This is a genomic window from Phycisphaeraceae bacterium, assembly GCA_020851465.1.
Lineage (GTDB): Bacteria > Planctomycetota > Phycisphaerae > Phycisphaerales > Phycisphaeraceae > JADZCR01.
Window position 1 is genome coordinate 230,686 of record JADZCR010000002.1, and the last position, 46,395, is coordinate 277,080.

Below are 46,395 nucleotides of genomic sequence, written 5' to 3' on the forward strand. Positions count from 1 at the left end.
GCTCAAGCCGCTCTCGGCTGCCATCTCCATCGGTACGGGCGGGCCGTTCGGGGCTGAGGGGCCGGTGATTTCAACCGGCGGTGCGCTGGGTTCCTACATCGGTCAGATTTTCAGCGTCACCGCGCTGGAGCGAAAAACGCTGCTGGCGGCGGGGGCGGCGGCGGGCATCGGTGCGACGTTCGGCACACCCATCGCTGCAGTGATGCTGGCGATCGAAGTGTTGCTCTTTGAGTTTCGGCCTCGCTCGCTGATTCCGGTGGTGCTGGCGACGGCTGTCGCTTCCGGGCTGAGGGTGATGCTCGAGGGCAGCGAAGCGATCTTCTCCATGCCGGATATCGCCGCTCCGACACAGAGCGCGCTGGCACTTTATACGGCGATCGGCGCACTTGTCGGACTGATCTCGGTCTTTGTCACGCGCGGCGTGCACTGGATCGAATCCGCGTTTGAACATCTGCCGATCCACTGGATGTGGTGGCCGGCGATGGGTGCGGTGATCGTCGGCATCATCGGTTACTTTCAGCCGGCGACGCTCGGCGTCGGTTACATCAATATCAAACACATTCTCTGGCAGGATGATGCTTTCCCCGTCAAGGCGGCGCTCATCCTGGCGGTGCTCAAGCTGATTTCCTGGTCTGTGGCATTAGGCAGCGGTACGTCGGGCGGGACGCTCGCTCCGCTTTTTACGATCGGCGGCGGATTCGGCGCGGTCATCGGGGCAGGCATCGCCTGGTTGCTGCCTCATGCGGGCGTGGATCCGCGCATCGCTGCGCTGGTCGGCATGGCCGCCATGTTCGCCGGTGCATCACGGGCACTGCTCTTTTCCGTGGTGTTCGGTTTTGAATCCACGTTCCAGACCAACGGCCTGCTCCCGCTGCTGCTGGGTTGCGCCGCGGCATATCTGGTCTCGTGCCTGCTCATGCGCGAAACCTTGATGACGGAAAAAGTGGAACGTCGCGGCACACGAGTGCCCTACGAATACGTCGCGGACTTTCTCAATCAGGTGAGCGTACGCGATGCCTGCACCAAGAACGTCATCGCACTCAAGGCTGACGATACCGTGGCGCACGTGATGGCCTGGCGAGCCAATGGAGAAGAGGGCTCCACGCATCAGGGCTTTCCCGTGCTTGATGAAACCGGCTTGCTTCTGGGAGTGGTGACCAGACGTGATATCGACGCCTGCTGCACTGAAAACTCCCGGAAAATCCGTGAGCTGATCCGACGGCCTCCGGTCGTCGTTTACGACGATTGCACACTCCGCGAAGCGGCTGACCACATGGTGAGCCACGACATCGGACGCTTGCCGGTGATCTCACGGCAAAACCCCGATCAACTGGTCGGCATCCTGACACGCAGCGATTTGCTCTCGGCACACCGTCGCCGACTCGACGAAACAAACCGCGCAGAGCCAAGCATCGGATGGCCCAAGATCACCTTCGGCAGCGCGGCAGCGGACAAACATGAGTGATGCGCCTTGCTTCCAGTGGTTAACGTGTCATGCTTGAGCCATGCCACCCGCTGCGAAAACCCTTCGTTTCACCGCTCGGCACCGATTGCACGGCGCGCCGGCGTTTGCGGCGGTTTACGACGCGAAGGTTAAAAAAAATGCTGGTCCTTTGACGGCATTCGCCCGACCCAACGATCTGCCCCATCCACGGCTGGGCTTGAGCGTGCCTCGACGTGTCGGTACAGCGGCGGCCCGCAACCGCGTCAAACGGCTGATCCGTGAGGCCTTTCGCATCAGCCAGCACGACTGGCTTCGTGGCTACGATGTAGTGGTGGTGGTCAGGCCGCACAAACCGGCTGAGCTTTCGGACTATCAGCGAATGCTCCTTTCGCTGATGCGGGCCCTGCACCTGGAATGGGCGCGGCGGTCGGCATAGCAACAGCGACAGGCCTGCTGAGAGTCTTACCCATACGTGTGATGAAACCATGGAAACACGCGATCCGATTCCCGAAACAGTGACTCGACGGGTGGGATTCGTGTCGCGTATTTTGATCTTTCTGGTTTATGTGTATCGTGCGACGCTGGGGCATTTTCTCGGCGGTCACTGCCGATATGATCCGACGTGCAGCCAGTACATGATTGATGCCATCCGCAAATACGGCCCATGGCGCGGCGGATGGCGCGGACTGCGGCGGATCGGTCGCTGCCACCCGTGGGGCGGTTGCGGATATGATCCTGCCTGATAACCACCCCCGAGGCACGGCATGAGATTGCCCGCGTTCCTTGGCCGACTTTCCAAATGGTTCTTTGGTGAATCCACCTGGGCAGGTCGCCTTCGCTACCTCTACGACTTCACCCGACACTGCATCGGTGAGTTGAGGCATGACAGCGCCGATCAGATGGCAGCCTCGCTGACCTATCGCACGATCTTCAGCCTCGTGCCGATGTTCGTGCTGGCGTTGATTGTCTTCCGAGGGTTTGGCGGTTTCGACACCCAGAAAGCTGCTCAGGATCTTCAGGGCCGCATCCTCGCCTGGAGCGGGCTTTCCTCGATCACCTATGACGAGAACGACCACAGCCCGGACACCCCTGCTGCGACCCACAGCGCAACTAGCCCGGAGTTGACGGCACCCGTCAGCACGCACCCTGCTGCGCATCCTTCACTCGATACCGCCGAGGAAAAAAAAGGTGCCCGTGAAGGCGTGCAGATCATTCTTTCTCGTCTGACCGATCAGGTCTCCAACGTCAGCCTCAAGAGTATCGGTGCCATCGGACTGGTCCTCTTTATTTGGGCGGCGATTGGATTAGCGATCTCACTGGAATCAAGCTTTAACACGATCTACAACGCCCCGCGCGGACGGCCGTGGCACCTGCGCGTCACGATCTACTGGGCGGCAATCACGCTCGGACCCGTGCTGCTATTCGTGAGTCTCTATCTCTCGCAGAAGTTTAATCTGACGGTGGAAAGCCTCCGAAGCACCTCCACGCTCAGCTCCAGCAGCGGTACGGACAGCAACTCCTTCATCGTTTATGTCGGCGCGGTATTGACGACCGCACTGAAGCTCTTAAGTCGATGCACCGCTCTGCTGGCGAGTTGGCTGCTGCTTTTCCTGCTCTACCGGCTGATGCCTAACACCAAGGTCCGCTGGCGGCCGGCATTAATGGGCAGCTTCGTCGCTGCGATTTTGTGGGAGGCGGGAAAAGTTCTTTTCCAGCTCTACGTGCGCAAGGCTGTGCCCTATTCTGCGATCTACGGATCTCTGGGGCTGGTGCCGCTCTTTCTTTTCTGGATCTACATTACGTGGCTGATCGTGCTGTTCGGCCTGGTGCTGTCCTACACGTTACAGGTGATGAAGAGCGGCAACTTCAAATACGCTGCTGCCCACGCTCAGCACGACCATTTCTACGACCCTCGCTGGCTGATTCCCATGATGGGGGTCATCGGACGGGCATTTGTCGATGGTCGGACTGTCACACGTGAGCAGGTCGCCCATGACCTCACACTTCCCGCTCGCGTGGTAGCGGGGCTGGCGGAGAGTCTCGAAGGCGCAGGACTGATCCATTCCACACAGCTACGCGGCGATGGCGATGTCGGATATGTGCTTGCGATGCCACCGGAAAAAATTCCAGTAACACGCCTGCTCGACCTGAGCCGCACTATTGCAATGCAGACGCAGGTTGACGAGCAATCTTCCGCGGATCGAAACAAGATTCCCGGCTGGTCGTTGCTGGATGACCTCTCGATGGCTCAACAGGTGAAGGCCGGTGACGCGACACTCGCCAATCTGCTCTGACGCGAACCCTCACCCGGACACATGCAGCAGTCGAAAATGCGGGTTGCTATCCCGACTTTGCGGGGTAAAACAAGCAGCGAAAAACCATCTGCTTCCGTAATTCAGTCGATGCGGCCGAAAATACCCCACGCCCTGCCGCCATTGCTGTCCAGCACGATTACGAGATCGTTGCTGCCGCGCTTGAGCGGAATGTGCAGTGCAAGCTTGTCAGGATGAGCGGGATTGGTTCCCGGACCGTCAAAGACCTGCTCGCCATTGATCCATATGCGGATCGGGCCGTCGTAACCGACCGTAAGTGTCGCGCGGCGATCTGTCACGCTCGACACGTTTGCCGCGAAATACACCAACCCCGGCTGGCCGGCGATCTGCTCACGCGCATCGACAAAGCCCTCGGCAATATCACCCGGCGGAGCAGCAGCGACTGTCTTGACCTTGAGATTATGGGCCGTCACCGCATCCGGACGCGCATCGGTCATGGATCGGTTTTCCAGCAGGTTGGACACCCGCCATTCCGGAATGAATCCACGCCCCTTTCCGCCGCGGGAAGACGGCGAGTCGTCAATAAAAAACGGCTGCGTCCAAGCGAACTTCTCTCCAGGCCCCCAACACTCGAAACGTACATACTTGCTGCGAGGCGGAACCGTCACTTCAATCGATGATGCGTCGGCGACCGCAAATCGCTGAGCTGTGTTTTTCAACGCGACGATCCGCTGGGCATTTTCCGTCTCGATGCGGATACGGTCACCGTTGACGTGGATGCCGGAGATCGTCACTCCGGTCGAGCAGTAGAAACGGCCATTGACCAGTGAGTCGATCACGCCGTCAAGCGTGCGCTCCTTGACATAGGCCGTATTCCAGCCAAGCTCGACGTCACCGCTGGCGGCGTGGCTGTCATCATTGGCGAATCCCCAGATCCTCCTGCCCTCGTTCAACAACATGTCCCACTTGTTGGTTGCGTAGGGGCTGCCCTCAAGCCGACAGATCACGCCATTAAAAATTTCGACGCCGATGTAACCGGTCCACTCGCGGAGTTGTTCGATCGAGCAGTGGTCGAAATTGCCGTGCCAATTGGGATGGTTTATGACGGCGAAACCACGGCCGCGCTTCCCGTTCGACTCAGACCCTATACCGCAGGCGTTGATTTGGTTCAGCACTTCCTGGCGGTAACGGGACGGCTTGACATAACGGTCGGCATCGACGTGCAGCAGGTGCGGCCCCAAGGCACTGACCTCATTGCCCGGAATCAGGATCATCCCACGCCGGCTCCACTCGGCGCACTCATCGCGCGACGAGAGAATGTCGTGGTCGGACAACATAAGGAAGCCGTACCCGCGTGCTGCGTAGTCGTCGATGACTGCCTGTGGAGTGCGCTCGCCGTCGCTGCGGGTCGAGTGAGCGTGGAGATTACCGCGCAGCCACTGGCCGCCGGTCAGATCGGTGTAGGGGTGGGAAATCTGCATGGCCAATCGTCAACGGAATATGGGCGGTCGAGTCGCCGCCGTTCCAACAGCGAACGTCTCTCGACCTGTTACAAGTCGATTTATCCTGCTGCCGGCTTCGGTGAGTTCGTGTGGCCGATTTCGCGGTCGCCGGGCGTGAAGCTCTCCTGACCGACAGGCATGACATCGGGAAAGAAGCTCTGCGGCGGCTGTGTGCGGCGGTGAACCCACGCCCAGAAAACCACACCGGCAGCGACGGCGACTGTCGCCACACCGATCACGGTCAGCACGATCTGTGTGGTGAACTGGAGCCAGGACCCATTGCTCACAAGATGCGCCAGACGGGTCGGCGTGATGTGCTGATAGGGAGCATATGCCGAGGGTGAATCGACCAGCCACACCCACAGGGCCGTACCCGCAAACATCACCAGTGATGCAGGGAGCAGAACCTTCACGCAGGCGTAAAGCACCTGATCAATACGGATGCGCGGCAGCGTCCAGCGCAGCCACATCTGGATGAAGACCATGCTCATCGCCTTGATGACAAACCAGAACAAGCCGTAAAAATTCAGGAGCAGCAGCTTGACCGGTGAGCCGCCCAGACCCATGGCAGCGGAAGTCGCCTCCCAGCCGTGAGCCGCGGTGATCGCACCATTGAAGAACTGCTGACCGGCGTGGATCGGATCATAACCCAGCGCGTGATAAATCGGATCGAAAATTCCCAGCGGACTCGTCCATGAGCCTAAAAAGAGAGCCGCCTGAATACCGCCGACGATGAACATGCCTGCGTATTCAGCAAAGAAAAAGAAGCTGAAACGCAGCCCGCTGTATTCCGTGTGGAATCCTGCGACCAGTTCACTTTCTGATTCTGGAAGATCAAACGGTGCCCGCTTGTTGGCTGCGAGGCTCGAAATGAAATAGAGAAGGAAAGCCACGAATACGAACGGATTGTGATAGACGAACCAGTCCCAGATCCCAGCACCCTGAAGATAGCCAAGCTCCACAAGGTCGAGCGTACCAGCGACGAGCAGCCCACAGATGATCGAGATTCCCAACGGAATCTCGTAGCTGACCATCTGGCAGGCTTCTCGCATTGCGCCGTAGATCGACCACTTGGAATTACTCGCCCAGCCGGCGAGGATCACGCCCATAACTTCCACCGAGAGAACCGCGACGACGTACAACACGCCGATATTGAGCCGCGACTCAAAAATAAACTGCGGGCCAAACGGCAAAGCCAGAAACGCCGCGAATACCGGCGCGAACGCCAGATAAGGCGCGAGCCGGAAAAGGAAGGCATCCGCCCCGGTGGGCATGAGGTCTTCTTTGAGGATGAGCTTGATACCGTCGGCGATCGACTGAGACCAGCCGTGCCAGCCGCCGACGTGCATCGGGCCGTAGCGGCCCTGCATGTGGCCGGCGACTTTACGCTCCCACCAGATGCTGAACATGGCGATCACGCTGATTCCCGCGAGAAACACCGTGGCGACGATGAGTACCTTGATAAGGATGACAAGCCAGATGCCGTACTGGGCGTAATCGACGCCGAGGTGAACGGCCAGTTGTTGCGCCAATTGCTCGATCATGAAAATCTCGGATTAAGGCCGGCTGAGCCAGCTGAGCGTCGGCGGATTGTAGCAACGGCAGGATTGACTCGCCAAAGGTACCCAGCGTGGGTGGGCCGAGCGGGGCGAGTCAATTTCGTTTCTCTCGCGCCAGACGCAGTTTCTCGTACACCTCCAGGGGGATGTTCTGACTGCCGAGCTTCACCGGCTTGCGGGTGCCGTGGAAATCACTTCCGCCGCTGATAAGAAGGCCGAGATTCTGGGCGAGTTTGGTGTATTGTTCGACCTCGGCTGGAGTGTGTTCGCTGTGGCGTGTCTCCATGCCGTCAAGACCGAACGATTTCAGTCGTGTGACACAGTGGATCAGCTCATCTTCATCACGACATCGAAGCTGCACCGGGTGCGCTAATATCGCCAAGCCGCCGGCGTGGTGTATCGCCTCGATGGCGTGCGTGGGTGAGAGAGTGTCTTTCCGCACATAAGCAGGTTTTCCCTCGCCGATGTACTTAGTAAACGCATCCTGATTACTTTTGACATAACCCTTTTTCACCATGATCTGCGCGATATGCGGGCGGCCGATGATCTCCGTGCCAGAGGCCGCCGCCAGCTCACGAACCTCGTCGTAATCAATTTTGACGCCCAGTTCCTGGAGCTTGCGGACGATTTGAGGGTTCCGATCCCTGCGAGCAATGAGCAGTCGCTCGTGGATCGTGTGCAGTTGGGGATCATCGTGGCGTACGAATAAACCCAGGATGTGAAGCGTGCCGAGCTTTTTATCAGCCTCGGTTTTGACGCGCAGAGCTAAAATGTCAGCCGAAAGCTCGATACCGGGGACGAACGTAACACCCGCAGCCTCGCACCCCTGTGCACAATCGCAAAGTCCCTGCGTGGTGTCGTGGTCCGTCAATGCAATGACCTGCACTCCCAACGAAGCCGCCAACGGCCCGAGCGCCTCGGGCGCGAGCGTGCCGTCGGAGGCGGTTGAGTGCATATGCAGATCACACGAAGACATTCGGTAGCAATTATAGCGGTATGACGAGCCACGAGGTATTCCGCAGGTTAAATAAATCATCTCCGCAGTTCACAAAAAAAGTGAATTCAACTGCTGTACGAACACCCTGGCATCGTCGCATTGAGATATGATCCACCGTCGATCTTCTTCACCCGGATTCATCAAGGAAAAATTTCGATGATACGACGCATTACCTGGTGCCTGTCCGTTCTGGCTATGCTGCTCACCGCTATCGACATGAGCTGGGCTCAGGCTCCCGCAACGCCGGCTCCAACGGTCATCGTCGCGGAAGGTGAGTTTTTCACCCCCGGTCAAGCCGCCAATCCAGAACAAGCCTGGAAACTCACCCCGCAGGATCAGAGCTACGCCAGCCATTCCTATGGGGGCATGTGGTCGAACAACGGTGCCCTGCTGGGTGCCTCGTCTGACAGCGCTGGTGCAGTTGCCACCCAAAAGGTGACGATTCCAACAGCCGGTGCCTACCGCGTCTGGAGCAAGTATCAGGCTCCGCCCTACTTCAACTACCTGCACAAAATCGAAGTGATTCAGGGTGGAAACACCGTCTTTTCCCACGTGTACGGCAAGGTCGATGCGCCGCGATTCTGGAGCTTCGGCACCCCGATGAACAAACAGATCTGGTGGTTCTGGGGAGTGGATCACGACGCGGCTGAGGCCCCCGCTGCCACCACTCAGCTCGCTGCCGGTGAGGCGGAAATCCGACTTACCTCCATCGCGCAGCCTGCACCGATGCTCGGCGGTGACCGCTTCATCGACTTCATTGTGCTCACCACTGAATTGCGCGATACCTATCAGAATTTTCAAGGGCAGGGTATTGGCAGCCCCTTCATGATGGAGGCGTGGGCGGCGAATAAGCTTTACGCACGCTTCAAAAACACAACCGCAGCACCCGCGACACTCAGTGCTACCTGTGGTACAGGCCACGTGCAACCACAATACGGCGGCCTCAATGGTGATTTCCCCGCCAAGGGCCAGCCCGTCGCGCCCGGCGCATGGAGTCCGTGGTTTAACATCGGCCCGGTCCTGCGCCTCGCCGCCGATGAGGGCTTCATGGGCTCGCTTCCGGGTAACGTGACGTTTGACTTCCAGATGGCTCGCGATCCCGAAGGCAAGGATATGGTTGCCAACCTGCAACTTCCCAGCGGGGCTGCTCTGATTATTCCCAAAGAAATCGCATGGGATAAAAACGCAAAAGTGATCCTGAGCAAGGACCACGCCTCGAGAATTACCGAGTTGGCCAAAACCAAATGGCGTACCGCCAACAACGGTAAAAAGCCTCAGAAAATCGCGTTCTACGGCGTCTTCCCCAAACGGGCTGGTGAAAACTGGGTTGATACGCTCAAGGATTCCCTGGGCTACAACACTCTTCTTCCGGACAACTTCGCGCATATCAAGCGCGATGGCTATTTCCAGCACACTCATAACGCTGTCGAGATTAAACAATACGCCGAGTCGCTCACTCCCCAGCAGCGGGCGGACATGCGGATTCTTTCCTTCGGCGATGAGATTTACATCCCCGAAATCAACTATGCCGAACCTGCCAACAACGAGAAGTTCAAAAAATGGGTCAAAGCCAAAGGTTTGACCGCAGCGGATCTGGGTGGTGTTGACCCGGCATCGGCCACGCTATCCAAAGCTAACCCGCGGATCGCCTGGTACTCCAACCTTTTCAGCGAGCAGGAGGGTTTCCTCGTCTTCGCTGACAACACGAAACTCGTCGAGCAGCTTTTCCACCCCGACATCCTCACCGGAGCGAATTACTCTCCCCATGCTGCTCCGCAGTATTACGGCCCGATCTCACAATGGGTGGACATCTTCAAGGTCCGAGGGATGAAGGCTTATTGGGCTGAGGACTACATCTTCAGTGTCCCGGAGTCGCCGCAGATCCTCGGCTGGATGTTCGCCACGGTGCGCTGCGCGGTGAAGTATCACAATCTTCCCTCGCACTTTTACATCATGCCTCATGCACCGGGGCAGACCCCTGACAACCTCCATCGCAGCATGCTATTTGCCGTGGGTGCAGGCGCGATCGACATTGATAATTTCTGGGTCGCTCCCGCCGAGACGTTTACAGAAAACTTTGTCTCGTGGGGCTATGAGGATTCCTTCCGCGTCCTCAAGGAATCAATCTATGACTCCGGTGAAGTGGAGGATGTCTCTGTTGGCGGCAAGCCACGCCCAGCCAAAGTTGCGATTGTGCTCAGCAAAGCCACGGAGTTCAACGAAAAGAATCTGAAGGTCGAGCCCTCTAGCGATCTATTCGCCGCTCAATGCACCAATTTCCCGCAAACGCTCTGGCAGCAGACGCTCTGCCGAAAAGATCAGCAGATGCTCTACCTGGCACTTCGCAATGCGAGGCACGAAGTCGAGCTGATTACGGAAGATGACATCACGGAAGGCGTTAACGGCAAGGACATCCTGAACAACTACGACGTGATCTACTTCGCCGGCGAGTGGATTGATGACCATGCTGCTAAAAAGATCGATGCATGGGTTAAGAACGGCGGCGTGCTCTATGCGGCGGCGGGTGTCGGCCACCTGAATCAATTCAATCAGGAAGAGTCTGCTCTGGTCAACATCCTCGGCGTCAAGAGCGCAGGTGTCACCAAAAATGCGTACCACCTTCGTCCTCTCCTGGAACTGCCTCTGGCGCCAGCCATCGACACCATCACCCTCGATAGCGGTGAAAAAATCCCCGCGATCGGCATGAAACAGGTGCTCAAGGTCGATAGCGCATCCGGTGCGAAAGTCGTCGGCAAGTGGAGTGACGGCAGCGCAGCGGTCACCGAGCGTGATTACGGAAAAGGTAAAGCGTTCGCGGTCGGAACCCTCGCCGGCCACAGCTATTTCAAAACCGGCACCCTGCCGGTACCCTGGGCACGAGGAGGCTACAAAAACCTGTACACGCCTATCGACTTCGACCCTGCTGCGACGAAGCTCGCGCTGTTGGGTGTCGCAGCCAAGCCCGACCTTGCACGTGAGATCTCCATCACCGACCCGCATGTCGAAGCGTTGATCCTCGATAACCAAAAAGGGACGCTGGTCACCCTCATCAACTGGGGAAGCTCCCACAGCAAGGGCACCACGGTCACTGTGAAACTCCCGTTCAAGCCCAGTTCTGCGCGCCTCGTCAGCGCGCAGAAGGCAATCGAAGTGAAATACGAAAACGGAGAGGCAACCTTCACGCTCGACGTGCCGGAAGCGGAGTATGTGCTTCTGAACAAGTAAGCCCGCTAATTGTTGGTCAACCCATCCGCGAGGAGATTATTCCTCGCGGATGGGAGATCACGATGGTGTTGATTCGTCGGCTGACTGTAAGCACCGTAAGACAGTACGGTGGCTGTCACTGATTTTGGAGTTCACAGCCAATCTGCGTACGGCTGGTTGACGTGATTTTTCGGATCGGGTGACCTTGTTTTTACTTTTCCTGCTCCGCATCTAACACTGATATTTTGAGTCGGCCGGTCATTCGCAGCAGTTGCCCCATGTCCAGCACTCCGTCCTGATCCGACAACGAACTGCGCGACAGCGCAATGTGAGCTGCGTCGAAGGAAACATCCTCCAGCACAGCATCCAAATCCGCCCACCCTGCCCCAGAGGTAAAAGCTCCTGTGGAATGGGCTTTGGCAGCGGAACCAGCCTTGTTGGATATGTCCGCGTTCCGTCGTTCGGCTGGGAGCCACGCCTGGGTCCACATGTGATAGCCAAAGACATCTTTCTGACCCGCGAATTCCTCCACATAAAGCAGGCCTGACACGACCCGGCTGGGAATACCTGCCGCACGCAGCAACGCAGCCAACAGCACAGCGTGCTCTGTGCAGTCACCTCTGCCGGTTCGAGCGACTTCCGTGGCGGTCGCAAAACCAACTGTCAGGTCCTTCGTCTCCACGTAGTCATGCACAAACTTGCGCAATATCTCTGCCTTCCTCGAAGCGGAGAGATCGTCCGGCTGGCCTGACAGAGCTTTTTTCAACAGGGCCTTGATCTTTTCGTCCTCGAAATCCAGATAATCCGATGCCTTGCGGTGTTCCTCTCTGGGTACGTCATCCAGAGGATTTACCGGCGATGAAAGATCGACCACGACCGTGGCGGTCGATTCATCCGTCCATACGACGCGCTGATAACCGCCACGCGGAAAATCCACCAAGCCGGATGCAGGCCGAGTTGTCGCGCCATCACCTGCTGATTGGTCCGGCTGCAACGTGATCTGGTACACCGCGGAGCGCAGTGTCCTCGGTTTCTGAATCGGATGGTCCGGCTTGACGAAGGATGCAACCATCACCTCGCCAGCCTTCCCGGGTTTTCGTGCGTCTTCCTCGGTCGCCTGCACCACCGTGATCGACAATCCCCCGATCACCGGCATCGTGGACTTGAGCGGCCTTCCAAACTCATCCACATGAGCCAGCAGCGTGACGCCAGGCATGTTGCTGCCGACCTGCGCTGCTGAAAATGCCGTGACATGCCGTCCGGCAATCTCGATATCCTCTTTTCCCTTGATCGTGAGCTTTGATTCAAATCGTTTCAGACTGGTGGCCGGATCGAATGCCCACCACTTGATCTCTTTATCACCTGCAGCAATTCGATCATGCACGTAGCGTTCCGCGGCGGCAGGTGTCAGAAAGTTTCGATCGGCTTCGGTGGTGGTGACTGTGCTGTGTCGCTGTCGATCACCCTGGGTGGTCACCACATCCATCGACTCCGGGCCGAATGTCACCTTCTGTCTCATGACCAGTCCGCCGAGCATCTGCTCGGAAGTTGCGCGGATCGGTTTGCCGTCGGGGGTCTCAGCAAAAGCCGTTGCGATGGAAATGGCGATCTCCGCTTCGCCGCGGCGCATGGACAACTTCATCAGCGTGGTCGATTCGATAACGGTTGACGACTCGCGTGTCGTCGTATTCATGTAGCCGATCTGTTCCTGATCGAGAAAGACCTGATACCAACGGGAAAAAGTGGTCTTGGCCGGTTCGCTGGCGACAACGGGGCCGGCCATCGCGGGAGCAGCCAGCGCAAGCCAAAAGACTGCGGGAGCAAAGCGTGATCGTGTCATCATGAGGTAATGCCTATTGATGTCCTTTTCCGCGTGCCGCCGACCACGGAACCTGCGAGCAACATCAGCGGGAGCCGACTTTACGTTGTTCTAACGCTCAATGCTCAGCGCGGTTCATTGTAGTGCTGCGATTGCCTGCTTCAGCCCATCAAGCTGCTCGTGCGGATAGAGCGAGAAACTCCAGTCGCGCCGCAACGCCAGCCCTTGATTCCGCACACCGACACTCGCCTGTGATAGGCGTTGCTCCGCTTGATGTATTGCGTGCGGATGCGCGGCTGTCAGCTGCCCGTTCATTTCACGTAATTCGTCAAACAACATCCGTCGCCGCACCTTATCGCCTTTGGCAATGCGCATTTCCTTAAGGATGTGCTGTTTGCGCCGTGTCGATCCGTCATCGAGTCTCAACGCGCGATCCATGTTGTACGGCAGGTGATGTTTCCACCAATGGGCACGAGCCAGATCATTGCGTGTAGCCACGGGTACCGTAAAAGGCAGGTGCAGATCCGCGCTGACGACAGCCATCGGAGCCAGTTCCTCCTTCGCCCAATCGCGCCACCATTCTTCGGTGATCTGCTCATAGATTCCGCCGCCTTTGCCGTGAATAAACAAGTCACAACATGATCGACGAAGGATGGCCGTCATGAAGATCGCCCGCGGCGCGAGCTGTAGCCCGCCCGGTCGAGTTCGCGCCAGGGGCAGGCCCATGACATCAATCACCTCGCCGGTCTCCAATGCAAGAACCGGCCGCGATCCTGACAGATCGGCAAAAACCCTGAGGCGAGGCTGCTGCCATCCCAATGCCCATAAGGGCAGTTCTACGCGATCGCGCGTCACAACCAATTGGGAAACCCTGGCCTCAAAATGTCGGACGGCTGCGCGGTTGTAAATCGCTGCGCAATGACGAGCATCCGCCAGCATCCGTTGTACGAGGTAGTCGAAGGATGGAAGCAGATTTAACTGCGTAGCGAACAGCAAAGGCATCGAGCCGGTCCAAGGCTCCATGAGTTTGTCGGTCCATGCACCGACTTGTTCAGCCAAAGTACGGGCCGGCGGAAGCGTCCGTATCGTGTTTCGGAGCGAACCGATATCAGCAGCCAGCGAGTTTTTCGTCAGAGCGTCGAGCGAAGACTGGATCACCTCCAAATCCGCAGCAGGCTGCGATCCTGACGGCAGAGTTAAGTTTTCCGGTGCGAGATTGACCCGTTGGGAACGCAACGTGTCGCCGTCGTAGATCGGAACATCGAGCGCAAGGGCCTCATGAACATCCTGATCAACGACAAGATGAAAAGTCGTTGCCCCCATCCGATCGGCTGTAAGCGAGGTCGCCACATCCTTGGCGAGTATCCCCGGATGCCAGAGCCACGCCTGGTGCCCCGTTGCGACGATACTCGTTACCTCAACAACCTGTGGCCCGCCCAGGAGCAGTGAATTCTGGTTCAGTAGTTCTTTGAGAAAGGCCCGATCCGCAACACGGTCAGCAGCCGGTACTGAACCGGGCCGCAACACCCACTCGTGTACCCGTGGCTCGGCCAGCACTTTCATAGAGACACTCTACCGAACCTGGCCAGGGCTATTTGCAACCAGATCATCCCCACGAAGGGGATGCGGAACATCGAACGATGCGTGTGACACATTTCCGACGTGACTTACTCTTCAGAATCACAATTGGCGCACGCGGGTTCAGCCTGCGGAAATTTATCGGGAAACTTCGCCAGCTCACGCTCAAACACCTGAGTGTAGTGGGCCAGGCGATGGTCAGGATTGTCCAGCGATCCGCCGAAACTGCGATTCGGGTCGTTGTAAATCAGATCGATCGGCAGCTCGGTTATGCGCAAACCATTCGCAACTGCCTGTACCCAGAATTGAAGCGGGAATGCGTAGCCGGTCTCGTCAAGCGTAAGACGGCGGAGTGCTTTGACTCGGTAGGCCTTGAAACCACAGAACGCATCAGTGAGCCGCAGACCCAGACGGTCATTGACCATAGCTGTGATCTTGCGATTGATCGCACGGCGATCCGTCGGCGCAACAGTCACAGCCGACTCGACGGTCATGTATCGGCTGCCGCTGATCACATCCGCGCCATTCTCCCGGTCGTTCTGTGCCTGCTGAATGGCAGCATGGAAATCCGGCAGGCTCGCGGGTTGATGCTGCTCGTCGCAGTCCATGGTGATCAGCCAGTCGTAGCAATAGCATTGACAGGTCGCCCATCGAAACGCAGCGATCATTGACTGGCCGTATCCGCGGTTGCGGGCATGTCTCACGACTTCAACGGGTTGCTTGGCCAGCAGTAACGGCGTCTCATCGGTGGAGCCGTCATCAATGACCAAAATGTCGCGGGCATAACGGCGCACCTCATCGAGAACCTTGGTGACGTGCTTTTGCTCGTTATAAACGGGAATTGCCAGGAGAGTACGCATGAGTCGAGTCCTTCTTGCCGCGGGTTCGACCTGTCGTCAGGCCGACACCCGCTGGAGGATGGTAAGCCGGGTCAGGGACAGGTTCCAGCGGCGCAGATTTCAAATTGTTCCTTCCCTGTCCATAGCGGTTATACCCGCGAGCAACTACTTCAAGGACACCGAAGCTGCCAGCGCGACGAACTGTTCAATAGTGAGCTGCTCTGGCCTGGCCATGGGATCAATGGCGGCGGGAAGCACGGTATTCCGACCAAGAATCGAACCGATCTGCTTGCGGCGTTTTGAAAACAACGTATGCAGCAGATGAGATAGGGCTTTCAGATCCGGAGCAAGTGGCTCTTTTCGGCGACGTAAGCACACCACTGCTGAGTCCACTTTCGGAGCCGGCCAGAAACATCCGGGAGTCAATATTGCGATCCGCTCAACGTGGCACGCTGCCTGAACGAAAATTCCCAGCGGACCATAGTCCTTGCCGCCCGGCTCAGCAGTCAGTCGATCAGCCACCTCACGTTGGATCATCACCACAGCCAGCGTCATCTCAGGATGATCAAGCACCAGGTTCGCCAGGAGTGGCGAAGCGACGTTATAGGGAAGGTTAGCGATCAGCTTGAAGTCAAACGGGTTAGAAGGTCGGTGTGCCAGGTCAGGAGTACCTGTCTCGCGGACCTCATCGAGTAATTGCCACACCGCTGGGTTGATGTCGTGCTTACCCGCCAGGACATCAGCGATGAGAAGTCTCGCGCGTTCCGGGCGACGTTCCAGCACGCGCTGTCGCAAAATCGGCTCAAGCTCGCCGTCGATTTCCACCATCGCCAGCCGAGCACCAGCATCCAGTAACCGTTCCGACAGCGCACCGGTGCCGGGGCCTACCTCGAGCACGAGTTCGCCATCTTTCAATGCGGCTGCGTCAAGAATCCGAGCCATCTGATTGGCATCGTGCAAAAAGTTCTGCCCCAGCCGATGCCGCGGATGCAAGCCATAAGTTGCCAGAAGTGATTTGATTTCGGAAAGCGTCTGGGCCATGACAACTTCGCGTCATTGGAACAACATCAGTCGATGCGCAAATCCTCTCAGCCAGACGACCAGCCTCATGCCTCGCATCTTGCTGTCAGCTACAGGAATCGGCGGACCGTTTTCCCAATCACTTTTGCCATGCGCAAAAATCCCAGATCCGTCGGATGCACGCCGTCCACCGTGCCGAAGTTATCCCTCTCAACATCACCCAGAAGCGTATCGCCCTTGACGTAGAACAGGTCTTTCACCCCAATCTTGAGTAACTGGCGGAAGGCTTCGCGAAGCCGTGCATTCTTATCCGTTCGAATGTTGGCACCGGACTTCTGAAACGGCTGGGATTGATAGATGATGTTTTCGACCAGCACGATCGGTGTTCGTGGCCGGGCGGTGCGAAGGGTTTTAACGAACGGCTCCGTGCGTTGACTCACCTGTTCGGGAGACATATTTGGCAGGCCGTCGAGCACAAAGACCGCAGGGTTGAGTTCACCCAGAAACGGCGCCATTTCGAGATCCATCGGTCCATTACCGGAAAAGCCGAGATTGATCGAATTGCAATCAAGATCACGGGACATGATTTCCGGATAGCCCATACCGGATCGACTCGCGCATCCGCCATGCACAATTGATGTGCCGTACACGACAAAACCTCTGCCTTTTTTGCCGGATCGCGGCTTGGCGCGCTTGATCGTGGCCCCTTCAGGAATGCCAATAGCCACACTTGTGACACCGTTGTAGAGCGGCAGAAAGAGCTGGTACTCGCGCGATCCATCCAGCGAACCGTTTATCGTGACTTTGTTGGTGAGCGACGCTCCCGGTATGCCGGTACCTGCCCAGAGCCAGCGACCGCTTTTTCGGCCATACAAATCGAGTCCGCTGACACCTGTCGCCGGCATATGCGGCATGGCGTAGTTTTCGGAACGCAGCGTCCACCGTGCAGAGATGGCTGTCGCGTTAGTTACAAATCGAACGTTGATTCCCGCGGAATGATGGCTGAGTTCCCAGACCGGCGGACGCACAATGGCTTTCGCCCGGGCTGGCAAGCGATCATAAAACTCCTCGGTGTCGTTCCATCCTCGCCCCTCAACGCCGAGCGCGCGGATGTCGTACCAGCGCACGCCGTCAGCCACTTCCAGAGGAACGAAGTTTTTATCCAGTTTGTCGATTGTTGAAGTCTGTGCCATGGTGTCTCTGATTGTTGGAATAAGGAACTTTATCAAACCGGCGAGAATACCCCTCGTGTCGAGGTCGGGTAAACCCATGCTAACATGGCCGACATGCCTATTCGCAAGCTGCCGCTGCTGCTGGTGAATCAGATCGCTGCGGGCGAGGTGATCGAGCGGCCGGCCAGTGTCGTCAAAGAACTCGTGGAAAACAGCCTCGACGCCGGCGCGAAGCGCATCGAAGTTGCCGTTGAGGATGGCGGCCGGGAGTTGATTCGTGTCAGCGATGATGGCGGAGGCATCCCGTCGGATGAGTTGTCACTGGCGCTTGCACCTCACGCCACGAGCAAGCTTCAGACTCCCGATCAGCTTGCCGCGATCACAACCATGGGATTCCGCGGCGAGGCATTGGCGTCCATCGCCAGTGTCAGCCGGATGCGTCTGACCAGCCGAGCGACAATCGATGGCAAGTCCGCTGAGTCCGGAGCATACCTCCAGGCGTCCGGCGACTATGTGGGCGAAGTCACCCCCGATGCCTGCGCTCCGGGCACTGTCGTCGAAGTGCGAGACCTGTTTTTCAATACCCCCGCACGACGGAAGTTCATGCGTGCCGGGCCGACGGAGTTTGGTCACATCACCGAATTACTTGGTCGGCTCGCAATGGTCCGTCCGGATGTGTCGTTCACCCTCCTGCATAACGGCAAAAAATCACTTGAGGTCTTTGCAACTTCATCGCGTCGTCAGCGCTGTATCGATGTGTTGGGAGAGGAACTCGATGAAGCCATGCTCGAGTTCGAGCAGGAGGATATAAGCCCCGATGCAGTGATAGAAGAAAACAACCGCACCAAGCGCGCTCGTGTATGGGGGCTTGCCGGGCTGCCCGCGATTGCCCGCGCCACGGGCAAGTTTCAATACCTTTACCTCAACGGGCGACCGATCCGCGACCGCACGCTGACACACGCCATCAAAGAAGCCTATCGCGGCTTGATCCCGCCGGATAAACAACCGGTCGCAGTAGTCTTTTTGGAAATCGATCCGCGCGCCGTCGATGTGAACGTGCACCCTGCTAAAGCTGAAGTCCGCTTCGGTGATCCCAATCGCTGGCACGGCCTGGCGCTCGCAGCAATGCGGCAGCGGTTGTTGGCGGGTGATCTGACGCCGAGCGTTGGGATGCCACCACTGGATACTTCCCGCGGATCGAGCATGTCGATCCCCCCGCCCCAAACCTCAACGCCGATCCCGCAAACCAATGCTGCGGCTTTTGTGGAGTACTTCCGCAGAATGGACCCGCAGCAGAAAAACTTTGTATATGAGGAAGTTCGCCGCGAGGTAGTCGGCAATTTATCCGATCAGTCCGTCTCTTTGCCGAACCCATCCGGGACGGAATCGGAGCTAGTTGCGCCCGTGCTGCGTGCGCAGGGTGTCCTTCAAGTTCATCAGAGCTATTTGGTGACGCAGGACGATCAGGGGCTGCTCATCGTCGATCAGCACGCACTGCATGAGCGGGTGATGTTCGAGGAGCTTCGCCGCCGCGTGCTGGCTCCGGGATCCACGCTGGAAAGTCAGCGGTTACTGATGCCTGCGGTCGTATCCGCCTCCGTAAAACGGCAGGCATTGATTGAGCAACTCAAGCCGCTCCTGGAGCGGATCGGCATCGAAGCTGAGCCAATCGGCAAAGATGCGGTCGCGGTTCATGCGTTTCCGTCATTCCTCTTCGACCGCAACGTGGACCCCGTCGAGTTTTGTGAGGAACTCCTCGATAAAGCTGAGGACGGTCAACTCGATCAACCCAGCGTGAATACCGACGAAGCGGTGCTGCACGAGGTGCTGGATATGATGGCCTGCAAGGCAGCGGTGAAAGCTGGAGACGCCATGCGACCGGAAGAGCTCGCTGCACTTCTGGCGAAACGCGACGAAATCGAACGATCCAGTAACTGTCCGCATGGACGGCCGACTACCATCCGCCTGACACTCAAAGACCTGGAAAAACAGTTCAAGCGAGTTTGAGCAGCCCACGACATCGCCGCACGTCAATCATCACAACCCGGAAGCCCGTCGATTGACTCCAATAACACGGGGTATCGGAGCAGTTCTGCAAGTGACACGGCATCGTACTCTCATCGGTAGAATCTTCGTATGGTCAAATTCGGAGCGATCAAGCGACAGCACGGCCGAATCGACGGACTCGATGAGTTGCTCGATCGGATCATCCGTGAGTGTCCTCACGTTTCGCGGATCGTCCCCGGCCGCATGGGTCGCAAGCGAGGCAATACTCCCGCCAAACTCAAGATCCAATATGAAACCGCGGGAAATGCTGCCGCCTCCGCGGGTAAACCGGCAACTGGTCTCAAGTGCATCTACACCAAGGCGGGCAGTTGGCAGGAAGTTTTTCTGATCTGCGGAAACACAGCGGCAGCACGTCAATGGCTTGAGAGACAACCGTTCACCGATACCTGATACAAATCTACGGGTTTCTATTCAACGATCCTTATTCGGTTCGTAAACGACACAACAACGAGCTGCAACAACCCGAATCCTCTTCGTGGTGGAACTGCACAATATATTTTTTCGCGTTATCACGTTATGACTATGAATGGTTCAGACTGCGTATGATTGCCGTATGGTGAGCGGTTTCGGTCACATGAAGTATTGACAGACCAGCGGAGATGTTTCTGTCATGACGAAAGCCACCGCGATTGATCGCCCATCAAAAATCCTGATCGTCGATGACCATCCTATTGTCCGCCAGGGGCTGGCCAGGCTCATCGAGGAGCAGCCGGGTTTCAGCGTGTGCGGACAGGCGGAAGGGGCTGCCGATACCCTTGAGCTGTTCGAAGCTACTCAGCCGGATCTGATCATCGTGGATATTTCGCTCAAAGATGTTGGCGGCATCGAGTTGATCAAACAAATCAAATCACGCAATCCGAACACTCTGATGCTTGTCTCGTCAATGCACGATGAGTCGCTGTATGCAGAGCGTGCTTTGCGCGCTGGGGCCAGAGGCTATATCAACAAAGAGGAGGCCATCGAAAAAATGATGGCTGCGATCAAAACCATCCTCAGCGGCAAGGTCTATCTGAGTGAACGGATGACCGACCAACTGCTTCATCGTGCTGTCACACCCAGCGACGGGATTCAGACTTCTCCCGTCGAGAGTCTTTCCGACCGCGAGCTCGAAGTCTTTGAATTCATCGGCGACGGCCTGACCACAAGGCAGATCGCCAGAAAATTATTTCTAAGCACGAAAACGATCGAGACCTATCGCGAACACATCAAAAGCAAGCTCAATGTCAAGAGCAGTACTGAACTGGTCCACTTCGCGGTGCGCTGGCGATTGGAAAAAGAGTAAGGGAACACTCTCGATTGATGAAACACGCGAGTACGAAAGACGACCCCTGCCAGCCGGAGAGATACTAAATCCTTAAATGGTTGCGAGGACATCAGCCAGCAGTTCCTGCCGCCACCCTCTGGTAAGCCGTGAGTCTTCTGTAATGCCAGCCGTGCGTAGAGCCAGTAATCGAGCGATTTCCCGCTTGCTTGCCACAAGTGCCGGGGCGATGGTCCGATCCGCGGCACGTGTCTGAATCATGGTCCAGAACGACTCCACGCGATCACGGTCCGCGGAGACTAACGGGCTGTTCTCCTGGATCGGCGGTTCCTTCATCGCTGCCTGCGTCAAATCCACGATCGTCTGCCCCCAGACATCCTCGACAGGCCGGGGCAGATGTCGAATCCGCGCCAGGTCCGCTACTGTTCGTGCCGGCGAACGGGACAGTGTGAGAAGCACGCCGTCATTGACCAGTGATCGGGGTGGAACATCCGCCTCGCGTGCGGACTGTTCGCGCCAGGCGAGCAGAGCCCGCAACACATTTTTCTGTCGCGGCCGAAGAATCTCAACGCCGCGCACCCGCAGTCGCGATGATTGGGGATCAAACTCATAAAGCGAGCGATCGGTCAGCACGCTGCATTCTTCCTCAGCCCATGAAGCATTACCTCGCAAATCCAATTGCTTGCCTAGCTCGTGCCGCACCAATGGCAGGTATCGCACGTCATTGGCGGCGTACTGAGTCTGAATCGGAGACAGCGGCCGATAGTCCCATTGACTGAATTTCAAACCCTGTCCGACATCTCCACTGGTCAGATGTAACGCGAGTTTCCCCATGGCGATGGGATACGTCTGGCCGATGAACCCAGCCGCGATTTGAGTATCAAAAACTCGTTGTGGCGGCTTCCCAAGATGTCTCAATACCGGCTCGAGATCCTGCACCCCTGCGTGAACGATTTTTTCTACCGCATCATCCGCCAGCAAAGCCCAGAACGGTTGCAGGTCTAATCCCGCGAGTGGATCGACCAGCGTCACTTTTTTTGTTGTTGCGACCTGCACCAGACAGAGCCTGGGAAAGTAACTCTGTTCTCCGATGAACTCACTGTCATAGGCAAACCGTCCCGCATCGCGCAGCTCGCCAATAAGCCTGGTTAAACCCACCCGGTCCTGCACGATCTCCGGCACATTCGTCGGCACGAGGGGGTGGTCAAGGACAGCCGGAGGCGGAGCTGGCGTATTGTGGGCTTCGTGGTGACTCCGCATTCTGTGCGTGCTGCGGTAGCCGTTCCATCTGGCTGGCTTCGAGGGTTGAGAATGCTGATCGGGCATGGGGGCGGGACATTTTAGCGAGGAAGGTTTCCAGCCTTTTTATCCGTGTCAAGCGGTAGTTTTCCCGTTCCGAATCACCGCAACGATTTTTTCTGCCCATTTCACGGTACGTGACTTGACAAACCACAAAACTTAAATGAGAATGATTATCATTCGCATAATTGGCATGTAATTGGTTACAAAATTATCCCCATCAATTACGGCTGGGTATCGAGCTTTGATGTTTGCATCAGAACTGTACGTAAGTAGGAAAGGAGACTAGGGCCAGGGATTTTGATGATCGGACGCATCTGCGGATAAAACCAGTTGTGTTCAATGCAGCATCCGTCGTTTATGTCATCTTGGTAAACCAGCGTTGAAACAGCCAGCGGACAACAGAATCGAAAATTGGAATCACACAAAATCCGTAAAGTTTTTCTCTGAATTTTTGATTAATTACTGAATTCAATCGGTTCCGTGGATCGCCCCCGCATGTAGTCGCTGATTTGCTGAGTTGTAGCGTGTTTTTGGAAGCTTTTTCGCTTATAATGGAGTACTCCCGCCTCGTTGTTTGATTGAAAAAAGATCATGAGTTATTGGAATCCTCGTCGCGCTTGTCGGATGTGCATCCGGCAAGCAACACGGTTCGCAGGTTATGCGGGCGCATCCCGCAATGGAGAGTGTGAAATGTTTCGTCGAGTCTTGTCTGCCTTAGTGCTAGCTGCTGTTACCGGTCTGCTGAGTCCATTCGCCCGCGCGGATGTACTCACGCTCCAACCCGATGCAACGGGTGTTGATGACGTGTTTCTCTATGCTGGGTTTCCAACCACTAATTTCCAGGTTGGTTTCCCCACCTACGCGCCGCTGCTGGGAGCTTCTTATTTCCCCATCGGAGGTGACCATACTACGCAGAGCTACATTCGTTTCAGTGACTTCAGCAGTCTGCCCGTGTTTAACCAAAACGAGGTGGCTTCCGTCACGCTGGGACTGACGACGCGCCCGATTCTTGCAGGCACAGGCGAAGACCCGAATAGCAGCAACCCAGTCACGATCTCGTTGTATGAAGTTTCGGCCGATTGGTCGGAAAACACACTGACCTGGAATAACAAGCCGGGTATCGGCCTGTCTCCGCTGAGCACAAACACGATCACAGCGGTGGCGGCGGATAATTCCATCGTGTCCACCTGGAACATTCCCGTTGCCCTCTTCCTTAGCTGGCTGAACTCACCCTCCACAAACTACGGCGTGGCGATCACCCGTGATGCCGCCGACTGGCGCGGTGCCGGCCCGCCACCGGACGACTACGGAGTCATGTTCCGTTCGTCGGACTACGCGACCGCTAGCGCAAGGCCGTTCCTGCAAATTGTCACTGCCCCAATTCCTGAACCGACCTCCTTCGCAGTTTTGGTGCTGGGCGCCACTCTGGTACAGTCGCGGCGGCGGCGAGCTTGATTCAACTTTCTTTAACCGGATGGATCTGCTTTCGGGGAGATATGGCTGGAGTCAAGGACCGTGACGAAATACCAGTCTGATCGCTGGAATAACCTGGAATCCCGGCAAGGTGCGCACCCATCGGCTGATCGGATCACGCAACGGGGGCGGGGACGCGGCAAATGCGCGTTCACGCTCCTGGAGCTCCTCGTGGTCATTTCGATCATCACCATTCTGGTTGCGATCATTTTGCCGGCATTGAGCAAAGCTCGCGCTGTCGCAGAAAAGATCAAATGCGGCAGCGCGCTGAAGCAATCAGGCGTGGCGCTGGCCGCTTATATCACCGACTGGCGCGACACTCTTCCTTACATTGACTCAGCTCTTTTCAAACCGGACGGCTCACGCGATTTCAATGCTGATCCATTCGATGCTGCACTTTATCCTCATGAATGGCCTCAGACGATGAAGGACTACTTCACCGACCTGAGCATCATGCGGTGCCCTTCACAGATTCTGGGATATCCCGAATCCAACGTAAAAATTTCGTATCGTTTCTCCTCCGCGGATAATCTCAACGGCATCCCGGAGACGGTTGATCAGCTCCGCAACCCCATCAGCGGAGTCGATTACAACTGGGACCTGAAATATCTCAACGGTCGCAGGTACGACATGCTCACCAAGGATGAGAGTTATCTTCCTGATGGGGCGGAAGGCTGGCCGCTGATTCGAAGTTCCGGCCCCTATTACCTCATCCGCGATTTTCTCAACCAGCAAGGCGGTCTGACCGGACCGTGGCTGACCCCGCACTTTGGGTATTTCAACCAACTCATGCTCGACCTGCATGTCGTCCTGATCAAGACTGACAACTACCACGGCCTGACGGATGACAAGGACGGAGATTGAGTATCGGGGTACTCGCTCCTGAATCACAATCCTTACCGAAAGAAATATTCATGAGTTCCATAGCATCAAATCCTCCATTGACATTGCAATTGCGTGAACACACGGCCCAGCATCACAAGAATGCTGAGGGACGCGCATTGGAACGCTCTCTTGCCGCCGGCACACTGCCGCGAGATTTGTACCTGGCCATGCTCGGCCAGCGTTACCTCATCCATCGCGTGCTGGAAAAGCATCTGGCGAACCTGAACACGACCGCGCCGGAAGTATCCGTGTTAATCGATCAACAACAGTTTCTCGCCCCGCATGCCGAGGCTGATCTGCGTCACTTTGGCGTCAATATCAGCTCCATCACTCCGCTTAAATCCACCCAGCAACTTTGTGAGCAGATCGATCAAACCGCAGCTAAGAACCCGACCGCACTGGTAGGTGTTCACTACGTCTTTGAGGGCAGTAAAAACGGTGCCCGTTATCTTTGCCGCATCGTTCGACAGGCTTACGGCCTCCATACCGCTGACGGCGTCCGCTACATGGATCCGCATGGTGAACAGCAGCGACCGCTGTGGGAGCAATTCAAACAGCGTCTGGACAGTCTGCCCCTTGAACAAGATCGCATAACGGAAATTGTGGCGGCAGCGGCAACCACCTTTGACGGTATCAGCGCAATCGACGATGAGTTGATGGCTGGTGCTCCTCCGGTCTCCGCATCGCCGGGACATGCGCATCGCCATTGACCGGTTACGGATCTCCAACGCAGCTGTGTAAAGCAATCACATGCGCTGAAAGAGGTTGGTTTTTCCTACCGTCAGCCGTTGGAATTTAATTCATCAGACGGCTACGAATTTATATCAATCTGACCGGGGCGGATCGTGGGAGAATTGTTTACAAGTGTTGAACCCGCACGGGAAAACTCATGAGCCGTGCATTAGAAAGTGGCCCTACAGCGCCACGCGTCGTGTTTACGCCGCGTGAGCTTGGTCGCGTAGGAGCGGCCGCCACCATGATGGTCTTCGGCGGTACCGTCATCATCCTCCTGATGATGGCGATGATGGGCCATTACAACTCACTGGCCCACAGCGGACCCAAGGCTGTCTTGGACGGTGCGGTGATCGCCCTGCTGCTGGGTAAGCAACACCGATGGCGCGTGCTACCCCTGCTGGGGATCGTCTATGGCTTGGTGCTCCTGATCCAGATCGGAGTTCCTTATCTACCCATCGTCCTTACTTTTGCCGGAATACTCGGTGCCGTCGGCGGCAAAACGGCAGGCTTGATTAATCGACGGCTTGGCATACTCATCGCTGCTGGTCTATTCACATGGGCGGCAGGCCTCGGTTCACCCATCAAAATCTACTTTGGCACGGCGGATCAACACGAACCATTCCTCTGGGGACTCTGGTTCGCTGAATGGCCTTTGCGCATCGGCGGTGCGTGGCTCGGCGTGATGCTGACATGGCGAGGCTGGGCGAAACCTTCTCCCGTCGAGACCATCGAACCGGCCATAGATGCCGAGAGTCAGCCATTAACACACGGAATGCCCGGCAGCCGTACCGTGGTTCGAGGTGTGCGTCCCGCCGCGTTACGGCTGGCGATGCTCCTGCTCGTAGCCATCCTTCCCTTGGCGATTCAGAAATGGTCCGCTTTGACTGCGATCACGTTGCTGACGCTCACCTACGCGCTGGTGCTCGGCTCAAGTCGCCGGGTCCTTCAAACACTCCTGGGTATCGTTTGGGGTTGGGCGGTGTTCGCAGCGGCTAGCTATTTGTGGCATCACGATCCCGACCGCGTAATTGACCTCATCCGAACTTTCGCGCTCCGCTTCGCGCCGATGGCGCTGGCAGCAGTTGTTTTGATCGGAACCACACGGCCTGTCGATGTGCTGCGAGTACTTCGTCACTGCAAGATACCCCGCGCTGTCCTCCTGCCGATGGCAGTCGTACTGCGCCAGATACCGCAAAGCCGCCGTGAGTTGTCACATGGGTTTGCCCAATTGCGCCAAAAGGGGCAATGGAAAGGTCCGCTCTCGTTATTTCGGAACCCATCAGCTGTACTTGGTACGCTTCTTTTCCGACCTCTACAAAGATGGGCGCAACTGCTGTCTGACTGACGATCAATCGTTCAAATACAATCAGAGAATTACGTAAAATACGTTATTTCAATTAGTTATGATTCGTTTGTTGCTGTGGCAACAAATACCCGCCTGTCTAGCAATTTTCGATAATTAATTTACTTTTCATCTTAAATTCCCTATCTAAATGCTAAAATTGCACATTCAGTTGGCGTTTGGGTGCTGTGAAGTGCGAGACAACTCGAATCAGCATTTTCTGCAGCGATTTATTTCGGGATCACTTCTAAGGTGGGGGTAGAGACCGAAAAAGCAGCGGCTGGGAATCGATAACCTGGTCGGAGGATCAATGCGTCGTCGGTTTGGTCTGGGTATTACGCTCGTGGAAATGCTCGTCGTCATTGTGACCATGGTCGCAATGGTGGCGATGCTGTTACCTGCGCTGCAACGAGGACGCGACTCAGCACGCAGCATCGTTTGCCTGAGCAACAACCGACAGACCACCTTGCCGGTTCTGATTGAAGTGCAGGAGCAGAATGGCCTGTTTCCAACTCCTACAGAAATGGTGCAGGTTGCTGACCCTCGAACCTTCACCTGCCCCAGCGACCCGTCACCACTGCTTCTTCCCTCTGCAATCACCCAGCGACCAAACGTTATCCAATCGAGCTATGCCTTTAACCCGGAGTTTTCCCTCTACCGCGTGCGCTATGAAGCGATTTATTCGCCTTCACAACGGATCATCAGCTACGAAGGGTATCGGGATGTGCCTGATAGCGATGACAATTCGCCGGGTGCCACTGCAAGTTTTAATTCCCAGGTCTGGATCGCTGGTAATAACGTCACGTTCACTCACTTCCCCCCTGGAAATTTCCAAATCCCAAGCGTGCTGACCAACAACGGCCCTGATCTGGATGCTCATCTTCACAGCAACAATCCAAACCATATGGATTTACTGGGTAACTGGGTGGTTTCCGGCGGATTCAACATCCTTGACACGCTGACGCGCGATTTTGTCCCGCGTCATGCTTCATCCAAACCCAAAGGTGATGTGATTTTCCTCGACGGCCACGCTGAAGGTAAACCTGCCGTCACCGCCTCAATGGTGCTGTACCCCGACCCGATTATGGTGACTATTGGAAATACCGGATCGCCCCATGACGATGATGAAGGCCATCATTACAACGGTAATGGCTACGGTCACGAATATAGCAATGGAAAAGGTCACGATCACGATGATGACCACGAAGGCTTGAAATGAGATTTCGTGCGGAATGTGATGCTTCTCGCTTAAGCGCCCTCCTTTCTGAATAATCCGACAATCAACACTCGACGGATACCTGTTCACCCACGCTGAAGTTCCCAGCGGTTACGATCCACGTTATGGATTGGAATTGGATCATCTGGATTGTCGCAGGATACGTCGCGGGATCGGTGCCGTTCGGGCTGTTAATCGGCATGGCTCGCGGCGTGGATGTGCGAAAGTCAGGAAGCGGAAATCTGGGCACGACCAACGTCGGACGGGTGCTGGGGCGCCAATGGGGAATTCTCTGCTTTGTGTTGGATGTACTTAAGGGCACGTTGCCCGTCGTCGGTGCCGGGGTGGCACTGGGCTATCTCGGACGCGACCCACTGAACCACACGGACGCATGGAAATGGTTAGCGGTCGCGGCGGCAGCGGTGCTTGGTCACGTGTTTCCCATTTGGCTGAAATTTCGTGGAGGTAAGGGAGTGGCGACCAGTCTGGGCGTGTTGCTGGGTTTCTGGCCTACGCTGACTTTGCCTGGGATCGCGGCGGTGGCGACCTGGGTTGTCGTGGTGCTCATCTGGCGATATGTCAGCCTGGCGAGCATCGCAGCTGCAATCGCGCTGCTGATCTACCTGATCGCCTTTGGCCTGCTGCGCGGTGCGACGCTGCAAAACCTGTTGCCGTTCCTGTTTGTCACAACATTTCTGGTGCTGCTGGTAATCGTAAGACATCGCTCCAACATCGGCCGACTCCTTGCGGGCACAGAAAACAAAGTCGGCAAGAAACCTGCTTAACTATCTAAGACGTGTATTTTGTGCTGCGAGTTAAACCAACTCTGCTGAACAACCACGCATGAGCTGAGTAACTGCTGTTATGACCGACCGACGGATGCAGAACATGGAAACCGACTTGTGTCGTAAAACCTTATTCCTCAACTGTGGCCCAAGCCTGATGTCACACGAAATACCTTGCATCATCAGCAATGACGCCAGAGATCGTTGAGATTAGATCAATTCTTCTCGGATACATAACTGTACAGCGCGCCTAGTCCGATGATGAAGGTGAAAAACCCGCCAAGCCACCACGCCGCCTGCTGACCACGCATTAAGCCGACTATCGTGAATGCTGTAGCGACTAACAAGGTCAGGCCGACCAGTGCCAGTGTTCGTATGCGAGCGAGAACACGATCGCTGCGACCGGTGATATCAGCAAATGAGTAGAGACCTTCACCAGTGAAAAAGTTATATGTGGTGCCGCACTCCGGACAGTTACCAATCGGCTTCAGTCCAACCAGATCATATTTGCACTTTTTGCAGAGTTTGTCTGCCATGGCGAGAAGTCTCGATGATCGCAAGATTTGGAATTGTAAGACCGAGTAACCAGACGCGCTTGATTCTCCCCTACAATCGACAATCCGCAGGTGCGGGAATGAGGAGTTCCGATGACAAGCTCAAATAGAACGATGAATCCAAGTGATAAGCGGCCGATCGTACTGATCGTGCGTGACGGCTGGGGACGCAATCCACACCGTGAACACGATACGTTTAATGCCATCAAGCTCGCACACACACCCCGCGGTGATGCCCTGCTCCGTGAGTATCCCTGGACGTTGATCCACACTTCCGGAGAGGAAGTCGGCCTGCCTGAAGGCACCATGGGTAACAGTGAAGTCGGCCACCAGAATCTCGGTGCCGGCCGCGTGGTTTACCAGGAGTCGGTCCGCATTACCCGTGCAGTACGATCAGGTGAGTTTTACAACAACGAGGTACTTGTTACCGCGATCAAGCGGGCTGTTTCGCGTCAGCGAATGGTACATCTGCTGGGGATCGCGTCCGATGCGGGCGTGCATGGTCTGCTTGATCATCTCTACGGCTGTGTCGAACTTTGCAAATGTCACGGCCTGACCGCGGAAAAAGTCGCCCTGCATCTCTTTACAGATGGGCGTGATACCGGTCCATTCACCGGCAGAGATTTCATCTGCCGCATAGAAGCACAATTACGGACTATCGGCGTCGGTCAGATCGCCAGCATCGTCGGACGGTATTACGCGATGGATCGTGATAACCGCTGGGAGCGTGTCGAGAAAGCGTACCACCTTTTGACATCCGCCAAGAGCGATGACACCACCGCCTGCCCCAACTTCGCAACCGCAGAAGCAGCGATGCAGGACTATTACGATCACCCGACCAATGACAGTCAAAACGGCGATGAGTTCATCACGCCGCGCACGGTTGGAAATCGTTGGCGCGATACACGGGTTGCTGACGGTGACACGGTGATTTTTTACAACTATCGCGGTGATCGGCCGCGTGAAATTACGCGGGCTTTCGTCATGCCGGAATTCCACGGCCATGTGAAACCATCGCCGGATACCGGCGAAAAAGGCTTTCAGCGTGGCCCCAAACTCGACCTCGAATATGTCTGCATGACGGAATACGACACTTCGCTGAGCAGCATGGTGAAGGTTGCCTACCCGAAACTGCCGCCGATGAGGGATATTGCCGGCGAATATCTAAGCGGGCTTGGTTTGCGGCAGTTCCGTAGCGCGGAGACGGAAAAATTCCCGCATGTGACATTCTTTTTCAACGATTACCGCGAAGCACCATTTCCCGGTGAATCTCGGCAGATGGCGCAATCGCCGAGCGTCGCCACCTATGACTTAAAACCGGAAATGAGTGCTTCTGAAGTGTGTGAAATCGTGCTCCGTCGTCTTGCCGCACCAGACTGTGAGGATTTCATTCTGGTGAACTTCGCCAATGGCGACATGGTCGGCCACACTGGAAAACTCGATGCGGCAATCAAGGCGGTGGAAACCGTCGATGGGTGCGTCGGACGAATCGTCGATGCCACACTTGGGCGAGGCGGCGCGTTAATTGTCACGGCTGATCACGGTAACGCGGAACAAATGTGGGATCCGCAAACCAATGCTCCACACACAGCACACACAACCTACGATGTCGAGTGCATCGTTGTTGATCCTCGATTGAAGAAACTCGCCAGTGGAAACGCGGAATCACCCAGCACAGGCCTGCGACATGACGCACGACTGGCGGATGTCTTTCCAACGATCCTGATGATGATGGGCCTTACCAAACCCGCAGCAATGGAAGGAACATCGATTGTCTGCTGATGAACAACTAAAACAGGTCACCGCGCTGATGATAAAAGATATGGCGATTGATAGGTAACGCAGGCTGGAGTTTCAATTCCGTGGGTTGGTGCCGTCGGAATTGGTCGCGTTATCGCCCAAGTCGTTTTCGCCCAGCAGCATGAACTGTTTTTTAATGAGAACCTGCGTAGCCATGATCGGGTCATCAATGTTCAGTGCGATCGTCGGCAGGCTGTGCGGTTGAACCAACAGCGGATAGATCGAATGGATATTAAGCTCAGCTGCGACTAGTGCTGCGCACATCTGCCCGATTGATTGTCCACGAGTGAATTCAACGACGAGGACGCTTTTTTCAGCAAAAGGCATCTTGTTGCGTGTCAGTAGTCGCCGGGTCAGCTCTTCACGAGACGTCACCAGCCGAACAACCGCATGATCGGTCGAGTCGGTAATGCTCAGACCGGCAACACGTGTCGCCTGCTTGTCAAAAATGTGCAGAAGTTCAGCGAGCTTCCCAACCCGATTATCGAGAAAAACGCTGAACTGCGTGTTATGCGGAGGTTCGTAACCGAGGCCGGACGATTCGATCACGGGAATCTGAGACATACGACTATTCTAGTCTTCTGGCGTCCAGAGATGGCGCAGCATCACCCGTCGAGTAATGACAAGTCATGCGGAGAGTACTTCCCGATACCACTCGACGGTTGGTTTAAGACCTGCGTCAAAGCCGACAATCGGCCGATACCCGAGCAGCTTGCCCGCCAAGGTGAGGTCTGCGACCGAGTCGCGCACATCACCGGCACGTTCGGGCTGATAAATGGGCTGGAGGTCCGCATGTCCAAGTAACGATGCCATCCGTGTGGCAAGCTGATTGACCGTGATGCGATCGCCACAAGCTACGTTAATCACTTCACCCCCAATGCGTTTCGTGGAGCGAGCAGCCAGCAGGTTTGCGTGGACCGCGTTATGCACAAAGGTGAAATCACGTGACTGGCCACCATCACCGAAAATTGTCGGACGCTGACCGGCGATCAGAGCTTTTGCGAAAGCGGCGATCACCGCAGCATAGGCGGAATTAGCATTCTGCCGCGGCCCAAAAATGTTGAAGTAACGCAGCGATACGGTATCGATCCCATAACTGCCTGCATAGGCACGCATCAGCCCTTCGTCGGCAAGTTTATTGGCCGCATACGGACTCTTGGGCAAAGGTGCCATCGTCTCGACCTTTGGCAACACCAGTGAGTCACCGTACGCACTGGAACTGGCCGCGAACATCACGCGCTCAACCTTGGCTGCCCTGGCCGCCTCCAGCACATTGAGCGTACCCATCACGTTGACCTGGGTATAAAGAACCGGCTGCTCAACACTTCGTGGCACGGAACCCAGTGCAGCTTGATGAAAAACATAACGGCAGCCGGCGGTGCAACGCGCAAGAATCTTTTCGTCAAGGATCGATCCTTTAACCGCCTCTACCGGTGGGCCCGCCTTGGCAAACGTGGTGAGGTTCCCGAAATCACCGCCGCTGAGATCGTCGAGCACTACAACGTGTGCTCCGAGCCGAACGAGTGCCTCGGTGATATGCGATCCGATGAAGCCCGCCCCGCCTGTAACCAGTACCTTCGCGCCGGCGAAATGGTTTCCGTAAAGTTCCTGCCAGTGAGTCATAGTGAATGGTTTATCGGCGATTTTGTGTTACGGGAACAATGCAACCCCGGCAACGTATCGGCTAAAGCGTCAGTAGCGGCAACGCGGACTCATGCTTGCTGGCTGCACTCGCCGGCTCGTTCCCATGTATCGCGGATAAACCTTACCGTCTGGGCACCTATTTCCTCGATCGGTCTTGACCAGCCGCATTCCAGGCTGATCCGCTCGTCATAGCCGATTTTCCGAAGTGTGCAGAAAAAGCTGTCAAAGTCGAACGACAGCGATGCCTTATCACCCTTAACGGACCTGTAGCCTCCTGGCTCGATGCGTTTCTCCACCTCCGCGATATGCACATGTCGAAGGCTTCCTCCCAACGCGACGATGGCATCGTCCGTCTCGTTTTCCAATCCATAGTGGTAGCTGTCCACAAGCATCTGCACACTCGGCAAGTCAACCTGCTCACAAAGTTGCTGACATTCCGCCAGCGAATTGAGAGTATTGGTTTCGTTCCTGTTGAGATGTTCGATGACGAGCGTGATGCTGTGATGAGCGCAGATTTCTCCAGCCATACGGGTGAACTCGACCAGATGAGACCATGCGGTAGCTTCATCCACATCATCAGGACGACGACGCGCCCCGCCGCTGCCGAAAACAAACCGCTTGATGCCAAGCCGCTGTCCTCGCTTCGCCACGCGCTGCATGTAATCCTGAAGCCCCACCAGATCGCGCTTCGGACCAATGATCGGCCGCGCCGCAGGTATCAGAGTATTGGCTGCCTCGATCGGTAACGGTAGTTTCTCGATATCGGGGTTCGCCTTATCCCATGTCGAGCTTGGTTCATCACCGCGCAGGACCGCTTGGACACCGACTTCCAAAAAATCAAAGCCAGCAGCTCTGATTGTCGTCGCATCATCAAGAGTACCGCAACAGCCAAGGCGCATGACCTATTCCTAAAACACACAACCGGGATTTTGGTAATTCCCTTGATGAATGTTGTACCCGATTAGTGCCTATCGATCAGCCGGGGCCGGAAGCAATCAGTACCGAGGGACTTTGGGATCGATGTCGATCGACCAGAGGTCGATGCCGCCAGCCATTGAGGTGATATCTCGAAACCCCTGCTGGCGCAGGATCGTAGCGAACTGAAGAGAGCGTCCCCCATGATGGCAATGAACAACGATTTTGCGGTCTTTGCAATCTTCAAGCTCGGGTAACCGTGCTGCGATGTCCTGAAGCGGTACGAGCTGACTTCCTTCGATCCGGTTGGCTGCGTATTCAGCGGGTTTGCGGCAATCGATTAACACGAAATTCTCACCACGATCACGCATCGCTTTCACCTGGCGAGGCGTGACCTCCCATTCGGGACGAAAGTTGTAGCCTTCAGGTAAACCGCGGGGGTCAAGTTTAGGAGACGTAGCCATGGGAGTATGTGGAGCTTGCAAGCTCCACGACCTGTATTGAATGTTATATCGCAGCAAGCACACGGTGCAGAGCCGCAGCAGCATTTTCGAGACGCAGTGCGCCGGACATGTTTTCCGTAAAGTCTTCGATCACCAGCGGCACGTGTCTTCCAGCCTCGTGTAGTGACTTGATCCAGTCAGGTATGTAGAGATCCGCCTCGGTAAGCGGGCAGCCGTTGAGACCAAACTTACGAAAACCCTGAGCGTCGTAGTTTCCTGCTGACCGCCTCGTACCGCCGACGTGGCAATGGTCGATGTAATCACCCATAACAGCTACCGCCAGATTGGGCTGATACCCGCCTTCGATATTGAAATTAGCAATGTCAAAAATCACACCCAACTCACGCGGATCAAAATGGCGGCAGATATTCCACGCCAGCGAGGGTGAGGCTGCGATCATTCCAGCGTGTGTCTCGATCACAACCTTTTGCTGGTAAGGCTTGGCCAGAGCTACCGCCCGCTGATAACCAGCCACGGTCTTATCAAGTATCTCCCGATAATTGAACGGCCCTTGCGGGTAACCACGCCAGTTTTCCGGTGCAACGCGCACTGCGCCAGCACCCACGATCTGGCCCCCTTCAAAATTAAGTTTCAGTTTGTCGTCTGTGTCTGACAATGAAACTGCGGGAACCGTGCCGAACACTTTGATACCCGCATCATCCATCTGCCTGCGAATCTGCTTTCCCTCTTTGACCAGCCGTTCGGGGGTGAGGTCGAACTTGTAATTACCCCAGTTGGCGTAGGGCTTACCGACATTTTCCGGCATGATGTGTCTTGGTCGGAGCGAAATCCCAGCCACCCCGACTCGCTGACACAACGTCAACTGCTCCGCCAGATCAAGTTCAGGGAGCATGACGGCAGTGACACCCAGCGGCATGTTTGACTTTTGCATGGCTTGACTGGTTCCGAGATTGTGGGGCGAAGATCAGGTCTTTGCAGGTGTGGAGCCGCTGGCTGTGTCGAGCAGTTCCACATGTGTGTAGGGGTCAAGATTGATAACGACAATCTCGCCGTCATCCTTACGAAGAACAAGCCGGTCGAGCCAGAGTCGATCGTCCTTGGCGTGAGCAAACCACGAGCCGGTCTTCGCCTGTCCGACACGAATGACCGTGCCGGTGACCGTGGTGGTCCAGACCTCGTCGCGCTGGGCGATCTGCTGCGTAACGGTGACTTTCTGGCCGGGCTGAAACTGATCGATCGGTTGTGGCATGGTGTGAACCTCGAACGAAACAGGATAGTGGATACAGTAAGAACCGTAAATTCGACTAAATCCTCTACCCTCTAAATCAAGCGGACCATTTCCCTGCCGCCGGCACCGGTTAATGAACCATACTGCATAACCCAAGGGGCTGACTACACTGTCGCGCATGAAAACAACCGCATGGCTCGCAAGCTCAATGCTGCGTCAATACGCACTGGGCGCACCTCGTCGTACAAAATCGCTCCATCTACTGGCCGCAAGAGGTGAGCGCGTTTCGTTTCAGGTCTCCTTCTTTCAACCGTTCCTCAAGCCGGTTCCAGCCACCGCGGTGGCTTTGTGTCGGTCACTTCGTGTACGAGTCAGGCGAGTCGGCCACGTGCCGGTCCCTCACTTCAATACCTTCACCCCATTTGATGAACGTGATACCGAGGCCCGTATTCCTGGTTACGTGCCGGATGTGCTCTACCCTGAAAACAGTTTTAACGCACCACCGCAGGAGATTTCTTCGTTCTGGATTACGGTTGAGGTTCCTCGATCCGCAAAGGCCGGCCAACACGAAGTCGTTGTCGAATTGAGCTGCAACGACTGCCCGAAAACTCGGCTCGTGGCGACCGTTGAAGTCGCGGCAGTAACGATCAAACCGCGCAAGCAGTTTCGCATCACACACTGGTTCTATGCTGATGCGCTTTGCGATTGGTACAAGGTCCAACCATGGGATGAAGCGTTCTGGACGATCTGCGAAAAATACATGCGTAATTATGCGGATCACGGGCTGGACATGATCTACGTGCCCATGTTCACCCCGCCGCTGGACGGCGTGAAGCGGCCGACGCAGCTACTGGGTGTTCGACAAAAGGGCAAAGGTACGAAGGCCAAGTATGAGTTTGACTGGACAAACGTAATCCGCTGGATCAGGCTGGCACGTCAATGTGGAATCGAAAGCTGGGAGTGGACGCACCTCTTTACGCAATGGGGAGTAAAGCACGCCATCCGCATCTACCGCGATACGCACGATGACACATCATTACTCTGGCCGGCGGATACTGCTGCGACCTCGGCTGTGTATCGAAATTTTCTTGCACAATTCCTGCCCAAGTTCCACGAATTTCTGATTGAACATCAGTTGCTCGGTCAATCACAATTTCATGTCTCCGATGAGCCGCACGGCGACGAACATCTGGCCAACTATCGTGCAGCCAGAGAGATGCTTCGAGAATTAGCTCCCTGGATGCGCGTCATGGATGCGCTTTCTGATGTTCGTTACGGCAAGGAAGGACTGACGGACACTCCTATTCCGAGCATTCAATCCGCTTTGGAATACGTCGATGCCCGCCTGCCAAGCTGGTGCTACTACTGTTGCGGCCCGCGTGATCGTTATCTCAATCGTCTGCTCGATTCGCCTCTGGCGAAGATACGCATGAATGGCTGGCTCTTTTACCGCTGGGGCTTTGGTGGATTTCTGCACTGGGGTTACAACTACTGGTACAAGAGCCAAACGCGGCAGATGATCGATCCGTTTGTCGTCAGTGACGGCCTCGGCTGGCCGGGATGGGCCTATGGCGATCCGTTCGTCGTCTATCCGGGGTCTGCGGAGGTCGGACCGCTCGACTCGATCCGCTGGGAAGTTTTCGCTGAATCGCTCCAGGATTACGCATTGCTCCAGACGCTCGGCGTGGATATGAACAGCAACTTGCTTAAACCCCTGAAGAGCTTTCAGGATTTCCCGAAAACAGAAGTGTGGATCAATACTGCACGGCGACGACTGCTGAAAGAATGGATGTAACCATTAACCAAGATCGCAACCATTCACGTCACAAACAATCGACCACAAGCCGCTAAACTGTTTTTCTATGAAAATCACAGCCATCGAAACACACGTCTGTAATGCGCGAATGCGCAACTGGATATTTGTGAAAGTCGTCACCGACCAGCCCGGACTTTGGGGCTGGGGAGAAGGTACGCTCGAGTGGCATACGCGCAGCGTCGTTGCAGCTATTCAGGACATGGAACATTTGCTTGTCGGCGAAGACCCGACACGCATTGAATATCTCTGGCAGGCAATGTTCCGTGCTCATTTCTGGCACGGCAACGGGCCGGTACGCGGTACGGCAATTTCGGCGATCGATCTGGCACTGTGGGACATTCTGGGCAAACTTCACGGTGTACCTTGCCACAAGCTCTGGGGCGGGCCGGTGCGTGATTATGTTCGCACCTACTCGCATCTGGGCGGCGGAAAGATGGAAGACTTTTACGAAACCGATCCCGCGGATGCGAAGCGATTCGGCGAACTCGCCAAGGCGGCGGTTGAAGATGGCTTCACCGCATTTAAGACGATGGCAGTTCCCGAAACGATGCCACTCGAAGGTCTCAAACCGATCAAGTATGCGTACAAATGCGTCGAAGCGATGCGCCGGGCAGTAGGTGACGATATCGACATCATGGTGGATTGCCACGCCCGGCCTAGTCCGCAGATGGGTTTGATGTTTGCCAAAGCACTCGAACCGCTGGGCCTCTACTGGTTTGAGGAGCCATGTTGGCCGGAAGCAGTCGAGGCGATGGCGGATATCTCCCGTGCTGTCGTCACGCCAATCGCCACCGGCGAACGGCTCATCACTGCACTCCAAGTCCGGCCATTTCTTGAGAAACGGGCATGCAGTGTCGTACAGACCGACATTACACACACTGGCGGGTTGACGGAGTCGCGTCGAATCGCTGCGCTTTGTGAGACCTATCGAGTCTCGCTTGCACCACACAATCCACAGGGGCCAGTCAGCACTGCTGCCTCGCTGGAGCTGGGTCTTGCGACACCTAGCTACATCATCTGTGAAAGTGTGCATCTCGATGTGCCTTGGCGCAGCGACATTGTGAAAGAAGGCTACACCGTTGAAAAGAAGGGACGTATCGTTCGTCCGAGCAACCGCCCCGGTCTGGGGATCGAGATCAATGAAGCAGAGTTGAAAAAGCATCCGTTCCAGCAGGAACTGCCGCAGCGCAGCTTTAATCCTGACGGTGCTGTAACCGACTGGTGAATCATCGCTCTCTGATGATGCCGTTCAGCAAAATCAGGGTGATCGTGGTGTCTCAGCATTCGAGATCAGCAGCAAATCAGATACGCATCGCGATCACTTTTACCCTTAAGTGAAAACATGAAAGGCTCATGATGACTCCCGCTGTGATCTTCGACATGGATGGCGTGCTCATCGATTCATACGAAGCACACTTCCAGAGCTGGATCGATCTAGCCCGTGAGACTGGAAAGAAATTTAACCGTGAAGATTTCACCTGGGCGTTTGGTCGCACCAGCCGTGAGACAGTCGTGAAATATTGGGGCAGCGATCTATCACCTGAACGAGTGGCGCAACTGGATGACCGCAAAGAGGAGCTTTACCGCGTTATTATCGCGGACAAGCTGCCGGTTATGCCCGGCGTCATGGCGTTAATGGATGATCTTCATCGCAATGGATTTATGATGGCAGTCGGATCGTCCGGTCCGCCGGAAAACGTCTATGTAACGGTGGACCAACTGGGTCGCAGTCGCTTTGATGCAATCGTCACGGGTAAGGACGTCAAGAAAGGTAAACCCAATCCTGAAGTTTTTCTCACCGCGGCCAAGAAACTCGGCCTTGAGCCGAATCATTGTGCTGTTATTGAGGATGCTCCCGCCGGCATCGCAGCGGCAAAAGCCGCAGGAATGGTCGCCATCGGATTGACCAGCACCGGTCGGACACGCACGGAATTAGTGGCGGCGGACGTGATCGTCGGCACTCTCACCGAACTCAATGCTGACAAAATCCGTGGTTTAATTGAGTCGCGTTGTTAAGACGACCGGACGCTCGGCTTACAATGGAGTCTTGGCACTGACCAATCCATTCCGCTTCCGCACCATGCGTATCAGTCTGGCTAACAAGTGCCAGATACTTTTCGGTCTGGCGGTCATACTTATCCTCAGTGCTGCACTTTCCGTCGTCTGGGTGCGCATGCAGGTGCTTGTGCGCGAAGGTCAGGAGGAAACCGCGCGGAAACTCGCTGAAGCCTGGCTGTCAGGTTTACTCCAAGCCGACGATCGCTGGTGGGAAGATCAACCACCCGAACGCCAGTGGACTGACCGCAACCAGACGCTTCTGCTGGTGGAAAAGGAGGAATTTCAAGACGCTGAGCAGCGCATGCCATTTCTTGCCCATGCAATCAGCGTGTTCCAGACGCGCAAAGAGCGACTCGAACTTTCGTATTCGGAAGAAGACCAGCGCGGCGAGTCGTGGTTTTACTTCGCCCGTGCGATTCGGCGGTCCGACCTCTCCGGCTTGCGCGGCGGATCGGAAGCAGGATTTGGCCCGACCGTCGCTGTACCCCTGGTCACCGATCCGCTGGAAAAAGTACTCGTCATTCGTCTCCGTGCCAACATCACCTCCCGCCAACTCACACTGAATCGCATTTATATGGTTGCAGCCGGCATGCTTGCCGGATTGCTGGCCATTGGCGTCTTCTGGTTCATCACCACCAAGCTTGTCCTATCACCCGTCCGTGTGCTGCGTGATACTGCGAAAAAAGTATCTGAAGGCGACCTGAATACCCGCGCCAACGTGAACACCGGAGATGAGTTTGAACAACTCTCGGAAGTATTCAACCAGATGCTTGAGAATCTCAAGAGCAATCAAGACCAGCTGCGCGGCATCAATAAAAGCCTGGACCTCAAACTCGGCGAGTTGGCGGAAACCAATGTCAATCTTTTCACCGCCAATAAGATCAAGGGTGAATTCCTCGCCAATGTCAGCCACGAACTGCGTACGCCGCTTAATTCGATCATCGGCTTCGCGGAAGTGCTCGAGGAAACGCTTAAAGATCGCACCGGCCCGGTGGATGAGAAGCGGAAGAGATACGCAGCGAACATTATTACATCGAGTCGCCGCCTGCTTGACCTGATCAATGATCTGCTCGATCTGACCAAGATCGAGGCTGGCCGCATCGACGTGCGCGTCGCACCGATGAGTGTTGAAGATGTCTGCGAAGGCCTGATCAACCTCATCCGCCCGGTGGCGGATAAGCGAAACGTCGAATTGCGTCTCAAAGTTGAGCCGAATATCCCGCCGGTACAGACCGATGCGACGAAGTTCCAGCAGGTGATCTTTAACTTCCTCGCAAACGCGGCCAAGTTCACACCGCCGGGCGGCGTGGTCACGCTCTCGGCTATACTCCTGGGTACAGAGCCATCTCGTAAGCTCGCGGTAAGCGTCACCGATACCGGACCGGGAATACCGCCTGACAAACATGAGCGGATCTTCGAGAAATTCACCCAACTCGACTCAACGGTCACCAAAGAGTACGGCGGCACAGGGCTGGGATTAACGATCAGCCGTGAGTTGTCACACTTGCTTCAAGGTGAGATTCTGCTGGAAAGCGATGTCGGCAAAGGCGCAACATTTACGTTGGTGATCCCGCTGATTCTCGAGTCACGCAGCGCACCACTCATGCCTGACCTCACCAAACCTGCAGCAACGGTACGTATCTGAATATCAGATCAAAACGCGATCACGAATATTGCATGGTGAAGCGGCACGACAAAGCGATACGTTGAATTGGAGATGACTCGTCCGCACTATTTCGCCGGAAGTTGCACCTGCGTTTGGCCTCAGGATTATTTTCAGCCCGGCGTATTATCCGATGAACCGCCTGATGTGGCAGCAGGCTGGGTGTTGGGTGAACCGACTAGGCGCAAACGCGGCGTGTCATCTCCGCTGGCCGCCTCATTTCTGTTTTCCCGGAGCACTGCAACGGAAGCGAACTCTGCTTCCCGTAGGCGAGGGTCGATGCGGTTGCGCATATCGCGCATCCGTGGCGTGGGAGCTAGTCGAATACCGATCCAGCCGCCAACTCCAAGCGAGAGAACAAGTGCCAGATAAAAGAAGGTGAAGACTCCTAGAGATATTTCCGCGGTGGTTGCACCCTCCATGTTGATCTCACGTATGGAGACCAGTCGTTCCGGCGCGATGGTTGGTTTGACGAAGACAAACCAGGAAAACAGAAGAAGAATCACGGTGGGAAATGCTGCCACCGCCAGCGATGCGAAGCGGTCGAGTCCACGGTTCGCCAGTGCCCGCGCGATGCCGCCCGCATTAAGTCCGATGATGATCAATACCCCCAGCACGCACCAGGCCCCGATCGAAAAGAATTTTTCATGGGAGATCCCACGACGTTGAAGAATTGCAAACAGGATCCCAGCCACCACCAGGTACGCGCCCGCAGCGGGTACCACACGTGCCAGATACCGGGGTGCCCGCTTGATACCAACCGTCCTGGCGGCATCCCACCACGCCACCGAAATTAACATCGCTGCGATCCCTGCACCCAACGCGGCAGAGAACTGTGCGGCCATCATCAACCGACGGTCGCTGGCGATCGCAGCCACCGTATCCCGTGCGAGGATGTAGGCCATGCTGCTGGGAATTACCAACGCCATCAAGATGCCGCCAATGATGCACAACGGGGTCACCGGCCAGAGGAGCTTGCTGGGAATGCCTTGGCGCGATAGCAGCTTTCGTTGAACATAGGACGGAACCACCCCCGAAGCTGCAACGCCAACCACGCAGGCTGTCCATGCAACCAAGGCCAGCAGTATTTCGGCAACTGAGGCTAATAACGGAACTTGTGTAGAAGCGAGCAACATTTCCTGATTGGCCCTGAGTCGAGAGGTGTACTCTCATGATACCGCCAAGGGACGGGTTATGAGAATCATCGGTCCATATCCCTGCTCACTTCGGAGAGATCTTCTGGGATTTCAGCGATCAAATTTAATAGATTTAATAAGCCAAAATCGGCATCATTCAGGCCAATATTTTTTGCGATTTGAGGGAAAACTATCTTGTCACAGAAAACCGCATTGTTAGCATGGTTCCGATAATGGGCAGCTTGATACGTCTGATTGGCTGATTCGTCAATACGATGGCGATATGACAAATTAACCTGCCTGAATTTGTGGGAGAGGAGAGTAACCCAACGAGGCGCGTCAGCCGTGTTACGGATGCAGCAATCAGGTGCTGCGATCGGGTATCGCTGTAACCGCATTGAGTGAGTAACTGCAGTCACCAGAAAAACTCAGCCGCTCCCCTGCTACCCGCCCCACGACCTGAATGCGTCGTTATGCGTGCCTAATCGAAAGTAAGGAGTCGTCAGTCAAGGTTGTTATCAGGAATCATTCCCTTGAAGCCGCCACGCCTGCTGACCAAGTTAATACCAGATGCTGTCGTCGGGCCGCAAGGTAAGCGAAAAGCTCAGATGCTCCCATTTTCTTCCTGCCTGCGCTATGGGAATTTGTCATCGTTGTTACTCGCTCCTTCGCCCGCCCTGTCGTTTCTGATTTTTTGTCTCGAAATTTTCCTCACGAAACTTCATGCTGCCCTGACCCGCCCGGTCGATGATCTACTCATTCTTCCGGCCCCGCGCAGCACGACCATGAATAAATCGATACGCTCAAATTTCGTCATCAAGACGATGGTTATTCATGTCGGGATCGCACCTGCTTTCAGAAGGAGTGATCCATGACGATCACGGCTGGCGGAACCCTCAACGACCTCCGCGAGATACGTTCACAGCTTGACCGACTACCCCGGTTTCGTGTCGCGCAGACACTGGCTGAAGTCGCGGCTTCCTGGCGTATGGTGTATGAGGTTTATCTCAAATCCGGCCTGATCCACCCCAACCCATATCTCGTCCACACAACTCCTCATCACGTCAGTGCCAACACTGCTGTCCTTCAGAGCACACGCCATGGCGAGGTTGAGGCGACGCTGACGGCTGTCGTTGATGGCCCTCTGGGTCTTCCCATGGACAGCGTGTATCAACGCGAGCTTGACGAGCTTCGGCTTCAGGGGCGACGGATCACCGAATACGGTCTTTTTGCGCACGTCCGTCAAATCACTGATGCTGAGCCGCCAATTCTGAACGAATCATCATGCCCAGGTTCAGCATCATCGTTCGCACGTGTCCATGCATCTGTGATAAACCTGATGCGTTTGGCATTTTACTTCGCTCTATCGAGCAACAGCACCGACTTTATCGTGGGCGTTCATCCGCGACATGCGAGGTTTTACAATCGGTCTTTTGGATTCGAGCAGTACGGCCCGCTCCGTACTTGCCCAACGGTCAATCACCGCCCTGTCGTTCTATTGCATGCCAATCTCCAGCAATGCCTGCATCGAAGTCCTTTACCTCACGCACTGGACTACTGCATCAACCATCCGGTTTCGGCTGAAACCTTTGCAGATCGCTGCGATTTCAACCCGCGTGAAATGGCAGCCTCACCAACCCGCATCAGTAACTACCTCCGCGAGAAGCAAGACCAGAACGTCATGGCTAGTCTCAATGCGGGCTGATTTTGGTCCTTTGCCGCAGCTCCGCACAAAGTTGAAATGATGGCTGGAATTACTCAGCCACGAACAGCGTATTCGAAACCGGGAACCACCGAATTGGTTTACCCAACGGCTGGACTTGGACGACCTTGAAACCCGCATCCGCCAGCCGTTGAGTCCAGCCCTGCGTGCTAGCGAAGCCGCTCTTGTGGAACGGCATTGACTCGATCCAATTCAGATAGTGGTGAAATCCCACAACTCCAACGCGCTGCCAGAATGTGTCGTAACGATCGTCCACGAGCAGGAATCGTCGGCGAGTCACCCGTCGAATCTCACGGAGCACCTGTGACAAATCATCGCAATGGTGCAATACAGCCACGCAGATGGTGATCTCAACTGCACTGTCAGCCAGCGGTATATGCTTGCCGTCATAAACTTCAACCGGGAACGGCCCCAACCCGCGAGCTTCAACATCAAACGCCCGTGCTTTGAGGTTCAGCTTGCTTGACAGATTGGCTGCAAGCAAGCCATCCCCTGCTCCGACGTCGAGCAGACTTGAACCGGGCTCGATGTAACGCGAAAGCCTCTCCGTAAAAAAGGCAGCTCGTTTGCGATGGATGTGATCATCCGCGTTGCGAACAACAGCCGATCGCTGGCTCGGACGACAATCAACCGAAGATGTGGGCGGGCTGACGTTCATACCACGTGCATCCTCTGCGGGCTGTCAATCTGGTACGTGATACCCGCCCAACGAATCCGTCGAGTTAGGCACGAATTGATGCTGTTAAGCCCCTGAAGCAGACTCGCCAGCGGCGCAACCAATACGAGCAACCAGCGGCGTGACCCAAGCTCTACGCCTCTGGGTACAAGCAGGCGATTCAACGGACCAACCATCAACAAAGCATACACCCAAAGGTGAGCAACCCAGACGGCACCAGCTGCCAGGGCGACCCAGCCGATGACTTCCGATCCACGGATCAGCAAATGGAGCAACCCACCCAGCAGAAGTCCCCAACCCAGGACATTTCCCAGAACGTGAAAAATGGCGGCTGTGATCCAGAAGGCTGGGTTATAAAACCTTGTCACCAGCGTTTGACGATTTGTCCAGTGAATGACGGAGTTCATGGTGTCGGGTTGACGACTGATGACGATGCACTCAGGCACAAACGCCAATTCGAGTCCCTGCTTTTTGACCCAATGGCTGAGTGTGTGGTCATCGCTGAGCGCGTTGGACCAGACTTGGGCAATGCCAGCCTGTTGATAGGTAGTCCGACGGAAGGCCATCGCACCGCCCCAGACAAAACGTGTCTGCGGGTTAATCAGGAAAACATATCCGCCGGCATTCCATGCTGTACGAAGAACGTCCGCAAGCGAATGCCAGCGAGGGTCGTACCAGCGATAGCCGGTCGTGGCACCAACTTTCGGATCCGTGAGCGGAGCAACGAGTTTCGCCACAAATCGCATGTCCGCCTGGCCGTCGGAATCCATGATCACAATGACATGGCTTCGCGGGTCGCTGGCCGCGATACCTGCGACTTGGTTGTTATTCTGCTGCGAACAATGCTGCGGAATACCCGCTACGACACTCTTGATTCGTTTTTCAGGATGGGCAGCTATCAGGCGACGAAAAGCCTCCTGTGCAAGATCATCCGCGGTTGCAGTAACCAGCACAAACTCGATGTCAGGATGATCCTGATCGACGACGGACGTGAGATTATCGAAAAGGGTGCCATCATCACCTTTACATGGAATCACGACACTGGTTGGCGGTAATTCCGCATGATCTCGGCTGGTAACAGCGAAGCTCCCTGCGTAGTGCCGAAGATGCACCACCGCAGAACAGCTCGCGATTACGAGCAGGACAACCAGAACAGCAGCAAGTGTGATAACCACGGTCACAGCGGCTCCGCAAAGGGCAACATTAGCCCACACTCAAGCATGACCCGTCAATACTTTTTGTCGGCGTTTTCCATCTGGTACTTCCGATGCAACGGACCTTGGCGCACCCTAAACCACACCACTGGAAAGGGTAATCTGCTACACCCTCGCTGAGTTTAAGGCATGAGATGACAAGTCCGATATAAATTCCATCCTATATTCAATACCTATGCGTTACACCGGCTTTCATCGCGCTGTTCAGATCCTGCATGGCGAGGTACGCCAGCGATGGCAGATCAGCTTCACCAATCTGGTCGATCTGACTGAGCTGGTCCAACTCCGCGAACACGCTGCCGCTATCGGCATTGGCAAACCGTCTTATACCGCTTGTGTCGTCAAGGCTGCAGCCATGGCCATCAGCGACCTCCAGGGACAGTATCCGGAGCTCAATGCGATGGTCGGACGATGCCTGTGGTTCCATTGGCTTAAACCATTCCAGGGTATCGCAGCTGGCGTGGCGGTATCTCGTGAGGAAGAAGGTACGGACCGAATCTTCGTTCGTATTTTGGCAGCCCCTCAAACGATGAGCCTCTTCAGAATCACCAACGAACTACACGCCGCAGCGACCAAGCCTGCGAACGAGCTCGAAGACTATCAAGCGTGTCAGGCTCTTTATCGTAAGCCTGGTTTTGTACAGCGTGTGATGCTTAAAATCGGCGCCAACTCGGAGTCGTTACACCGCAAGTACCGCGGCACCTTCTCACTCACGACTGTTGGCAAGTTCGGGGTTGATACGCAACTGGTTATGCCGCTGACTACGCCGATCCAGTTCGGGTTTGGATCTGTCAAAGAACGCCCTGTCGTACGCGATGGCCAGATCGTCGCCTCACCGACGGTCTATCTCACGGTCGCGTTCGATCGACGGATTCTCAACGGCAAACCTGTCGGAGCATTGATCGAACGAACCTGCCACATCCTCGCAACAACCGATGACGGAAAGTGGCGAGGAGAAGTTGAGGCTGAGGCCAGGACAGCCAGACACGATCCGTAATCCATCACGGCATCAAACATCAAACATGGATTGA

41 protein-coding genes (1 of these 41 only partly in view) are annotated in these 46,395 nt (G+C 55.8%); 22 read left to right on the forward strand and 19 right to left on the reverse strand.

Going from position 1 to position 46,395, the window contains the following annotated elements; genetic code table 11:
• The 4 genes in view from IT444_03090 to IT444_03105 are tightly spaced (at most 49 nt apart) and all read left to right on the forward strand, a layout consistent with a single transcriptional unit that may run on beyond the window.
• A protein-coding gene (locus IT444_03090) for a chloride channel protein (GenBank protein ID MCC7191745.1) crosses the window boundary here: on the forward strand, window positions 1–1,465 show its 3' portion. Its footprint begins 395 nt before the window's first position; only the last 1,465 of its 1,860 coding nucleotides appear in the window; its start codon lies off the left edge, out of view; the stop codon is at window positions 1,463–1,465.
• Window positions 1,466–1,505: 40 nt separating this feature from the next.
• Window positions 1,506–1,880 carry a ribonuclease P protein component gene (gene rnpA, locus IT444_03095; protein MCC7191746.1) on the forward strand — a complete coding sequence of 125 codons (375 nt, stop codon included), beginning with the start codon at window positions 1,506–1,508 and terminating at the stop codon, window positions 1,878–1,880.
• Window positions 1,881–1,929: 49 nt separating this feature from the next.
• Window positions 1,930–2,187, forward strand: a complete 258-nt coding sequence (gene yidD, locus IT444_03100; GenBank protein MCC7191747.1) for a membrane protein insertion efficiency factor YidD — start codon at window positions 1,930–1,932, stop codon at window positions 2,185–2,187.
• Between the two features lie 21 nt (window positions 2,188–2,208).
• Window positions 2,209–3,738 (forward strand): YihY family inner membrane protein, encoded by a 1,530-nt coding sequence (locus IT444_03105; protein MCC7191748.1) that lies wholly within the window; start codon window positions 2,209–2,211, stop codon window positions 3,736–3,738.
• A 101-nt stretch (window positions 3,739–3,839) separates the two neighbouring features.
• On the opposite strand, the gene IT444_03110 is transcribed toward IT444_03105, so the two are convergent.
• The 3 genes from IT444_03110 to IT444_03120 form a co-directional block, all read right to left on the reverse strand.
• Window positions 3,840–5,198, reverse strand: coding sequence for a CehA/McbA family metallohydrolase (locus IT444_03110; protein MCC7191749.1), 1,359 nt, complete (start codon window positions 5,196–5,198; stop codon window positions 3,840–3,842).
• An 80-nt stretch (window positions 5,199–5,278) separates the two neighbouring features.
• Entirely contained in the window at window positions 5,279–6,763 is a 1,485-nt protein-coding gene (locus tag IT444_03115; protein ID MCC7191750.1) for an NADH-quinone oxidoreductase subunit H, read from the reverse strand.
• A 109-nt stretch (window positions 6,764–6,872) separates the two neighbouring features.
• Complete coding sequence (locus IT444_03120) at window positions 6,873–7,733, reverse strand: PHP domain-containing protein (protein MCC7191751.1); 861 nt, start codon at window positions 7,731–7,733, stop codon at window positions 6,873–6,875.
• 198 nt (window positions 7,734–7,931) lie between these two features.
• On the opposite strand from IT444_03120, the gene IT444_03125 reads away from it, so the two are divergent.
• Complete coding sequence (locus IT444_03125; protein ID MCC7191752.1) at window positions 7,932–11,000, forward strand: hypothetical protein; 3,069 nt, start codon at window positions 7,932–7,934, stop codon at window positions 10,998–11,000.
• A gap of 190 nt (window positions 11,001–11,190) precedes the next feature.
• Here IT444_03125 and IT444_03130 read toward each other — a convergent pair whose 3' ends face one another.
• The 5 genes from IT444_03130 to IT444_03150 form a co-directional block, all read right to left on the reverse strand.
• The gene (locus tag IT444_03130; GenBank protein MCC7191753.1) at window positions 11,191–12,822 is read right to left on the reverse strand and encodes a transglutaminase domain-containing protein; all 1,632 of its coding nucleotides are present in this window, start codon (window positions 12,820–12,822) and stop codon (window positions 11,191–11,193) included.
• Window positions 12,823–12,933: 111 nt separating this feature from the next.
• Complete coding sequence (locus IT444_03135; protein ID MCC7191754.1) at window positions 12,934–14,361, reverse strand: hypothetical protein; 1,428 nt, start codon at window positions 14,359–14,361, stop codon at window positions 12,934–12,936.
• Window positions 14,362–14,465: 104 nt separating this feature from the next.
• Window positions 14,466–15,236 (reverse strand): glycosyltransferase family 2 protein, encoded by a 771-nt coding sequence (locus IT444_03140; protein MCC7191755.1) that lies wholly within the window; start codon window positions 15,234–15,236, stop codon window positions 14,466–14,468.
• Between the two features lie 144 nt (window positions 15,237–15,380).
• Window positions 15,381–16,256, reverse strand: a complete 876-nt coding sequence (gene rsmA, locus IT444_03145; protein ID MCC7191756.1) for a ribosomal RNA small subunit methyltransferase A — start codon at window positions 16,254–16,256, stop codon at window positions 15,381–15,383.
• A gap of 89 nt (window positions 16,257–16,345) precedes the next feature.
• Window positions 16,346–17,428 carry an SGNH/GDSL hydrolase family protein gene (locus IT444_03150; GenBank protein MCC7191757.1) on the reverse strand — a complete coding sequence of 361 codons (1,083 nt, stop codon included), beginning with the start codon at window positions 17,426–17,428 and terminating at the stop codon, window positions 16,346–16,348.
• Between the two features lie 93 nt (window positions 17,429–17,521).
• Between IT444_03150 and mutL the strand changes: the two genes are divergently transcribed.
• The 3 genes from mutL to IT444_03165 all read left to right on the forward strand — a co-directional run bounded on the left by mutL (window position 17,522) and on the right by IT444_03165 (window position 20,756).
• Window positions 17,522–19,414, forward strand: a complete 1,893-nt coding sequence (gene mutL / locus IT444_03155; protein MCC7191758.1) for a DNA mismatch repair endonuclease MutL — start codon at window positions 17,522–17,524, stop codon at window positions 19,412–19,414.
• Window positions 19,415–19,543: 129 nt separating this feature from the next.
• Window positions 19,544–19,864, forward strand: a complete 321-nt coding sequence (locus IT444_03160; GenBank protein ID MCC7191759.1) for a hypothetical protein — start codon at window positions 19,544–19,546, stop codon at window positions 19,862–19,864.
• Between the two features lie 220 nt (window positions 19,865–20,084).
• The gene (locus IT444_03165) at window positions 20,085–20,756 is read left to right on the forward strand and encodes a response regulator transcription factor (protein ID MCC7191760.1); all 672 of its coding nucleotides are present in this window, start codon (window positions 20,085–20,087) and stop codon (window positions 20,754–20,756) included.
• Window positions 20,757–20,828: 72 nt separating this feature from the next.
• Here IT444_03165 and IT444_03170 read toward each other — a convergent pair whose 3' ends face one another.
• Window positions 20,829–22,061, reverse strand: coding sequence for an HRDC domain-containing protein (locus IT444_03170; protein MCC7191761.1), 1,233 nt, complete (start codon window positions 22,059–22,061; stop codon window positions 20,829–20,831).
• A 666-nt stretch (window positions 22,062–22,727) separates the two neighbouring features.
• On the opposite strand from IT444_03170, the gene IT444_03175 reads away from it, so the two are divergent.
• From IT444_03175 to plsY, 6 genes are all read left to right on the forward strand, one after another.
• Window positions 22,728–23,492 carry a DNRLRE domain-containing protein gene (locus IT444_03175; GenBank protein ID MCC7191762.1) on the forward strand — a complete coding sequence of 255 codons (765 nt, stop codon included), beginning with the start codon at window positions 22,728–22,730 and terminating at the stop codon, window positions 23,490–23,492.
• A 189-nt stretch (window positions 23,493–23,681) separates the two neighbouring features.
• On the forward strand, window positions 23,682–24,374 hold the full coding sequence (locus IT444_03180) for a hypothetical protein (protein ID MCC7191763.1): 693 nt from the start codon (window positions 23,682–23,684) through the stop codon (window positions 24,372–24,374).
• Window positions 24,375–24,424: 50 nt separating this feature from the next.
• Window positions 24,425–25,105 (forward strand): biliverdin-producing heme oxygenase, encoded by a 681-nt coding sequence (locus IT444_03185; GenBank protein ID MCC7191764.1) that lies wholly within the window; start codon window positions 24,425–24,427, stop codon window positions 25,103–25,105.
• A gap of 179 nt (window positions 25,106–25,284) precedes the next feature.
• Window positions 25,285–26,475 carry a hypothetical protein gene (locus tag IT444_03190; GenBank protein MCC7191765.1) on the forward strand — a complete coding sequence of 397 codons (1,191 nt, stop codon included), beginning with the start codon at window positions 25,285–25,287 and terminating at the stop codon, window positions 26,473–26,475.
• A gap of 307 nt (window positions 26,476–26,782) precedes the next feature.
• Window positions 26,783–27,691, forward strand: coding sequence for a hypothetical protein (locus IT444_03195; GenBank protein MCC7191766.1), 909 nt, complete (start codon window positions 26,783–26,785; stop codon window positions 27,689–27,691).
• Window positions 27,692–27,813: 122 nt separating this feature from the next.
• Window positions 27,814–28,473, forward strand: a complete 660-nt coding sequence (gene plsY, locus IT444_03200) for a glycerol-3-phosphate 1-O-acyltransferase PlsY (protein MCC7191767.1) — start codon at window positions 27,814–27,816, stop codon at window positions 28,471–28,473.
• A gap of 215 nt (window positions 28,474–28,688) precedes the next feature.
• Here the strand turns inward: plsY and IT444_03205 are convergent, their stop codons facing one another.
• Entirely contained in the window at window positions 28,689–29,009 is a 321-nt protein-coding gene (locus tag IT444_03205) for a hypothetical protein (protein ID MCC7191768.1), read from the reverse strand.
• Between the two features lie 132 nt (window positions 29,010–29,141).
• Here IT444_03205 and IT444_03210 point away from each other — a divergent pair, with 132 nt between their 5' ends.
• Window positions 29,142–30,809 carry a 2,3-bisphosphoglycerate-independent phosphoglycerate mutase gene (locus tag IT444_03210; GenBank protein MCC7191769.1) on the forward strand — a complete coding sequence of 556 codons (1,668 nt, stop codon included), beginning with the start codon at window positions 29,142–29,144 and terminating at the stop codon, window positions 30,807–30,809.
• Window positions 30,810–30,881: 72 nt separating this feature from the next.
• Here IT444_03210 and IT444_03215 read toward each other — a convergent pair whose 3' ends face one another.
• The 6 genes from IT444_03215 to IT444_03240 form a co-directional block, all read right to left on the reverse strand.
• A complete protein-coding gene (locus tag IT444_03215; protein MCC7191770.1) occupies window positions 30,882–31,391 on the reverse strand; it encodes a hypothetical protein in 510 nt (169 codons plus the stop codon).
• A gap of 63 nt (window positions 31,392–31,454) precedes the next feature.
• Window positions 31,455–32,450: an NAD-dependent epimerase/dehydratase family protein gene (locus IT444_03220; protein MCC7191771.1), complete on the reverse strand. Its 996-nt coding sequence runs from the start codon at window positions 32,448–32,450 to the stop codon at window positions 31,455–31,457.
• 89 nt (window positions 32,451–32,539) lie between these two features.
• On the reverse strand, window positions 32,540–33,370 hold the full coding sequence (locus tag IT444_03225; GenBank protein MCC7191772.1) for a sugar phosphate isomerase/epimerase: 831 nt from the start codon (window positions 33,368–33,370) through the stop codon (window positions 32,540–32,542).
• A gap of 96 nt (window positions 33,371–33,466) precedes the next feature.
• A complete protein-coding gene (locus IT444_03230) occupies window positions 33,467–33,850 on the reverse strand; it encodes a hypothetical protein (GenBank protein MCC7191773.1) in 384 nt (127 codons plus the stop codon).
• A 43-nt stretch (window positions 33,851–33,893) separates the two neighbouring features.
• Window positions 33,894–34,781: a sugar phosphate isomerase/epimerase gene (locus tag IT444_03235; GenBank protein ID MCC7191774.1), complete on the reverse strand. Its 888-nt coding sequence runs from the start codon at window positions 34,779–34,781 to the stop codon at window positions 33,894–33,896.
• A gap of 33 nt (window positions 34,782–34,814) precedes the next feature.
• Entirely contained in the window at window positions 34,815–35,099 is a 285-nt protein-coding gene (locus IT444_03240) for a hypothetical protein (GenBank protein ID MCC7191775.1), read from the reverse strand.
• A 157-nt stretch (window positions 35,100–35,256) separates the two neighbouring features.
• Between IT444_03240 and IT444_03245 the strand changes: the two genes are divergently transcribed.
• From IT444_03245 to IT444_03260, 4 genes are all read left to right on the forward strand, one after another.
• Entirely contained in the window at window positions 35,257–36,873 is a 1,617-nt protein-coding gene (locus IT444_03245; GenBank protein MCC7191776.1) for a DUF4091 domain-containing protein, read from the forward strand.
• Between the two features lie 67 nt (window positions 36,874–36,940).
• Window positions 36,941–38,119, forward strand: a complete 1,179-nt coding sequence (gene dgoD, locus IT444_03250) for a galactonate dehydratase (protein MCC7191777.1) — start codon at window positions 36,941–36,943, stop codon at window positions 38,117–38,119.
• A 128-nt stretch (window positions 38,120–38,247) separates the two neighbouring features.
• Window positions 38,248–38,910, forward strand: a complete 663-nt coding sequence (locus tag IT444_03255) for an HAD-IA family hydrolase (GenBank protein ID MCC7191778.1) — start codon at window positions 38,248–38,250, stop codon at window positions 38,908–38,910.
• A gap of 31 nt (window positions 38,911–38,941) precedes the next feature.
• Window positions 38,942–40,597 (forward strand): HAMP domain-containing histidine kinase, encoded by a 1,656-nt coding sequence (locus IT444_03260; protein MCC7191779.1) that lies wholly within the window; start codon window positions 38,942–38,944, stop codon window positions 40,595–40,597.
• A gap of 131 nt (window positions 40,598–40,728) precedes the next feature.
• On the opposite strand, the gene IT444_03265 is transcribed toward IT444_03260, so the two are convergent.
• Complete coding sequence (locus IT444_03265; protein ID MCC7191780.1) at window positions 40,729–41,691, reverse strand: hypothetical protein; 963 nt, start codon at window positions 41,689–41,691, stop codon at window positions 40,729–40,731.
• Window positions 41,692–42,284: 593 nt separating this feature from the next.
• Between IT444_03265 and IT444_03270 the strand changes: the two genes are divergently transcribed.
• Window positions 42,285–42,626: a hypothetical protein gene (locus tag IT444_03270; protein ID MCC7191781.1), complete on the forward strand. Its 342-nt coding sequence runs from the start codon at window positions 42,285–42,287 to the stop codon at window positions 42,624–42,626.
• Entirely contained in the window at window positions 42,623–43,456 is an 834-nt protein-coding gene (locus IT444_03275) for a hypothetical protein (GenBank protein ID MCC7191782.1), read from the forward strand. The genes IT444_03270 and IT444_03275 overlap by 4 nt, the downstream gene beginning before the upstream one ends.
• 49 nt (window positions 43,457–43,505) lie before the next feature.
• On the opposite strand, the gene IT444_03280 is transcribed toward IT444_03275, so the two are convergent.
• Complete coding sequence (locus IT444_03280; protein ID MCC7191783.1) at window positions 43,506–44,132, reverse strand: class I SAM-dependent methyltransferase; 627 nt, start codon at window positions 44,130–44,132, stop codon at window positions 43,506–43,508.
• Window positions 44,129–45,325: a glycosyltransferase gene (locus tag IT444_03285; protein MCC7191784.1), complete on the reverse strand. Its 1,197-nt coding sequence runs from the start codon at window positions 45,323–45,325 to the stop codon at window positions 44,129–44,131. The genes IT444_03280 and IT444_03285 overlap by 4 nt, the downstream gene beginning before the upstream one ends.
• Before the next feature lie 214 nt (window positions 45,326–45,539).
• On the opposite strand from IT444_03285, the gene IT444_03290 reads away from it, so the two are divergent.
• Window positions 45,540–46,361, forward strand: a complete 822-nt coding sequence (locus IT444_03290; GenBank protein ID MCC7191785.1) for a 2-oxo acid dehydrogenase subunit E2 — start codon at window positions 45,540–45,542, stop codon at window positions 46,359–46,361.
• The last annotated feature ends 34 nt before the right edge of the window (window positions 46,362–46,395 follow it).

Bases quoted from the DNA above. Each gene is read 5' to 3' on its own strand.
- rnpA (MCC7191746.1), top strand. From the start codon at position 1,506: ATGCCACCCGCTGCGAAAACCCTTCGTTTCACCGCTCGGCACCGATTG.
- yidD (MCC7191747.1), top strand. From the start codon at position 1,930: ATGGAAACACGCGATCCGATTCCCGAAACAGTGACTCGACGGGTGGGA.
- IT444_03105 (MCC7191748.1), top strand. From the start codon at position 2,209: ATGAGATTGCCCGCGTTCCTTGGCCGACTTTCCAAATGGTTCTTTGGT.
- IT444_03110 (MCC7191749.1), bottom strand. From the start codon at position 5,198: ATGCAGATTTCCCACCCCTACACCGATCTGACCGGCGGCCAGTGGCTG.
- IT444_03115 (MCC7191750.1), bottom strand. From the start codon at position 6,763: ATGATCGAGCAATTGGCGCAACAACTGGCCGTTCACCTCGGCGTCGAT.
- IT444_03120 (MCC7191751.1), bottom strand. From the start codon at position 7,733: ATGCACTCAACCGCCTCCGACGGCACGCTCGCGCCCGAGGCGCTCGGG.
- IT444_03125 (MCC7191752.1), top strand. From the start codon at position 7,932: ATGATACGACGCATTACCTGGTGCCTGTCCGTTCTGGCTATGCTGCTC.
- IT444_03130 (MCC7191753.1), bottom strand. From the start codon at position 12,822: ATGATGACACGATCACGCTTTGCTCCCGCAGTCTTTTGGCTTGCGCTG.
- IT444_03135 (MCC7191754.1), bottom strand. From the start codon at position 14,361: ATGAAAGTGCTGGCCGAGCCACGGGTACACGAGTGGGTGTTGCGGCCC.
- IT444_03140 (MCC7191755.1), bottom strand. From the start codon at position 15,236: ATGCGTACTCTCCTGGCAATTCCCGTTTATAACGAGCAAAAGCACGTC.
- rsmA (MCC7191756.1), bottom strand. From the start codon at position 16,256: ATGGCCCAGACGCTTTCCGAAATCAAATCACTTCTGGCAACTTATGGC.
- IT444_03150 (MCC7191757.1), bottom strand. From the start codon at position 17,428: ATGGCACAGACTTCAACAATCGACAAACTGGATAAAAACTTCGTTCCT.
- mutL (MCC7191758.1), top strand. From the start codon at position 17,522: ATGCCTATTCGCAAGCTGCCGCTGCTGCTGGTGAATCAGATCGCTGCG.
- IT444_03160 (MCC7191759.1), top strand. From the start codon at position 19,544: ATGGTCAAATTCGGAGCGATCAAGCGACAGCACGGCCGAATCGACGGA.
- IT444_03165 (MCC7191760.1), top strand. From the start codon at position 20,085: ATGACGAAAGCCACCGCGATTGATCGCCCATCAAAAATCCTGATCGTC.
- IT444_03170 (MCC7191761.1), bottom strand. From the start codon at position 22,061: ATGCCCGATCAGCATTCTCAACCCTCGAAGCCAGCCAGATGGAACGGC.
- IT444_03175 (MCC7191762.1), top strand. From the start codon at position 22,728: ATGTTTCGTCGAGTCTTGTCTGCCTTAGTGCTAGCTGCTGTTACCGGT.
- IT444_03185 (MCC7191764.1), top strand. From the start codon at position 24,425: ATGAGTTCCATAGCATCAAATCCTCCATTGACATTGCAATTGCGTGAA.
- IT444_03190 (MCC7191765.1), top strand. From the start codon at position 25,285: ATGAGCCGTGCATTAGAAAGTGGCCCTACAGCGCCACGCGTCGTGTTT.
- IT444_03195 (MCC7191766.1), top strand. From the start codon at position 26,783: ATGCGTCGTCGGTTTGGTCTGGGTATTACGCTCGTGGAAATGCTCGTC.
- plsY (MCC7191767.1), top strand. From the start codon at position 27,814: ATGGATTGGAATTGGATCATCTGGATTGTCGCAGGATACGTCGCGGGA.
- IT444_03205 (MCC7191768.1), bottom strand. From the start codon at position 29,009: ATGGCAGACAAACTCTGCAAAAAGTGCAAATATGATCTGGTTGGACTG.
- IT444_03210 (MCC7191769.1), top strand. From the start codon at position 29,142: ATGAATCCAAGTGATAAGCGGCCGATCGTACTGATCGTGCGTGACGGC.
- IT444_03215 (MCC7191770.1), bottom strand. From the start codon at position 31,391: ATGTCTCAGATTCCCGTGATCGAATCGTCCGGCCTCGGTTACGAACCT.
- IT444_03220 (MCC7191771.1), bottom strand. From the start codon at position 32,450: ATGACTCACTGGCAGGAACTTTACGGAAACCATTTCGCCGGCGCGAAG.
- IT444_03225 (MCC7191772.1), bottom strand. From the start codon at position 33,370: ATGCGCCTTGGCTGTTGCGGTACTCTTGATGATGCGACGACAATCAGA.
- IT444_03230 (MCC7191773.1), bottom strand. From the start codon at position 33,850: ATGGCTACGTCTCCTAAACTTGACCCCCGCGGTTTACCTGAAGGCTAC.
- IT444_03235 (MCC7191774.1), bottom strand. From the start codon at position 34,781: ATGCAAAAGTCAAACATGCCGCTGGGTGTCACTGCCGTCATGCTCCCT.
- IT444_03240 (MCC7191775.1), bottom strand. From the start codon at position 35,099: ATGCCACAACCGATCGATCAGTTTCAGCCCGGCCAGAAAGTCACCGTT.
- IT444_03245 (MCC7191776.1), top strand. From the start codon at position 35,257: ATGAAAACAACCGCATGGCTCGCAAGCTCAATGCTGCGTCAATACGCA.
- dgoD (MCC7191777.1), top strand. From the start codon at position 36,941: ATGAAAATCACAGCCATCGAAACACACGTCTGTAATGCGCGAATGCGC.
- IT444_03255 (MCC7191778.1), top strand. From the start codon at position 38,248: ATGATGACTCCCGCTGTGATCTTCGACATGGATGGCGTGCTCATCGAT.
- IT444_03275 (MCC7191782.1), top strand. From the start codon at position 42,623: ATGACGATCACGGCTGGCGGAACCCTCAACGACCTCCGCGAGATACGT.
- IT444_03280 (MCC7191783.1), bottom strand. From the start codon at position 44,132: ATGAACGTCAGCCCGCCCACATCTTCGGTTGATTGTCGTCCGAGCCAG.
- IT444_03290 (MCC7191785.1), top strand. From the start codon at position 45,540: ATGCGTTACACCGGCTTTCATCGCGCTGTTCAGATCCTGCATGGCGAG.